General features: G+C 60.2%; 42 protein-coding genes, 5 pseudogenes and 1 riboswitch. Of the genes and pseudogenes, 30 read left to right on the top strand and 17 right to left on the bottom strand.

Annotated features, from left to right (window positions below; genetic code table 11):
* Positions 1-74: 74 nt before the first annotated feature.
* On the bottom strand, positions 75-1,331 hold the full coding sequence (locus AC07E3_RS19260; RefSeq protein WP_478364135.1) for an IS110 family RNA-guided transposase: 1,257 nt from the start codon (positions 1,329-1,331) through the stop codon (positions 75-77).
* A 137-nt stretch (positions 1,332-1,468) separates the two neighbouring features.
* Between AC07E3_RS19260 and AC07E3_RS19265 the strand changes: the two are divergent.
* Positions 1,469-1,759: pseudogene (locus AC07E3_RS19265) on the top strand (integrase core domain-containing protein); the annotation flags it as partial.
* Between the two features lie 188 nt (positions 1,760-1,947).
* Here the strand turns inward: AC07E3_RS19265 and AC07E3_RS19270 are convergent.
* The 9 genes from AC07E3_RS19270 to aztA all read right to left on the bottom strand — a co-directional run bounded on the left by AC07E3_RS19270 (position 1,948) and on the right by aztA (position 11,364).
* A complete protein-coding gene (locus tag AC07E3_RS19270) occupies positions 1,948-2,961 on the bottom strand; it encodes a FecCD family ABC transporter permease (protein ID WP_478364137.1) in 1,014 nt (337 codons plus the stop codon).
* A gap of 2 nt (positions 2,962-2,963) precedes the next feature.
* The gene (locus AC07E3_RS19275) at positions 2,964-3,911 is read right to left on the bottom strand and encodes an ABC transporter substrate-binding protein (protein WP_478364139.1); all 948 of its coding nucleotides are present in this window, start codon (positions 3,909-3,911) and stop codon (positions 2,964-2,966) included.
* 20 nt (positions 3,912-3,931) lie between these two features.
* The gene (locus AC07E3_RS19280; protein ID WP_478364141.1) at positions 3,932-4,723 is read right to left on the bottom strand and encodes an ABC transporter ATP-binding protein; all 792 of its coding nucleotides are present in this window, start codon (positions 4,721-4,723) and stop codon (positions 3,932-3,934) included.
* The gene (locus AC07E3_RS19285; RefSeq protein ID WP_478364143.1) at positions 4,720-5,109 is read right to left on the bottom strand and encodes a DUF1636 family protein; all 390 of its coding nucleotides are present in this window, start codon (positions 5,107-5,109) and stop codon (positions 4,720-4,722) included. Before AC07E3_RS19285 ends, AC07E3_RS19280 begins: the two co-directional genes overlap by 4 nt.
* 86 nt (positions 5,110-5,195) lie before the next feature.
* Positions 5,196-5,400: riboswitch (cobalamin riboswitch) on the bottom strand.
* A gap of 128 nt (positions 5,401-5,528) precedes the next feature.
* On the bottom strand, positions 5,529-6,752 hold the full coding sequence (zigA, locus tag AC07E3_RS19290) for a zinc metallochaperone GTPase ZigA (RefSeq protein WP_478364145.1): 1,224 nt from the start codon (positions 6,750-6,752) through the stop codon (positions 5,529-5,531).
* A gap of 82 nt (positions 6,753-6,834) precedes the next feature.
* Positions 6,835-8,622: a zinc metallochaperone AztD gene (gene aztD / locus AC07E3_RS19295; RefSeq protein WP_478364147.1), complete on the bottom strand. Its 1,788-nt coding sequence runs from the start codon at positions 8,620-8,622 to the stop codon at positions 6,835-6,837.
* A gap of 67 nt (positions 8,623-8,689) precedes the next feature.
* Positions 8,690-9,634 (bottom strand): zinc ABC transporter substrate-binding protein AztC, encoded by a 945-nt coding sequence (aztC, locus tag AC07E3_RS19300; RefSeq protein WP_478364149.1) that lies wholly within the window; start codon positions 9,632-9,634, stop codon positions 8,690-8,692.
* Positions 9,635-9,652: 18 nt separating this feature from the next.
* The gene (gene aztB / locus AC07E3_RS19305) at positions 9,653-10,528 is read right to left on the bottom strand and encodes a zinc ABC transporter permease AztB (RefSeq protein WP_478364151.1); all 876 of its coding nucleotides are present in this window, start codon (positions 10,526-10,528) and stop codon (positions 9,653-9,655) included.
* Positions 10,528-11,364, bottom strand: a complete 837-nt coding sequence (gene aztA / locus AC07E3_RS19310) for a zinc ABC transporter ATP-binding protein AztA (protein WP_478364153.1) — start codon at positions 11,362-11,364, stop codon at positions 10,528-10,530. Before aztA ends, aztB begins: the two co-directional genes overlap by 1 nt.
* A gap of 98 nt (positions 11,365-11,462) precedes the next feature.
* On the opposite strand from aztA, the gene AC07E3_RS19315 reads away from it, so the two are divergent.
* The 11 genes and pseudogenes from AC07E3_RS19315 to AC07E3_RS19365 all read left to right on the top strand — a co-directional run.
* Positions 11,463-11,891 carry a Fur family transcriptional regulator gene (locus AC07E3_RS19315; protein ID WP_478364155.1) on the top strand — a complete coding sequence of 143 codons (429 nt, stop codon included), beginning with the start codon at positions 11,463-11,465 and terminating at the stop codon, positions 11,889-11,891.
* Positions 11,884-13,050 (top strand): CobW family GTP-binding protein, encoded by a 1,167-nt coding sequence (locus AC07E3_RS19320; protein WP_478364156.1) that lies wholly within the window; start codon positions 11,884-11,886, stop codon positions 13,048-13,050. Before AC07E3_RS19315 ends, AC07E3_RS19320 begins: the two co-directional genes overlap by 8 nt.
* A 27-nt stretch (positions 13,051-13,077) precedes the next feature.
* The gene (locus AC07E3_RS19325) at positions 13,078-14,082 is read left to right on the top strand and encodes a CobW family GTP-binding protein (protein ID WP_478364157.1); all 1,005 of its coding nucleotides are present in this window, start codon (positions 13,078-13,080) and stop codon (positions 14,080-14,082) included.
* Positions 14,083-14,156: 74 nt separating this feature from the next.
* Entirely contained in the window at positions 14,157-14,423 is a 267-nt protein-coding gene (locus AC07E3_RS19330; protein WP_478364159.1) for a nitrate reductase, read from the top strand.
* A gap of 867 nt (positions 14,424-15,290) precedes the next feature.
* A complete protein-coding gene (locus tag AC07E3_RS19335; protein ID WP_478364161.1) occupies positions 15,291-16,091 on the top strand; it encodes a hypothetical protein in 801 nt (266 codons plus the stop codon).
* Positions 16,092-16,138: 47 nt separating this feature from the next.
* On the top strand, positions 16,139-16,687 hold the full coding sequence (locus tag AC07E3_RS19340; RefSeq protein ID WP_478364163.1) for a Csu type fimbrial protein: 549 nt from the start codon (positions 16,139-16,141) through the stop codon (positions 16,685-16,687).
* A gap of 23 nt (positions 16,688-16,710) precedes the next feature.
* On the top strand, positions 16,711-17,433 hold the full coding sequence (locus tag AC07E3_RS19345; protein WP_478364165.1) for a fimbrial biogenesis chaperone: 723 nt from the start codon (positions 16,711-16,713) through the stop codon (positions 17,431-17,433).
* On the top strand, positions 17,396-19,843 hold the full coding sequence (locus AC07E3_RS19350) for a fimbria/pilus outer membrane usher protein (RefSeq protein ID WP_478364167.1): 2,448 nt from the start codon (positions 17,396-17,398) through the stop codon (positions 19,841-19,843). Before AC07E3_RS19345 ends, AC07E3_RS19350 begins: the two co-directional genes overlap by 38 nt.
* 159 nt (positions 19,844-20,002) lie before the next feature.
* On the top strand, positions 20,003-21,007 hold the full coding sequence (locus AC07E3_RS19355) for a Csu type fimbrial protein (RefSeq protein ID WP_478364169.1): 1,005 nt from the start codon (positions 20,003-20,005) through the stop codon (positions 21,005-21,007).
* 106 nt (positions 21,008-21,113) lie between these two features.
* Positions 21,114-21,536, top strand: coding sequence for a Ros/MucR family transcriptional regulator (locus tag AC07E3_RS19360; RefSeq protein ID WP_478364171.1), 423 nt, complete (start codon positions 21,114-21,116; stop codon positions 21,534-21,536).
* A gap of 179 nt (positions 21,537-21,715) precedes the next feature.
* Positions 21,716-22,018 (top strand): annotated as a pseudogene (locus AC07E3_RS19365) (transposase); the annotation flags it as partial.
* On the opposite strand, the pseudogene AC07E3_RS19370 reads toward AC07E3_RS19365, so the two are convergent.
* From AC07E3_RS19370 to AC07E3_RS19380, 3 genes and pseudogenes are all read right to left on the bottom strand, one after another.
* Positions 22,018-22,470 (bottom strand): annotated as a pseudogene (locus AC07E3_RS19370) (IS66 family transposase); the annotation flags it as partial. The pseudogenes AC07E3_RS19365 and AC07E3_RS19370 sit on opposite strands and share 1 nt — an antisense overlap.
* Before the next feature lie 84 nt (positions 22,471-22,554).
* Positions 22,555-22,946 (bottom strand): annotated as a pseudogene (locus AC07E3_RS19375) (IS21 family transposase); the annotation flags it as partial.
* A gap of 193 nt (positions 22,947-23,139) precedes the next feature.
* A complete protein-coding gene (locus AC07E3_RS19380) occupies positions 23,140-24,126 on the bottom strand; it encodes a reverse transcriptase domain-containing protein (protein WP_478364173.1) in 987 nt (328 codons plus the stop codon).
* On the opposite strand from AC07E3_RS19380, the pseudogene AC07E3_RS19385 reads away from it, so the two are divergent.
* Positions 24,113-25,077: pseudogene (locus tag AC07E3_RS19385) on the top strand (IS110 family RNA-guided transposase); the annotation flags it as partial. The gene AC07E3_RS19380 and the pseudogene AC07E3_RS19385 sit on opposite strands and share 14 nt — an antisense overlap.
* A gap of 442 nt (positions 25,078-25,519) precedes the next feature.
* Here the strand turns inward: AC07E3_RS19385 and AC07E3_RS19390 are convergent.
* The 4 genes from AC07E3_RS19390 to AC07E3_RS19405 all read right to left on the bottom strand — a co-directional run bounded on the left by AC07E3_RS19390 (position 25,520) and on the right by AC07E3_RS19405 (position 28,581).
* Positions 25,520-25,972, bottom strand: a complete 453-nt coding sequence (locus tag AC07E3_RS19390) for an RrF2 family transcriptional regulator (RefSeq protein ID WP_478364174.1) — start codon at positions 25,970-25,972, stop codon at positions 25,520-25,522.
* A 128-nt stretch (positions 25,973-26,100) separates the two neighbouring features.
* Complete coding sequence (locus AC07E3_RS19395; RefSeq protein ID WP_478364176.1) at positions 26,101-27,360, bottom strand: sensor histidine kinase; 1,260 nt, start codon at positions 27,358-27,360, stop codon at positions 26,101-26,103.
* Positions 27,357-27,920: a putative pterin-binding protein gene (locus AC07E3_RS19400; protein ID WP_478364178.1), complete on the bottom strand. Its 564-nt coding sequence runs from the start codon at positions 27,918-27,920 to the stop codon at positions 27,357-27,359. The genes AC07E3_RS19395 and AC07E3_RS19400 overlap by 4 nt, the downstream gene beginning before the upstream one ends.
* Position 27,921: 1 nt before the next feature.
* Positions 27,922-28,581, bottom strand: coding sequence for a response regulator (locus tag AC07E3_RS19405; protein ID WP_478364180.1), 660 nt, complete (start codon positions 28,579-28,581; stop codon positions 27,922-27,924).
* A 429-nt stretch (positions 28,582-29,010) separates the two neighbouring features.
* Between AC07E3_RS19405 and AC07E3_RS19410 the strand changes: the two genes are divergently transcribed.
* The 17 genes from AC07E3_RS19410 to AC07E3_RS19490 all read left to right on the top strand — a co-directional run bounded on the left by AC07E3_RS19410 (position 29,011) and on the right by AC07E3_RS19490 (position 44,149).
* Positions 29,011-29,565 (top strand): hypothetical protein, encoded by a 555-nt coding sequence (locus tag AC07E3_RS19410; RefSeq protein ID WP_478364182.1) that lies wholly within the window; start codon positions 29,011-29,013, stop codon positions 29,563-29,565.
* 3 nt (positions 29,566-29,568) lie between these two features.
* Complete coding sequence (locus tag AC07E3_RS19415) at positions 29,569-30,183, top strand: lysozyme family protein (protein WP_478364184.1); 615 nt, start codon at positions 29,569-29,571, stop codon at positions 30,181-30,183.
* Between the two features lie 11 nt (positions 30,184-30,194).
* Positions 30,195-30,494 carry a TrbC/VirB2 family protein gene (locus AC07E3_RS19420; RefSeq protein WP_478364186.1) on the top strand — a complete coding sequence of 100 codons (300 nt, stop codon included), beginning with the start codon at positions 30,195-30,197 and terminating at the stop codon, positions 30,492-30,494.
* 2 nt (positions 30,495-30,496) lie between these two features.
* Positions 30,497-30,844 (top strand): VirB3 family type IV secretion system protein, encoded by a 348-nt coding sequence (locus AC07E3_RS19425; RefSeq protein WP_478364188.1) that lies wholly within the window; start codon positions 30,497-30,499, stop codon positions 30,842-30,844.
* Positions 30,844-33,228 (top strand): VirB4 family type IV secretion/conjugal transfer ATPase, encoded by a 2,385-nt coding sequence (locus tag AC07E3_RS19430; RefSeq protein WP_478364190.1) that lies wholly within the window; start codon positions 30,844-30,846, stop codon positions 33,226-33,228. The genes AC07E3_RS19425 and AC07E3_RS19430 overlap by 1 nt, the downstream gene beginning before the upstream one ends.
* A gap of 13 nt (positions 33,229-33,241) precedes the next feature.
* The gene (locus AC07E3_RS19435; protein WP_478364192.1) at positions 33,242-33,949 is read left to right on the top strand and encodes a TrbJ/VirB5 family protein; all 708 of its coding nucleotides are present in this window, start codon (positions 33,242-33,244) and stop codon (positions 33,947-33,949) included.
* Positions 33,949-34,206 (top strand): EexN family lipoprotein, encoded by a 258-nt coding sequence (locus AC07E3_RS19440; protein ID WP_478364194.1) that lies wholly within the window; start codon positions 33,949-33,951, stop codon positions 34,204-34,206. Before AC07E3_RS19435 ends, AC07E3_RS19440 begins: the two co-directional genes overlap by 1 nt.
* An 8-nt stretch (positions 34,207-34,214) precedes the next feature.
* Complete coding sequence (locus AC07E3_RS19445) at positions 34,215-35,186, top strand: TrbL/VirB6 family protein (protein WP_478364196.1); 972 nt, start codon at positions 34,215-34,217, stop codon at positions 35,184-35,186.
* Positions 35,187-35,189: 3 nt separating this feature from the next.
* Positions 35,190-35,498, top strand: coding sequence for a hypothetical protein (locus AC07E3_RS19450; protein WP_478364198.1), 309 nt, complete (start codon positions 35,190-35,192; stop codon positions 35,496-35,498).
* A gap of 12 nt (positions 35,499-35,510) precedes the next feature.
* Positions 35,511-36,185, top strand: a complete 675-nt coding sequence (locus AC07E3_RS19455; RefSeq protein WP_478364200.1) for a VirB8 family type IV secretion system protein — start codon at positions 35,511-35,513, stop codon at positions 36,183-36,185.
* The gene (virB9, locus tag AC07E3_RS19460; RefSeq protein ID WP_478364202.1) at positions 36,182-37,048 is read left to right on the top strand and encodes a P-type conjugative transfer protein VirB9; all 867 of its coding nucleotides are present in this window, start codon (positions 36,182-36,184) and stop codon (positions 37,046-37,048) included. Before AC07E3_RS19455 ends, virB9 begins: the two co-directional genes overlap by 4 nt.
* Complete coding sequence (gene virB10 / locus AC07E3_RS19465; protein WP_478364204.1) at positions 37,045-38,238, top strand: type IV secretion system protein VirB10; 1,194 nt, start codon at positions 37,045-37,047, stop codon at positions 38,236-38,238. The genes virB9 and virB10 overlap by 4 nt, the downstream gene beginning before the upstream one ends.
* Positions 38,239-38,247: 9 nt before the next feature.
* The gene (virB11, locus tag AC07E3_RS19470; protein WP_478364206.1) at positions 38,248-39,261 is read left to right on the top strand and encodes a P-type DNA transfer ATPase VirB11; all 1,014 of its coding nucleotides are present in this window, start codon (positions 38,248-38,250) and stop codon (positions 39,259-39,261) included.
* A 19-nt stretch (positions 39,262-39,280) separates the two neighbouring features.
* Positions 39,281-41,203, top strand: coding sequence for a type IV secretory system conjugative DNA transfer family protein (locus AC07E3_RS19475; protein ID WP_478364208.1), 1,923 nt, complete (start codon positions 39,281-39,283; stop codon positions 41,201-41,203).
* A 3-nt stretch (positions 41,204-41,206) separates the two neighbouring features.
* On the top strand, positions 41,207-42,919 hold the full coding sequence (locus tag AC07E3_RS19480; protein ID WP_478364210.1) for an LPD7 domain-containing protein: 1,713 nt from the start codon (positions 41,207-41,209) through the stop codon (positions 42,917-42,919).
* Between the two features lie 101 nt (positions 42,920-43,020).
* On the top strand, positions 43,021-43,410 hold the full coding sequence (locus AC07E3_RS19485) for a hypothetical protein (RefSeq protein WP_478364212.1): 390 nt from the start codon (positions 43,021-43,023) through the stop codon (positions 43,408-43,410).
* Between the two features lie 184 nt (positions 43,411-43,594).
* Positions 43,595-44,149 carry an ATP-binding protein gene (locus AC07E3_RS19490; RefSeq protein ID WP_478364214.1) on the top strand — a complete coding sequence of 185 codons (555 nt, stop codon included), beginning with the start codon at positions 43,595-43,597 and terminating at the stop codon, positions 44,147-44,149.
* Positions 44,150-44,513 lie beyond the last annotated feature (364 nt).

Consider the following 44,513-nt stretch of genomic DNA (forward strand, 5'->3'; position numbering starts at 1 on the left):
GACGAGATCCAAATTCCCAAGCGGAAGACCTGAACATTATCTACGAGGTCAGCGAACTGCCTCCACGGCTCTTATCAGACAAGGGTCCTTCCGCCTGGGCTCACCCCCTCGAAGAAGGGGCGATAGGGTTCGCCGTGCTTGACCACAGCGTGTACGGTGCGCGCCATCTTGGCCGCGATGGCGGTGTAGGCCTTGCGGCGCAAATGGGCGTTATGTCGATCTCGTGCGATGTAGCGTTCGAACTTGTCGCGGAAGCTGTTCGTGCGTTTGAGCACGGCAACCTGCCCAGCCATCCAGAAGGTTCGGCGGAGTCGGGCATTGCCGTATTTGGAGATCCGGCTCTGGCCGCGGAACATGCCGGACTGGACGGTGGCGAGGTCCATGCCGCAGAACTTCAGGAATTGGCGGTGATGGCGAAAACGGCGCAAATCCCCGGCCTCTGCCAGGATGGTCAGGGCGTTGATCGGGCCGATCCCGGGGATGGTTGTCAGAAGCTGGTAATCGGGATGATCGGATAGAAGCTCGACGGCCCGCGCCTCGATCTCGTTGCGCTGGCGAACCAGGCTTCGGCCTTCGGCCAACACGAGGCGGAACATGCGCACGGCGTCGGAATCCGGGTGAACCGGCAGGCCCACAGAGCCAACCGCCGTTGAGTAAATATCTGAGAGCAGGCGCTCTTTGGACACCTTGCGGCCGACCACCTGCCAGGCGTCGTCGACGAAGACCTCCTTGCTCATGGCCGTGATCATGCCGGGCGTTGGATACTTCTCGAGGAAGGCGAGGAACCAGTCGGTTCGCGAGCTTCGATGAAACCGTTCGGCCTCGGGAAAGTAGAGCGGCAGGTAATGCGTCAGAATGCGGTGCCAGAGCTCGGTCTTCGAACGCGAGACGATCTCATGGGTCTTCGACAACTCCTGGATGTCGGCAACGCCGGTCGCAAGCGGATCGTGGAAGAACTGCACCGCGCCGATCTCCAGCATGCGCAGGATGACCTGGGCGTCCTTCGGATCGTTCTTGTCCCAGCTGTTGTGCAGGGCCTCACGCGTTCGAGCCAGGCCAACAGAGGACACGAGCTTCAGATCGAACCCGGCCTGGCCGAGATGATGCGCCAACGGTCGATGATAGTTGCCGGTCGCCTCGAACCCGATCCTCACAGGCAGACCGTAGTCCATAAGGATGGCGGCCAAGCGCCGAAAGTCGTCGAGTGTGTTTGTGATCGTCAATCGACGGCGGCGCTTCTTGCCAGGCGCGCCGATCAGCACCTCATGGCGGTGCTTGGAAATGTCGATGGCGACCAACAAGGTCGAGGCGGTAGTATCGGTGGCGGTCATAGCCGGTCTCCTCAGCGGTGTGGTTTGTGCAAAACCACTGTTGAGACCTGAGACCCGGTTATGGCCACCCGCTGCGCTATTTGGGGGCTGCGCGTGCGGCCATAACCTCAAACAAGCGCTTCTTCCCGAGGTGCTATGGCAGCGAGTTCATCTCCCGCGACCTCGATCTGTGGGCCTATGCGAACGACGTCACCCTCGACTTCTCACGGCCGGGCAAGCCTACGGACAACGGCTTCATCGAAGCCTTCAACAGCAAGCTGCGGGCCGAATGTTTGAACGCACACTGGTTCCTGAGCCTTGCGGATGCCAGCGAAAAGTTGGAGGATTGGCGTCGATACTACAACGAGGTTCGGCCTCACTCGGCGATCGGATACAACGTCCCGATCGCGTTACAGAATCCCGGTGGCGCAGCCAGCCCGTCACCGTGAAACAAAGCCGGAAAACTCCAGCCACCGGCGCTCCAAAGTTCGGTCTCAGAGCAATGAAACCCGGGACTCTCCAAACAACTGGCGGGAAGTCGGGGCTCAGGTCAAAGCCCCAAACCATTACATCCATCGGAATGCGCGATGGGGCGCACGTCGGTCAATCCAAATGACCACTGATATAATCCCATCCGTCACATCTTTCGGCGGATGAGCATCCAGACGACAAAGAATGCACCGACTGAACTGGTCACAATACCGATGGGCAACTCCTGCGGCGGCAGAAGGGTGCGGGCGACCAGGTCGCTGGCAAGCAGCAGCGCTGCACCGAATACAGCGCATGCGATCGCCAGCCGACGGTGGAGCTGACCTGCAACCCGACGCGCGAGATGCGGGATCATCAGCCCGACGAAACCGATGACGCCCGCCACCGCAACCAGGATCGCCGTGGTGAAAGCGGCCGCCATAAAAGTGAGCATGCGAAAACGGGCCACCTGCACACCGAGGCTTTCGGCCGTGCTCTCGCCGGCGAGGAATGCGTCGAGCCTGCGATGGTTCCTGAGCGCGAAGGTGACAATGCCGGTCGCACCGAACACCGCCAGCCCGATGTTGTCCCAGCGGGCGAGCCCAAGCCCGCCCATCGTCCAGAACAGGACCGAATGGGCAGCGCGCTGATCGCCGGAAAAGACGAGATAGTTGGTCAGCGCCGTGAACAGGAAGGAAACGGCAAGCCCGGCCAGAATAAGCCGCTCGGGACCTTGGCCGCGGATGCGGTTGACCAGCACCAGCACGATCGCGGCCGCCAGCATGCCGCCCGTAAAAGCTGCCACTGGCAGCGTCCAGATGCCGAAGCGGTCGCCGAACATGGTGATCACCGATACGGCGCCAGCCGCAGCCCCCGACGACAGGCCGAACAGGAACGGGTCGGCGAGATCGTTGCGTGTCACGGTCTGGAGCAGAGCGCCGACTACGCCGAGGCCGACGCCGACACAGACCGCCAACAGCATGCGTGGCAGGCGCAGGTCGACAACGATTCGACTGACCGGGCCAGAAGGAGCCTCGACGCCCAGGCCTGCCGCGTGAGCCAGCGACGCGACCACGTCGGCGAGCGGGATGAGCGTCGACCCGTATGCGATCGACAGCAGCACCAGAACGGCGACCGCCACCACGCCTGCGAGGATCGAAGTTCCGTAAAGCTTAGACGGCACGTTTAGAAGGCTTCGGGGTGCATCGCCCGGGCAATCTTGTCAATCGCCTCGATATTGGCCGGGCCGGGCGTCAGTTCGGCATAGCGCAGCGCCACGAATCGTTCGTTCCTGACGGCGTCGGTTTCCTTCATGGCCGGATGCGCCTTGAGGAAGTCGAGCAGCTTGGCGTAGCCGGCATCGTCCTGATAGTCGAGCAGGATCAGGAATTCGGGGTTGCGGGTCGCGACCGTCTCCCAATCCGTATTGCCCCAACTCGTCTCCATGTCGGCCATGATGTTCTCGCCGCCGGCGGCTGAGATCATGGCAGTCGGGATGGCAAACTTTCCTGCAGTGAAGGGCTTGTCCTCACCGGAATCGTAGAGGAACACGCGCGTTCCAGTGCCGTCGCCGACCCTGGCGGTGATCTCGGCGAGCTGCTGATTCCAGCCGTCTATCAACTTTTCCGCCTCGTCTTCCTTGCCAAAGACCCGGCCGAGCTTCTCCACGTCCGTGTAAAGCAGGTTCATGGAAGCAGCCGGCCTGTCGCTGTCGAGATGGACGCAACTTTCCGTCAGCACCAGGGTCTTGATGCCATGCGGCGCCAGCGTATCGGGCGTGACGTCGCCTCCCGGCTTCATGCCGTAGTACCAACCGGCGAAGAAGAAGTCGGGCTCGACCGAGATCAGGTTCTCCAAAGTCGGATATTTCGGCGCCAGTTCAGGGATCGATCCTCGCTGCGCGACGAACTCCGGCCCGACCTTGTACCAGCCGGTGATGCCAGTCAGGCCGACGATGGAGGATTGGAGGCCGAGCGCGAACGCCATTTCCGTCATGTTGAGGTCGTGGATGACAGCGCGCTTCGGTGGTGCCTCGAACGTTAGCGCTGTCCCGCAATTGTCGACGGTGACCGGGAAGGCCCAGGCGGCAGAAGCCGCAACGCTTGCGGCAAGACAGATGAAAAAGCGCTTCAAGGTAAAAATCCTCCAGTGGATCAGAGATTGACAGAGAGCCGCATCGGAATGTCGAAGATCGTCAGCTCACGGTTATCGGCCGGGTGCGGCAGGCGCAGCACCTCGACGCAGAAAACCTCGCGAATAAGGTCCGGCGTCAGGGTCTTCGCCGGTGTGTCGAGTGCTACAAGCCGGCCCCTGTTCATGATCGCGACACGTGACGCGAAAGGTGTGACGAGCGGAAGGTCGTGAAGCACCGCGACCACCGCGATGCCCAGGCTTGCCACCAGTTCAAGGATTTCGCTGCGCGCACGCGGATCGAGATGATTGGTAGGCTCGTCCAGGAACAGGACCTTCGGCTCTTGCGCGATAGCGCGGGCAAGCTGGGCACGCTGGCGCTCGCCACCGGACAGGGAGCCGATCGGGCGATCGCGCATCTTCAGCAGACCCGTTCGCTCGAGCGCACGAATGACTGTGTCGCGCTCCTCGCTTTTTTTGCGCAGGCCGGTGTGAGGAACTCTGCCAAGTTCTACATAGTCGATCACCGCCAGGCGAGGGTCTGCCTGATCCGACTGACCTACGACGGCGATATTCAGGGCACGTTCGACAGGAGAAATCCGGTCGAGGGAGTTGCCTTCGAACCTAATCTCGCCCGAGCTCGCCCGGAGCAATCCCGCGAGCATTCGGAGCAATGTCGTCTTGCCGGCTCCATTCGGCCCGATGATGGCCAGCCGATCAGCCGACGCCACTGTCATAGTGACGCCTTCCACAAGACTCGTCCCAGCCGCGGAACGAAACCCGAGATCACACGCCTCAAGCAAAACCGGGTTCATTGGGTGCCGCCTGCATCAACGAGAGCGGGTATGCGCGAAAGCGTCTTGCCCTTGAGCCCGGGCGGGCGTTGGCTTTCGTTGCACCAACCGTCCGAGAGTGAGCGGTAGAGGCGTGCGAACGCGAGTAAGTGGAGAGCATCCCGATCCGGCTCGATGTCACCGAAGAGATAAGTTGCTTTGCCATGTGCGGAGAAGGCGACCGTCAGCGGCCTTCCGCATCCGGCCATGCAGTCGGCTCCATCCAGACGAAACCCGCCGACAAGGCCACCATCGAGTGCTGCGCGCAGCAAAGATATCAGTCGTTCACCGGGCAGCCTTTCGACTGTCCGCTGGCCACGACAGCGTGTGCAGACAACAATGCCATGCCCTGGTTCAACGTCCTCCATTCGCCACCCTTTCCTCAAGGTACGGAAGGATGGCGCGCATGACGACCGAGGATCGCCTTCGAGCTTCCTCCCGGCGCACCCCGTCCGGTCAATTCTCGCTGACGGCAGGTCTCCTGGCTTGCGGGTCCCAGCGCCATCCTGCCTTCCCGGCTCTTCGGCCAGTGGCATGTCGGATATTGCTCGCCGCTTACAGTTGCGGGGGCAGCCATGGCCTTGGCCCGACGGGCCGCACCATGTTCCCTTTTAACCCAGGCCGGCTGCGGCCCGGGAACCATCGTCCGCAAGCGTATCGCGGTCGTCGTGCAATCGCAATGCTTCGGAATTGCTTACCCTCCCATCGAAATGACAGTCTCGGTCCGAGCCTTCGCCAGATGGGTTACCTTGGACGGCTATAGGACGAGGACGAGGTGACCGAGTCATCACGCCACCTGTCTTTCCCAACTGGGGAACGGGTCGGGCAGGTCGCGCCAGCGGCCCGGCATGAAGTCGCGTTCGGCCACGAGACAGGCATCGAGTTCGGCGCGGATACGGCTTTCGTCCATCGGGTCGCAACCGATGAAGACGATCTCCTGCCGCCGGTCGCCCCAGATTGGGTCGAGATAAGGCTTCATGGCCATGTGCCATTCGGGGTGGTCCGGCCATCGATGCTTCGGCACGGAGGCCCACCACAAGCCGCGTTTGCCTGTCCGGATCAGCGCGCCGGCCTGGCTGATCTCGCCGACATAATGCGGGCGCGTCGCCAGCCAGAAGAAGCCCTTGGCGCGGACGACGCCCGGCCACGACCGGTTTATGAATGCCTTGAGCTTCATCGGGTCGAAGGGCCGTCGCTCGCGATAGACGAAGGAGCGGATGCCGTATTCCTCGGTCTCGGGAACATGGTCCTTGAAACCGTTCAGCTCCTTGAACCAGAGTGGGTGCTGTTCGGCCTTCTCGAAGTCGAAACGGCCGGTATTCAGGACCTTGTCCAGCGGTACCTTGGCGAAGTCCGTCTCGATCAGCTCCGCATCGGGGTTGAGCGAACGGACGATCTTCCGTGCAAGGTCGAGATCGTGCGCGGGGGTGGCCGACACCTTGTTGAGTAGGATCACGTCGGCGAATTCGATCTGTTCGACGAGCAGGTCGACCAGTGCGCGATCGTCCGCGTCGCCAGCGGCCTCGCCGCGGTCTCGCAGGAAGGCCTGTGACGCGTAGTCTTTCAGGAGGTTCGCGGCATCGACGACCGTGACCATGGTGTCGAGCCTTGCGACATCGGACAGGCTTTCGCCGTTCTCGTCGCGAAAATCGAAGGTCGCGGCAACCGGCAGCGGCTCGGCGATGCCGGTTGCCTCGATGAGCAGGTAGTCGAAGCGGCCATCCCGCGATAGGCTGCGCACCTCCTTCAACAGGTCGTCGCGCAGCGTGCAGCAGATGCAGCCATTGGTCATTTCGACCAGTTGTTCTTCCGTGCGCGACAGGTTGGCGCCGCCGTCGCGCACGAGCGAGGCATCGATGTTCACCTCGCTCATGTCGTTGACGATGACCGCGACGCGGCGTCCCTCGCGATTGTTGAGCACATGGTTGAGAAGCGTGGTCTTGCCGGCGCCGAGAAAGCCGGAAAGCACGGTGACGGGCAGGCGATTCGAGGGTCTGGCTGTGTCAGGCATGGCGGCCTCTTGGTGGGAAGAACATAGGGAAGGAGCGCGCCCGGCCTGTCGGCCGGGCGCAGGCGAGGAGGGTGCGTCGCGGTCAGTGCGCCATCATCTCTTCGACTATCTCCTCCGCGCCCAGCGAGGACGGGTAGTAAGTCGGCCAGTTGGTCACTTCCTCCAGCAGGGCGGCACGATCATCGCCCCAGTAGAGGTGATAATGGTCGGCCTCCGCCGGCGCGATCTTGTGATCGCTGAACTGGATGTATTGCGGGGCGGCATCGTCACCTTCGGTCTTTTCGAAGATGAAGCGCACGCCGCGGTTGCCCTTCTTGTAAGTCAGGATCTCATAGCCGTCGCTGGCATAGCGGGCCTTGAGCGGCTTGCCGTCCTCAAAGAACGTCACGGTGTCGCCTACGATGGTGATCCGCTCTACGTCGGTCTTGTAGCCGATTTCGTAATAGGCCTTGTATTCGTCGGCGGTCTGTTCGCCGCTTTCGGCCTTGTGGGCCATCACCGGATCGAGCGTTCCGTCCTGCAGGTAGGGATAGACCGACTGCCAATCGCCGGCCCAATCCGACAACGGGCGGTCCTTGATCTGGCTGTCCTCGAAGTAACCCTTGTAGATCTGCTCATCGCCGTGACTGTGAGCATGGGCATGGGCCTCCCCGTCGTCATGGTCGTGGACCGCGCCGCTTCCGCCGACTGCAACGACGTTGAAGGGCTTGCCTTCAACGGCGATCTCGCCGGCTTCCTCGAAGGTTTCGGCATTCACCAGATGCAGCTTTGCATTCAGCGGGTCGGTGACGACGACATTGTCGCCGGCAACCGCCACGCGCGGACGCGGATCGCTCCAATGGCCGTCCATGGAATAGGGTTCGGTCAGCTTGATCGACTGCGCGATCTGCCCGTTGAGCACGTCGACCTTGTGCAACTGGCCATCCTCGGTGACCACATAGGCGAACTTCGCGCGGATGGGATCGACCGCGAAGTGGACACGGCGCGTCGGCAACTGCACGAGATGGAAGCCGTCTTCACCCTCGGACGGATCGACGATGACGATGCGATCGGCACCGTAATTGCCGATGAAATACTGCAGCGCCTTGCCGCCGATCAGGGTCGAGGAACTGCCTTCGGGGAGCGACGACGCATAGGGCAGGTGCTGAATGGTCGGCGCACCGCCGTCCTGCTTGATCAGCAGCAGGCCGGTGTCGCAGGCAAGCGCGTAGAGGCTGCCGGAGCCGGCCGAACCGTGCAGGCCCGGGCAGGCGACATCCTCGCCGACCGTATTGCCCTCAAAGTCGACCACGCGCGCGCCGATCGGCCGCTTCGATGCGTCTTCCGGGTTCGGGATCGAGACGACGACATGGTTCCGGTAAGGAACCGCGACCCCGTGATGCGGCGCAACGACATTGGCGGTGCGGACTTCCGGCTTTTCGTCGAGGACGGCTTTCTCGGTGAAGACGCGAACCTGGTCCTCGCCATCGAACCACTGGGCGATGTAACCCTGCATTTCCACGAAATGCGCCGGCTTGTCGCCGTCCATCTGGACATGCAGCAGTTCCGCGTCGTCGACGTCGATGTCGCCATGATCGCCGTGATCGTGGAAGGCGATGCCGCTCTTGATCGCGTTGACCTTGCCGGCGGAGCCCTGAACGGCAAACACCGTCTCTCCGCTGGACGAACGGTGAAGCGTCGCCGGTCCCTCGACCGTGAAGGCGTCGAGCAGGTCGCCGTCCAGCGCATCGATAACCTTCACGACCGGGTCGGCGTGGTCCGAAACGAACAGCCGCCAGGCGGTCACCTCATCCTCGTCCGCGAATGCAGCGCCGCCACCAAGCGTAGCGGCGGTGGCGAGCACAGAGGCACCCAGGATCAAACGTCTCATCCTTCTCTCCTTCTTTACGATATTACATTACATGTGCAGGCCACAGACGGCCCATATTCTTGAGCGCTCAGCCGCCATTGATCGCGGTCGCGAGCGTGGTAGCGTTGTGGCGCATCAGGTCGATGTAGGTGGGCGCCGGTCCGTCGGCTGGCGAAAGCGCATCGGAATAGAGCGTGCCGCCGAGCGCGAGACCGGCTTCCGAGGCGATCTGCTCAACGAGGCGTGCGTTGGAGATGTTCTCGGCGAAGACGGCCGCTGCCCGCTTCTCGCGGATCTCGCGGATGAGCGAGGCGACGTCCGCCGCTGAAGCTTCCGATTCCGTGGACACACCCTGGGGAGCAAGGAAGGTCACCCCGTAATCGCGCTCGAAATAGCGGAAGGCGTTGTGGGCGACGACGGCTACGCGCCGGTCCTCCGGAACGGCGTCCATGGCCTGCCTGATCTCGTCGTCGAGGGCGGTCAGCTCATCGAGATAGGTTGCGGCGTTTGCTTCATAGGCCGCGCAGCCTTCGGCATCGGCGGCGCAAAACGTGCGGGCGATATTCTCGACATAGACCTTCGCGTTGGAGACCGACTGCCAGGCATGGGGATCGTTCGGCGCCGCGTGGAATACCGCCTCGCCGTTCACGTAATGGTAGTGACCGCCATCGGGGTCGTGGGCGATATCCGCACCGTCAGTCAGCGTCGCGATCGCCGCCGATGTGCCGCTTGCCTCGACAAGGCGCTGCAGGAATCCTTCGAACAGCAGGCCGTTGACAAGGACAACGTCGGCACGGGCCAAGGCGATGGCGTCTGCCGGCTTCGGCTCGTAGACATGGGTGTCGCTGTCGGGGCCGACCAGTGTCTTGAGTTCGATCCGGTCGCCTCCGACAACGCGTGCGAAGTCGCCGATGATCGAGAACGTGGCGACCACGGAGAGTTTTTCCGCCTCGGCACGCGCCGGAAGGGAAAAGGCGGAAAGCCCCATGAAGATCAGCGCGGTGGCAAGTCTGGTCAATTTCGTCTTTGTCATTCCAATACCCTTTACTGGTCAGGCTGTGCGGTGAGCCATGCGTGGGCGACGGGAGAGCAGTGCCCCGCGCGGGCTTGCAATCACCGAGGCGAAATAGGCCACACCTGCTGAAAGGATGATCGCCGGGCCCGAAGGCAGCGAGGCATGGTAGGAAAGGAGCAACCCGCAGACCGACGACAGCATCCCGAGCGCGATCGCCAGCAGGCACATGATCTCGGCCCTCTGGGTCCAGAAGCGTGCGGCGGCGGCCGGCAGGATCATCAGCCCGACCGAAAGCAGGGTTCCGAGCGCCTGGAAGCCTGCCACAAGGTTGATGACCACCAGCCCCAGAAAGATGAAATGCACGGGTGAGCCCAGCCGCGATACCGAGCGCAGGAAAAGAGGATCGAGGCATTCCGCGACCAGCGCCCGCCAGAAGATGGCGAGTGTGCCGAGCGTGAGGGCCGCGACCAGACCGATCAGCGTCAGCGCGTCGTTGTTGAGCGCGAGGACCGTTCCGAACAGCACATGCATCAGGTCGACGCTTGAGCCGCGCAGCGACACCATCAGCACGCCGAGCGACAGCGAGATCAGGTAGAATGCGGCCATGGACGCGTCTTCCTTCTGGATCGTCAGCCGCGCCACCGCACCCGCACCGAGCGCGACAACGATGCCGGCGATCAGCCCACCGATGGTCATCGGCACGATCTGCAGGCCATAGAGCAGGAAACCGGCAGCCGCGCCGGGCAGGATGGCATGCGCCATCGCATCGCCGGTCAGGCTCATGCGCCGAAGCATCAGGAATACCCCGACCGGACAGGCGCTGAGGGACAGCATCAGAGCGCCGGCCAGCGCCCGCTGCATGAAGGCGAACTCGGCGAAGGGCGCAAGCACGGCGTCATATAAGGCAGCCATCAGGCAGCACCCCTCCGGCTCTCGGCACCCATTGCGGCTGGAGCCTCGTCTGGAGCTCCATGGTGCCTGTGCGCACGATGAGCGCCGGTTTGCGCGAGGCTGTGTTCCCCGGGTGTGCACCATGGGGCGTTTTCGTCCCAGGCTTCGCTGAACTGGCGCGCTCGAAGCAGGTTCTCCGGCGCGAGCGTCATGCGGGCGTCTCCCCAGGCTACCGGCCGGCGGGCGAGAAGCAGCGCCTCCGGAAAATGCTCGCGGACCAGATCGAGGTCGTGGACGACGACCATGATTGTGCGCTTTTCGCCGTGCCAGCGCTTTATCAGGTCGACCAGATCCGCGATCGTCCGCGCGTCGATGGCGTTGAAAGGCTCGTCGAGCAGGATCAGATCGGCGTCCTGCACCAGCACGCGCGCGAACAGGGCACGCTGCAACTGCCCGCCCGACAGCGTATCGATCGGCCGTTTTTCGAAACCTTCGAGCCCCACGCCCGACAGCGCTCGTGCCACGGCTTCGCGGTCTTCCGAGCGATAGCGGCCGAGAAGGCCGCGCCGAGGCCACAGGCCGAGTGAGACCAGATCGATGACGCGAGCCGGAAAGGAACGATCCAGTTCCGACTGCTGCGGCAGATAGGCCAAAGTGACGCCGGAAGCGATCTTGCAGGCACCCGCCATCGGCCTGAGCACGCCGACGATCCCCTTCATCAGGGTCGACTTGCCGGAGCCATTGGCTCCGACGACGGCGGTAAGCGACCCCTTGGCGACCATTCCATTCAGATGGTGAACCGCCGGATGGCTGTTATAGCCCAGTGTCAGGTCGTCAAAGGTCACGCATACAGACATTTCGGTCCCGTCCTCGTCGAAGCCAGCCGGCTCCGGCCTTGACGACCGACTATGTTATGTTAGAACGTTCGTCAATGAAAAATGTTATAGCATAACACATGGTCACCGCTCCCACCTCTACCGCGATCGCATCCGCAAACCGCCGGCACGGGCGCAATCGCCAGCTCGTGCTCGATGCGCTGGAGCGGGCGCAAAAGCCGATGGGAGCCTATGAGCTTCTCGAGCTTCTGCGAGAGGATGGGCTGCGCGCCCCGCTCCAGGTGTACCGGGCCCTCGATCAACTCATCGATGATGGAACTGTCCACAAGATCGAGAGCCTCAGCGCCTACGCGCTATGCACCGGGCTCGATTGCGGCAGTCACGGTCACGCGGCGTTCGCGATTTGCAGGGCCTGCGGGCGGACCAGTGAATTCCACGATGCGGAGCTGGATCGGGTATTGCGGCGGCTAGCCAGGAAAGAGGGCTTTCGCGCAACCGCGACCACCGTGGAACTCTCGGGCCTGTGCGAGAGCTGCGCGAATGGATAAGACGCCGGTTTTCGTGTTGACGGGGTTTCTGGGGGCTGGAAAGTCCACGCTCCTCAATCGCGTTCTCGCAGATCCGGCTTTCGCCCACACCGCCGTCATCATCAACGAATTCGGTGATATCGCGCTCGACCACGACCTCGTGCATGTCGGGAAATCGCAGGTTGCCCGCACCACCGCGGGCTGCCTCTGCTGTACTCCGGGCAGCGATATCCGTGCGACACTGCACGAGCTTCAGACCCTTGTGCAAGCTGGCGAGGTCTCCTTCGACCGTGTCGTCATCGAGACGACCGGCCTTGCCGATCCGGCGCCTCTCGTGAATCAGCTCATGCCGGGCGGGGAAGCGGCCCTTGGTCTGCGCGATCATCTTGTCGCTCGAAATTACGAATTGGCAGGCGTCGTCACGCTCGTCGACATCGTCACCGGCGAACTGTCGATCGAGAACCATTTCGAGGCAACCAAGCAGGTCGCTTTTGCCGACCGCGTCGTGCTGACGAAAACCGATCGCGCGCGCGATCCTGTCTCGGTCCGGGATATCGAACGACTCAAGGGCAGTCTCGCGGCACTCAATTCAGCCGCCAAGATCGACGATGCGCACCAGCTGGGTTTCCATCCGGCTTGTCTCTTCCAGCGGCGGTCCTATGCGCCTGCCTCGCTCGGCGACGATGTGATCGGGTGGCTGGCGCTGGAGGAAGCCATTCGGGGGGATGGCGGTCACGGCCAGGTGGCGGCCGGCGCATCTTCCTCAACGCGCCACGCGGGAAGGATCCGCACATTCGCGATCACCCGCGACCAGCCGATCGGGCGTGAAGCCTTCGGCAAGTTCCTTGGCCTTCTTTCGAAGTCGGGGGGTCCCCGCCTGTTGCGGGTCAAGGGCCTGGTGCAGGACAGGGACGAGCCAGAGCGGCCACGCATCATCCATGTCGTCCAGCACGCCGTCTATCCTCCGGCCGTCCTGGACGCCTGGCCCGGCGAACATCGCCAGACTCGCCTTGTCTTCATCACCGACGGTATCGATCCGGAGCCGGTTCGGCAGCTTTTCGAAGCCGCCCTTGACGGCAAGCCGGTCAAGACGGGGTGGGCACTGAAGAACCTCGCTTCGGCGATCGCGGACACGTTCAGGTCCGGGACTGCCCAACTGACACGTGCCTTGACCGGCTGACCGCGACGAAACATCCAGGAGACGAACATGCCCATCCAACCCGCTGAACAAACGCCTGTCACCGTGCTTACCGGCTATCTCGGCGCCGGCAAGACGACGCTCTTGAACCGCATTCTATCCGAACAGCATGGCAAGAAGTATGCCGTCATCGTCAACGAGTTCGGCGAGGTCGGCATCGACAACGACCTCATCGTCGACGCCGACGAGGAAGTGTTCGAGATGAACAATGGCTGCATCTGCTGCACGGTGCGCGGCGACCTCATTCGTATCATCGAGGGCCTCATGCGCCGCAGGGACCGCTTTGATGCCATTCTGGTGGAGACGACGGGGCTGGCCGATCCGGCGCCCGTGGCCCAAACGTTCTTCGTTGACGATGATGTCCGGCGGAAAACCAAGCTGGATGCCATTGTCACTGTGGTCGATGCCAAGCACCTGCTCGGCGAAATCGATCATGCTCACGAGGCGCAGGAGCAGCTCGCCTTCGCCGACATCGTCATCCTCAACAAGACCGACCTGGTTGCGCCCGAGGAACTGTCCGCCGTCGAGGCTCGCATCCGCAAGATCAATCCGACAGCGACGATCCGGCATTCCACGCGCTGCGACGTGCCCCTCGACCAGGTTCTCAATCGCGGCGCCTTCGATCTCGATCGCGTCCTCGAGATCGAGCCGGATTTCCTCGACGGCGATCACGACCACGATCACGACGACCATGTGACGAGCTTCTCGCTGATGACGGAGAAGCCGCTTGATCCGCAGAAATTTCTGCCGTGGGTGCAGATGATTACCCAGCGCTTCGGCATCGACATCCTGCGCATGAAAGGCATCCTCTCCTTCAAGGACGACGATGATCGCTTCGTCGTCCAGGCCGTCCATATGCTGCTCGAAGGCGACCACCAGAGGCCCTGGAAGAAGGATGAGCCGCGCGTCAGTCGGCTCGTTTTCATCGGCCGCAACCTGCCCAAGGACGTGATCGAGGACGGTTTCATGAAATGCCAGGCGGAGCCTGAATCGGTCACGGCGCTGAACGCGTAGACCGGCCCCGAAGGATTTCGTCCCTTTTTCGAACGGCGGGCTCCGCCAGGCTGGCCGTGCGCGGAGACACGACAATGATGAACCGTCTTGCGAACCCTTTCGCTCCGCGCCGGGCTGTTCCGGAAAAATCCCGGCAGATCAAGGTTTGGGTGCGGGAGCTTTGCAAGCTCGACGACGACGTTGTGGTATCGGTCACCGAACTCGCCTGCCGGGACGATGGCTGCCCCGATATCGAGACCGTCATCGGCATCATGCGTCCTGGCCAGCCGATCGAGATCATCCGCTTCCATAAGCCCATCTCGGAGATCATCGAAGATGACCTCCGGGCACTGCCTTCCTGAATTGCCGAACGCATCCACGGACCCAGCCCTTACCTTCCATCCATCATTCGGGAGCATTCATGCGCATTCTGCTTTTTCTTGCCCTTTCGCTCGGCCTGTTCTCAGGCGCAGGCCAGGCCCTCGCCTAGGGCGATCTGCTCGCCCGCATCGAGAAGGCCGGCATCATCCGCATCGCAATTACGCAGGGCCACGCGCCGTGGGGTTCCCGAAGGACGCGCCGCCGGAGTGGCGCGCCATCAAGACTGGCATCCGAACGCTGCTCGATCGCTGGATGGCCGATGAGCCGCAGGATGACGGCAAACAGCGAATGGCTTTGAACACCGCATTTGCATGGAGAGGACAATCGCATGGCTAAAAAAGGCTTCAAACTCACGCCCGAGCAGACGGCAAGCCGACAAGTCAGGCCGCTGGCTGTAGCCACAGCCAACGCCTGGTGAGTGATGGATGATCCTATGCAGACCGCAACGCCTCCGCCTTCCGCCACACCAAAATCGCGCATGCTTCGAAATGTCCTCTACGGGCTTGGGGGCCATTCTCCTGGCCATCCTGTTGCTCGCCATCGTCATGCCCAGCCAAACATGGAAATTCTGGTATTCGCGGATGTCCATGCCGCGCAAGCCACGACATATCGGTTTGATCTGTTCTCCAACCTGTTGACCCGTACCTTACGTTATACCGTATAGGTGCCTTGCTGACGGACAGTTGCGCTTCGGGAATAGTCGAAGGTCATCATAGACTATGAACCAGACATTCGGATCGGAGACGATTTTGAGCTCTGCGATTTCTCAGGCGCAACGTATCTCGATTTCAAAGATGTTGAGGCAGGCTCTGCTCATATATTCCGACCCCTCTCCAGCAAGGCACGACATGAACTACCGACTGGCCAGCTGGCGCAAATGGCTGCCGGCTCTGGCAGCAGTCTTGTTGCTCTCAAGCGGTCAGGCCATGGCGCAGGACAGTGAGAAAACCCAAACGCAGGATCAGGAGTATCTTTGTCAGGATCCAGGGCCAGATGTTTTTGTGAATGAAAGCAAGCTCGCGGAAAAATACGACTCCAATCATCTGATCTCGTTCCAACTCAGTGAACAGCTCAAATTCAAAATACCGCGCCCGTTCACCTATCCGCGCACATTTTGGTCTCATCTTGGGTGCAACCCGAAGGCGAGGCATTTGGGATTCGTCTTCTGGATGCCGGACCTGCGCGCGCCGGCCGAGGACATGGCCGGGCGGCCGGACTTCCGCTACCAGGAAGAAGGCAGGCCAAAGCCCGACAAGGACGAGTTCCTCGTCATCATTCCAACCGTCGAGGTGATGAATGATCACGACAATAGCAGGTCTGGACGTCTGGCGCCGTCGGTAGGCTTCACAAATTACCTGGCACGCCTCGTTGATAAGCGTCGATACATACTCAAATCAGAACATGCCGGGCTGCTCCATGTCGTTCCAGTGGAGGGTGAGATTAATGGCGACTACTACGTCAATCTTGAGGACGGCCGCGACGAGATCATGATCGATTGCAACTGGCTGTACCAGTGTTTCTTTGACCTCTATCTGAGCGACCACGGCCTGGGCATGCATGGCACCTTCCCGAAGGACGCGCTGCCTGAGTGGCGCGCCATCAAGACCGGCATCCGCACATTGCTGGAGCGCTGGATGGTCGATGAGTAGCACCAACAACGACTCACCTTGAACACCGCTTTTGCATGGAGAGGATAATGAAGACTTTTATACCAATCGTCGCTGCGGCCGCTGTGACCGTGGCCGGATTGACCACGGCGGCGCAGGCAGCGACCGCTACGGGCAATCTGCAGGTCAGGATCACGATCGCCCAGGAATGCCAGATCAATGCCGGCAGCGGCGGCACTGGCGCCGGCGATGCCGTCCTGGACTTCGGCACACACGGCGTGCTCAACACCAATGTTGATGGTCAGACCGCCGTCAGCGGCACCGGATCGATCCAGGTGCAGTGCACAAACGGCACCGCCTATCAAATAGGCCTCGACGCCGGCCTGAATCCGGCGACGCCCGGCGACGTCAACTCACGCCGCATGAAGAATGGGACCGAGTTTGTAAGCTATCAGCTCTATCAGGATTCGGCTCGCACCACCGTATGGGGCAATACCAGCGGCACTGGCGGCAATACGGTCTCTAAGACCGCCGACGGTACCATCCAGAGTGCACAAGTGTTCGGCCGTGTCCCGCCGCAGAACACGCCCACGGCTGGCATGTACACCGACACGGTAGCCATCACGGTCACTTACTGATGCGAAGCACGAGGATGCCATTGATGCGCCGGTTTCTCGCGCTGCTTGCGCTCATCCCTGGGTTGGTCCTGGCGCAAGACGGATGGGCGGCATCCTTGCAGGTGTCGCCTGTCTCCGTCGACCTGACCGCGCCGGCCCAGGCGTCTTCCGTCAATCTCCGCAACAATGGCGACCGACCCGTCAACGTCCAGGTTCGTATCTACAAATGGACGCAGAGCGGCGGCGAGGACCAGCTGGTCCCCGCCACCGATGTGGTCGCGAGCCCGCCGGCGGCCACGCTGCAACCGGGCACCACCTATACCATTCGCGTGGCTCGCACGGCTGCACCGGTCACGAGCGGCGAGGAGAGCTACCGCCTGCTGATCGACGAGCTGCCCGAGGTCAATGTCCGTCGTCCGGCCGACGCCGTCACCCTCGTGCTCCGCTATTCCATCCCCGTGTTCTTCGCCGACCGGTCCGCCGGCGCCGAATTGCGCTGGCAAGTGCGCCGTGACGGCGGTCGCCTCGTAGTGGAGGCGACGAACGCCGGCAGCCGCCACGCAAAGATCGCCAACCTGACGGTCGCCTCCCCTACGGGCAAGGTCAGCTTCGGCGAGGGGTTGAACGGCTATGTGCTGCCGGGCTCGACCCGGCGCTGGATCGCCAGTGCTGGCGCCCAGCGCATCCGGCCGGGAAGCACGGTCACCATTACCGCCAAGGGGGACGACTATGAAGTCAACCAGATGTCGGTTGTCGCAGGCCACTGAGCGGTGCGTCCTTTCTGGCTGCGTGCTCCTCACCCTTGGCATCGCCGGCGCTGTGGCGACGGCCGCGGCACAAAGTACTCCACCGGCCGGGCTCGCTGATGGCAGCCATGACCTGCTGCTCGGCGTCGTCATCAACGGCCGGTCGACCGGTGTGCTCGCGACTTTCAAGCGCCTTCCGGACGGAACGCTTGCGGCTACGCCCGGCGACCTGCAGACCGCTGGTATCAAGCCGCGAGCCGGCAATATCGGCACCGATGGCCTGATCCGGCTCGACAGCCTCGCTGGTGTCAATTGGCGCTACGATGAGCCAGCACAGAGCATCATCTTCATTGCCTCGGATGGCGCGCAGGTCCCGACCACCGTGGATGTCGGCGCCGAGAGTCGGCCGGCGGACCTTTCGGCAGTGCGTTCCGATTTCGGCTTCCTGGCGAACTACGCCCTGTACGGCACGTCCCTGTACGACTGGGACGGTGGCGGGTCCACCAGCACGTTGAGCGGGGCCTTCGACGCCCGACTGCTCACCCCCTTCGGCGTCGGGTCGACCACGGCTCTGGCACGGATCAACGATTTCAGCGATTTCGAGAGTAACAGCAATGGCCTGTTACGCCTCGACAGTGCCTGGCGTTACACCGATCCGGAGAACATGCTGGTCTATCAGGCCGGCGACTCCGTGTCCGGATCGTTGTCCTGGACCTCGTCCTATCGTTTCGGCGGCCTCCAGTTCAAACGCAACTTCGACATCCGGCCCGACCTCGTCACCAGCCCGGTACCGAACCTCAGCGGTACCGCTTCGGTACCCTCGACCCTCGATCTTTACCTCAACAACATCAGGGTGTTCACCGGTGATGTCCCGGCTGGTCCATTTGACTTCACCGGCCTGCCCTTCCTGGGCGGTGGTGGCGATGCCCGCATCGTCATGCGCGATGCGCTCGGCCGTGAGGTGGTCACCGAGCGCGCCTACTTCTTTGCACCGGACATGCTTCGGGCGGGTTATCTGGACTTCTCCACCGAACTCGGCTTCCCCCGCCTCGGATACGGAGACAGCTCGTTCGACTATGACGGCAACTTCGCAGGCTCGGCCAGCATCCGCTACGGCCTCACGAACTGGCTGACACTGGAAGGGCACTTCGAGGCAACGCGCGGCCTCGTCAATGGTGGCGCAGGATTCGTCGCCGGCCTTGGCCCGTACGGGACGATCAGAACCTCCTTCGCCGGCAGCCGGTTCGATGACGACGCGTTCGGGACCGAGACCGGTGGCAAGCTGTCCGCGCTCTACCAGGTCTCGCGCAACGGCTATTCCTTTTATGCCGGCACAGACCGCATGATCGGTGACTACAACGATATCGGCCTAGTCGTCGACCGCCGGCATAATGTCGAGGCCCCGATCTCGGCTCGCGCCCGTGAGGTGGAACGAGTCGGCCTGTCCTTCCCCCTCGGCTTCGATTCTTCCTCTCTCAGCCTCGGCTACTCCCGGATCCGCGGCGCTGGCGATGGAGATTCCGACATTCTCACAGCCTCCTGGTCGCGAACGGTCTTCGACAAGGCCTCGGTCTACGTCACGGGCTACAGTGATTTTAACGATCATGGAAAGCGCGGTATCTTCGCCGGTTTCACTATGCCTCTCGGTGGCAACCTCACAGCATCGGCCGGTGTATCGGGTACCGGTGAGCGGACCAGTTTCGATACCAGCCTGACCAAATCAGCGAGGCTCGAGGAGGGGGCGCTGGGTTGGTCTCTGCGCAACAGCAACGCAAGTGATGGCTCCGGCAGCCGTGCTGCATCCGTGAACTACCGCGCGCCCGCCGCCTATCTCGCCGGCTCGGTCGAGCAGTCGGGCAACATGGCCCGTGTTACCGGCACGGTCGAGGGCGCGGTCGTAGCGGCCGGCGGTGGCGTGTTCCTGGCCAATCGGGTCGAGGATGCCTTCGCCGTGGTCAAGGCCGGGGGCCCGAATGTCGACGTGTCGCTGAACAATCGCCGTGTCGCCACCACCAATGCCGGTGGTCGCGCCTTCGTGCCGTATCTCGAGTCCTATCGGAACAACACCATCTCGATCGACCCCACTAACCTGGAACTTGACCTGCAGCCCGAGGCAACCCAGACGGTCGTCGTTCCGGCCGACCGCTCCGGCGCGGTCGTGGATTTCGGGGTGAAGAAAGTGGAAGCGGCCATCGTCACCCTGACCGGCCCCGGCGGCCAGCCGCTGCCGGTTGGATCGGTGGTCCAGCTCGACGGCTCCGATCAGACCACTGTCGCTGGCTATGACGGCCGCACCTGGCTGACCGGCCTGGGCGCGCGAAATGGCGTCACTGTCACCTTGCCTGAGGCGGCGGGCACCTGCCGCGCTGTCTTCGACTACAAGGCCGCCCCAGGAGCCCAACCCGAGATCGGGCCTGTCCCCTGCCGATGAGAAGGGATAGCCCCCATACGCCCGTCCCTTTCTCATGGCGCCGGTGCATCGGTGCCAGTTGGCGGCCTGCACCCGCTGTGACGGCCGTGAAGGGAGAGAGCCACCAACATAACCATGTCTATTTCGCCGTCGCTTAATGATGATCGCCAGGAAGCCCCGATGACCGCGCCCCTCTGCCTGCTCCTCTTTGCACCCTTTGTCGCACTTGCGATGGTGCTCTCAACTCCCGACGCCAAGGCGCAGACCTGCACCGTCACCAGCATCAGCAATTTCGGGACGACCACGGTGGATATCGTTCCAAATGCGGCCGCGTCAGCAACGGGTGAGGTCAGCTACAACTGCTGGTCCCCTGTGCGCTTCACTGACGTCCGCCTCTGCACCTACATCCGTGTCGCCAACGGAAACCAGATCGGCCCCAGCGACTACGCCTTCTATCAGACGCGCGACACGGACTCCCGTCTTGGCTGGGAGATGAGGGAACAGTTCAACCGCCGCTACGCGCGCGACGGTGGCGGCAGCATTTCGACCGGCGGCATCAAACTGTATGTCGTAGGCGGCGGCTTGAAAAGGAATATCAGCGGCACAAATCGTCTGACCTTGACCTATCTCGACCGGCAGCAGCAAGACCGCGTCCGACCAGGCATCTACACCAACACCTACCAGCTGGTCACCAAGTACCTGTTCAACTCCGGGAACGCGACCTGCGAGGCCGGGCTGACCAATCCCACCGGCACGATCGTAACCGATTTCACTGTCACCTCCGTCGTGCCCAAGAATTGCCAGTTCGAGAATTTCCAGGATATCGACTTCGGGTCCTGGGGCTCGGTCGCGGCCGCGCGGGCAAGCTCGACCGAGGTGCGCGCGTTCGGCAATGTCGGTATCCGCTGTACTTACGAGACACCTTACAGCATCACGATCGACGACGGGCAGAATGCGAGCGGCGGCATCCGGCGCATGAGGAAGAACACCGATCTCCTAGCCTACCAGCTGTTCCAGCCGGGCTGCAGCATCGCTTGGACGGTGCTGTCCCCGCTCGCAGGCATCGGCACCATCGTAAGTGCCATCAACAACCATCAGGTCTGCGGGCAGCTGACCACGCCGATCAGTGTCGCGCCCACCGCCGGGACCTACAGCGATGTCGTCGTCGTTACAGCCACCTTCTGAGGGTGAGAGCGAGCATCTCGCTGGTATCAGCCTGGCGTTCAGTACTCGTTCGACAGCAAAACTCACTCGATCCCAACCCTTTCAAGTCATCAGAAGGAAGCAGATAATGAACAGTGTTCCTCGACTTGTTGTCCGCGTTGTTGCCAGCTACGTCGCGCGCAATCGTGTTTCGAGCAGTGAACTGGCGAATGTGGTCTGCTCCGTTCGCGAGGCGTTCGAGCGATTGAGGCATGAGCCTCCGTCAGAATCGCAGGTGCCTGTTCCGGCCGTCGATATCCGACAATCGGTTACGCCCGATTACATCATCTGCCTCGAGGATGGGAAGCAGTTCAAGTCGCTGCGGCGGCATCTGGGAACACTTGGTCTCACTCCTGACGAATACAGGCAGAAATGGGGCCTTCCGAAACACTACCCGATGGTAGCGCCGAACTACTCATCGAAGCGTTCAGCCTTGGCGAAGGAGGCTGGCCTGGGACGGAACCGCCACAGGGCATCAGTGCGGAAGCGGATGGGCGCTGCTGCCGAGTAGAGCGTCGCGTTACAGGCCTGATGGACGCATCGCATGCAGGAACTCAAGCCCACAGATGCCGGACGTACCGGCCGGCTTTACTCCCTGGCCCAATGAGGCCCTGTCGGCTCGAAGCTAGGCTCAGGACCTGTTAATTTGGTTTGAGATGTGATTCACGGTCTCCGATGAAGGAGGTCGTGATGGGTGATTTGTTTTTGCTGAGCGAGCGCCAGATGGCGCGGATATCGACATATTTCCCGCTCTCGCATGGTGTTCCGCGGGTCAATGACCGGCGGGTGGTGAGCGGCATCGTCTATGTGATCAGGAACGGCCTGCAGTGGAAGGACGCGCCGACGGGATATGGCCCGCACAAGACACTCTACAACCGCTTCATGCGCTGGAGCCGGATGGGGGTGTTCGACCGCATCTTCGCGGCCCTTGCCGGCGAAGGGCCGGAGCCCGAGCGCATCATGATCGACGCCACCCATCTGAAGGCCCACCGGATGCCGTGATAGCCATCCAGATGGCGCGCCACGCACTCGCCGCCGCGACTGTCCTCAAAACGGTAGGCGACCATCGGTGGACTGGTGCCGCCAAAGGGGGTGTCGTCGCGGGCATAGGCCCATAGCCACGCCGTCTGCGTCTTGCCGGTGCCGAGCGCCAGCGTCGGAAGCCTGGTCTCGTCGGCAAAGATGCGTTCGCCCTGCTTGATGCGCTCCAGCACATAGTCAGCCAGGGGCTGCAATTCGAAGCCGACCTTGCCCATCCATTGCGCCATCAGCATGCGGTCGAGTTCGACGCCGTCGCGCGCATAGATCGCTTCCTGACGGTAGAGCGGCAGCCCGTCGGCATATTTGGCGACGGCGATCTGGGCCAGAAGCGCCTCGGTCGGAATGCCGCCCTCGATCAGGTGGGCCGGCGCGGGCGCCTGGATAACACCGTCGTCGTTGCGGAATGGACACCTCGAAAAACCTGGCAATCGAGAACGCATTTTGATTCACTTCGCCTGGTGATTTGCACGGAGGCGTTGGATGCGAGAATCCGACAGGCCTACGCGGCCCGGCGCATGAGCCTGGCGGAAGATGACCTCCTGTTCTTCGCCGTGGATGGCCCGCCAGGACCTGATGCGCCGCTCCAATGTTCGACGGATGCCGCCGCAGCATCTCCTCGAAAATGGCGACAGGACGGATGCCGGGTGCCGGCCGCCTTCAACAACGGAACCACCTCCGCGTCGAAAATACCCGCAAGCGGACCGGGACGTCGCCGACCCCGCGGCGTCTTCTTCTGCGACGGTAATCTCGGATCGTTCTCGATGCGATAGGCCGTGGCGATGTTGATCGACGCCTTCGCTGCCGCGACGGCCGTCGTGCTGGTCTGTCTGAGCTTCATGTAGAGCCTCATCTGGTGATCGGTTACGTGGCAGCCGGGCACTAGGCGATTCCCCCAATCGGAAAAACCACCGGAATACCCGGCCAACCGCGACCACCAGACAAACACGCCCGAAAAGAGCGCGCCGCCGACGGGTTGAAACTCCGGTCGGGGTCGAGTAAGCGCAGAGGATTGCTCCGCGCTTCTCACAGAACCGGACATGCGGGCCACGCATCCGGCTCCTTGGATCGGTATATCAGAGTTCCAGCGATAGCTGGGCCGATGCCAGCGGCGGGTTGAGTTCGTGCCACCGGTCTTTCAGCGACACCATCCGCCCTTTAAACCAGGACGGCGGGTACGCTCTTGTCATGGCCGGTCGGTTCGACTTCACCCATGCCCGTTTGCCGCAGTACGCGCAATTGCCGGCCGCCTTGCGGCTGACGCCTTTACCAACAAGGTGACGGAACAGGAAGCGATCCCGCTTCCTGTGACGAACAATGATCGCCCTGACCCGGCGGCGAACATGGGCGTCGATGACGCGCAGTCCTTCGACGGCTTCCGGCGTACAGAGCCGGAAGTGCGTCATCCAGCCGTTCAAGTATCGGCTGATGCCCGCCAGGCACGCTGCGATGGATCGCCCCCAGTTCGGCGGCGTCCTCGCCCGTATGGTGGCCTTCAGTCGTCGCTCCGCCTTTCGAGAGGGGAACACGGCGACGTGACTATCGCCCTGGCTCTCCTTCGTACAGCGGAAGCTGAAGCCCAGGAAGACGACCTCCTCGGGTTTGCGGACGCCGCTCTTCGCCTCGTTCACCTGGAGCTGCATGCGCTTTTCCAGGAAAGTCCGGAGCGAAGCCATGATCCGCTGCCCGGCGCGTTCGCTGCGCACGAAGACAATACAGTCGTCTGCATACCGCACGAACCGCAGGCCCCGCCGTGCCAACTCCCGATCCAGTTCGTCCAGGACGATATTGGAAAGGCATGGAGAAAGCGGGCCCCCTTGGGGTGTTCCCTCCCGGACGGCGACCGTCGTTCCGTCCGGCATCACCACTGGCGCTGTCAGCATCAGGCGTATGAGGCGGATGACCCGCTCGTCCGTCACGCGCTGTGCGATCCGGGCGAGAAGGCGTTGATGATGAACATGGTCAAAAAATTTGGCCAAATCCACATCAACAACCGTCTGGTATCCGTCCTTCAGGTATCCTTCCGCTTCGGCGATAGCGGTGTGAGCGCCACGGTTTCGCAAGAAGATGCGCCGCAGGGAAATGGTGGACTTTTTTGCGAAGTGCCCGCCGACCGTAATCGCGATCGAGGCCTGCGGTGCTTCGCATCATTGGGCACGATTGCTGACGGGGCTCGGCCATGAGGTAAAGCTGATCGCGCCACAGCTGGTAAAGCCCTACGTCAAGCGCGGCAAGAATGATGCAGCCGATGCTGAAGCGCTATGCGAGGCGATGAGCCGCCCGACGATGCGGTTCATTCCGGTGAAGAGTGCCGATCAGCAAGCTGCGCTGATGCTGGTGGGTATGCGCGAGCGCGCGGTCGCCGCACAGACGCAGCTTGCGAATACGATCCAGGCTATGCAGCCGAGTTCGGGCTGACCGCGGCCGAAGGCCTGTCTCATATTCCGCTCCTCCTGGAACGCATCATGATTGATGAAACCATTCCGGCCTTGGCGCGCGATCTGTTCGCATCTCTGGCTGAGGAGTTTGCACAGTTGGGAGAGCGCCTGAAGGAAGTGGAGGCAAAGCTGATGGCCTGGTATCGCAGCAATGAATGTTGCCGCCGTCTTGCACAGATCCCCGGTGTCGGACCGATCGGTGCGGTTTTGCTGGTGATGAAAGCGCCAGCACCGGAGCAGTTTGCATCCGGAAGACAGTTTGCCGCCTGGATGGGCCTGACGCCCAGGGATCATTCGACAGCCGGCAAGGTCAGGCTCGGTATCATTACCAGGGCCGGCGATGAGGCCTTGCGCAAAACACTCGTCGTGGGTGCGACTTCGTTGCTTCGACAGGTGAGAGCGGGCAGAGGCAGGAACGCTTCGCCCTGGCTCATCGAGCTGCTCAAACGCAAGCCACCCAAGCTCGTGGCTGTCGCGCTGGCCAACAAGATTGCCAGGATCGCCTGGAAAATGATGGTGACGGGTGAGGCTTATAAAGGCAATGCTGCACGACCGGCTCTGGCCAGCGCAGCTTGAAGAGATCAGCCAGTCACGGTGAGCAGAACAGGGACGCTACCGTGCTGAGCTGATGCGTGAACTTGCAGGAAACGAGCAGATGGTGTGATCGATCGATCCGAGACGCGGGACACTCCGTAGGACCCAATGGCCCAATGTGGTCGATGCATTGTTTGGAACCCACGTCGCGGAATCCATCTTGGCCAGCGTTCATGTGCGAACGCACCAACAGGCCGGACATATGAACGCAAGCGATCCGATCAAAACTATCAAACAGTTCTTGCAAGGTGGGGGCCGTCCACATATGCACCGCCGCTCTCATGTATCGTCAGATGAGAGTCGATTGCAGAAGAGCATTTGCCAATTTCGCCTGTCGGGAGTATGATTTCCGTATGCGATATCGCTGATGATCGCAGCGATTTTTGCATGTGGATAGGCCCGACGCTTCGGCGTCGGGCCGCTTTCATTTCGGGCGACCACCAAATCTTGAGATTTTGAAGGAAGCGAGGGTTTCTGGATTGGATGCCAGCGCGCCGATCGTCACCTTGTCCAGCTCAGCGTGCATCGCGATTTTTGCGCGATCCATGGCATATCGGTAGCTGCAATTGGGGTATGGAATGTCGCCGGACGGATCAGGATCCATCCAGGCCACAAGAGCGGTATCGCCTTCCAGAACGCGGATGACACGCCCAAGCGATATCTGGTTGGGATCGTTCTGCAGGCGGTAGCCGCCGCCACGACCGGCGTAGGAGACGACCACGCCGTTATCGATAAGCGGACGGAAGGGACCGCGAAATGCAGTGCGCTTCACGCCGAAATGCTTTGCCAACTCGGCAAAGGTGACGATCTCGTCATTCTTTACCGCCATATAAACGAGCGCTTTGATGCTCAGATCTGTCGAGGCCAGAAGCCGCATGCATGTTCCCGGGTTTTTGCGCGGTCATACGGGATTCAGCGTGCTGAGTCCAAATTTAAGATCGCGCGTATCACTCGACTGGTAGCCGAGAGCAAGGGCTTCGTCTTGAAGTAGCCTGCCTCTGGCGGCTATTTCAAGGGGTAAATTATGCTGACTGTCGTGCCGACATCCGGTGTCGATTCCAGATGAAGCCGCCCGCCCATGGCCTTTAGGATGGCCGCACAACTGGACAGGCCGAGGCCGACATGATTTCCCCCACGCGTCGAGAAAAACAGCGTTGTGGCGGCGGCCAGAACTGCCGAGCACATACCCGTCCCGTTGTCGGAAACCACAAGGACAAGCCGGCGCCGCAAGAGAAAACCGCGCGAAACGCGCGCCCTGATCGTGATTTTCGGGTTGTCTCGCGACGCCACCGCTTTCTTCGCATTGACGACCAGCTCGTCGATGAGAACGTGAAACTCGGAGGCCGGCACGAGGACCGCCAAGGCGCCGTCGTCAGCTTCATAGTGGATGAAGCTGTCGTGCGCACGAATTATGGTGTCGAGTACGGAGGCAAGCGGTTCCGGGCGTCTGTCGGCGTATGAAGACGGATTGGAACCTGCATAGGCGATGCGCACGAGCTCTTCATTGGTTGCAATCAGCTCTTGTACGGATTGCTGCGCCAGCTTCACGGCTGTCTGGTCGAGCGCCGCGTCGTCGGAAAGCCGGTTCAGGATGAGCCGTAAAGGCGCTATCCGTGAGCGTGTGATGTGGCCGAACAGCGCGGAGAAGGAGCGCAGGTGTTCGTCCTCACGCTGCGCAATCAGCGAGCGGTGATGGACGAAGATAAAAATGATGGCAACGACTGCCAGAGCAAGAGCGAACTGATATCGCAACAGTTGCGCACCGGCCCCAACAATCGCATCGTTGCTCAGTGACTTGCTGTGCGAGACGGCCGTGCCGGAGACCGCTAACGCATCCTTGCGAATGCTCAAAGCGCTCTCAAGCGCCTTACCGTAACGGCCAGCCTCGATCGCCGGCAGAAGATCATTCCCAATGATCTCTTCCATACTTCTCAAACGGTCGAGATCATGCGGAAAAAGGAATGTCGGTGTGTAGTTCAATTCAAGCAAGGTGCGGATATTGAACGCGAGGACATCAACCTCAGGGTAGAGACGGTCGTTCACCTCTCCTGTAGCGATGGTGTATTCCAGGTAGCCGATCACAATCGCCGTTTTCTCGCGGATTTGTGATGCGCGCCACTGCACCTCAAATGCCTGTTGTAGGATCTCGGTGCCGCGTTCGCGATACTGATCGGTTCGGTAGAATGAGAAGGCGCTAACTGCGAGGGCAGCCGCCAGAAGGGTGTAAAGCGTGACGCCTCGCCAGTATCGAAAGAATTTCTTCATGGGGCTGGCCGGAGCGCGACGACGAACCATACCCAAATGGAGTTTCGCGCCGGCACATAGAATTCCGGCAGTTCGTCAATCGGCCATACAATGAAGAAGGGGCCGGCATCTTGCATGGGCAGCGGCGTGAATTCCTGCCCCTCGGAACACCTCTGTTTCGCCCGGTCCTCCGGTGTGCAGGCGCGCTCGATTGCGAGGATCGGTTTATAATCCTCGATCTCCTGCATCCTGATCTGTGTGACGAAATCGTTGAAGGCAAACACTTCGACGCGCTGACTATCGTCAAGCCCCCACTTCGCAAGTATGTCCTTGAGATAGGGGCCACGGTAGCGGATCGGTTTTCCATCCGACCACGGAGTAGCTGTCTCACGCTGATGCATGACGAAGTCCTGCTTCAGCTTTTCGATCGTATAGGTCGCGGTCGGCACGCCAGGTCGGCTTTCAATCGCGAGTATGTTTGGATCCTCATAGCCTTCGGCGGCAATCGCATGGGCCAGGAGCAAAAGGACAATGGTCGCCACTACGGCACCGATGCCGGTCCAATCGAACACCGTCTTCATCTCACAGCTCCTTCGGCAATGTGAGACCGTTTTTCAGGAGTTTCGCCCGCATCCGCTTGTAGCGCTTTTGCACCGACTCGGCGTACACGCCGTCGCGATCGGCAAGCATGTCATAGATATCTTTTCTCTTGGTTCCTTTCGGTCGATTGAGCATGTAGTCGAGGATTTCCTGCTCACTGGGATCAAGCTCCGAATAGCGGAAATGCGGGCCACACTTGATCACCGATGAAAGACGCATGGAAAAATCGTCTTCCGAAATCTCTTGTAGGATGTCGCCCAGGGCGTGCCGATCGAGTCCGGTCTTGGCGACATAGGCAGCAGCACCCCGATCCCTGCATTCATAGGCTTCTTCGGCCGAGTCGAAGCCGGTCAGAACGATATGGATGGCATCCGGGCTTGCGGAGACGACCGTCTCCAAAACGGTCATGCGGTCCTCGAAAGAGTGAACGTTGAAGCCGGGCAAATGCAGGTCGGTTATGACAATATCGAATTCGCTGGCCTGCAAAAGGCCATGGGCCTGCTCCAATGTAAGGGCGCCCTGAATTAAGCAGGTGCCCATTCGAGCAAACGCCGCTTCCAGCTCCTTTACCAGGGCATCAAGCATCAAGTTCTGATCTTCGATGACCAGAACACGGCACATGACGCTTTGCGGAACATTCATTGCGAACTGCTCTCCGATCTATCCGCGCCCCCCGCAGCAGACCGAAAAATGGGACATCGATGTCCCTGTGACGGTCGCTGCTTATCGTGTAACGCTTGCTCTGTCTAGTTGCGTGCCAATTTCCCAATCGCACGCGCAATGCTAGAAAACGAGCATATTATATGATCGTTTTCAAGGTTGATGGTGGGGGCTGTTTTGGGGCTGTTAAAGAAAAACGGCTTCCCGATTGCGCTTGACCAAACAAGCGCTATATTCAAATTCTTCCTGCATATTCCGCATGATAGTCGTTGTCATCCCTACCGGATCGTGCGATTCGGAGCAAGCAGCTCTTAGGGGACCACGCGAATATGGGTTGTGGCGTTTTCGTATAAATGCGCACTTGTGATGTGCGCTTTTATAAATATGATGCCGAACGAAAGGAGACCGACGATGCGCATAAAGAATGCAGGAATGCTCACGGTCCTGGTGGCCGGCGCAGCGATGGCGACGTTGGCCGCACCAGACAGCGCAAGGGCAGACAATTGGGCATGCGAGGTAGCCCTTTGCATTTCGAACCCGGCAGGCCCGATGGCCGTTTCAGAATGCGTTCCCCCAATCACCAAGCTATACCGCCATCTTGAACGCGGCGGCTCGTTCCCGCTCTGCAAATCGGCCGACGGCTACGTGAACTTCACGCGGTACGGCTTCGAATGGCAGGAAGAGTGTCCCGAGGGAACCGAGACGGTCTACCGCCGCGACTACGATGCCAGCGATCGGGGGCGTCGCTGGCGGTACTGTCAGAAGTTTGTGCCCATCAAAACAGGCGACCTGTCGGGCCGGATCGTCCACTACAGAGACAACAGCAACGACAACAATCGTGAAATCCGCATCATCGACGGCGAACGTGTCTACGGCGAGGTCGTCTCTACGCGTGCACCGCTTCGAGAAAAGCCCCGCTACCTTGAGTACGTCGTCAATGGCGACGCGCGCCGGATCTGGTGGTGACCCATGGATCCGCTTTCCGTACTCGCGCTCGCCACACAATGCGTCACGGCCGCGCCGGCACCGGTCGTCGCGGCCATCGCACTGGTTGAGACGGACGGCGCCCCCTATGCAGTCACGATTGCAGGCGAACGAACCGTCCCGGACAGCCTGGACGCCGCCGTCCAGACAGTCGCGATGGCGCTGACGAATGGATCTTCGATCAAGATCGGCATTGCCGGCGTCCCCGTGTCTGCATTCGATGACCGGGACGTTTCCTACACGCAAGGCTTCTCCCCCTGCCACAATCTTTCCGTCGCCGGTGAGCTCCTAGGCGAAAGCTGGCAACGCTTCGGGGGCATGGACGAACACTGGCGTCTTGCCGTTCTCGAGTACGGAACAGGACAGGCCGGCACCGAAGGCGCATTCGCGGAACAATTCGATGCCGCCATGGCCGATGTGCGTGCGGTCGCCGGCAAGCTCCCCTCCCGATTGGCCGCCGCTGACACAGCGCAGCCGTCGTCAGCTCGCCCACGAGCTGAGCCGGCCGCGCGCGCCGAAAAAACCACGGCCCACAACAGTGTGGGTTGGGACGTATTCAGCCGCGATCGGTCCCGATCGCTTCTGATCTATTCCAAGTAAGGAGATTGCACATGAATTCTTGGGCGCTGCGCAACGTCCTTCCGCTCGCGCTTCTGGCTGTCGTGTTTTCCGTGCTCCTGGTCGAGCCGGCCGCAGCTCAAAGCCTGGGGGGCGCTGAGAACATCCTTCAAAACATCGTCGATGCGCTGACGGGCAACATAGCGCGTCTCATAGCGATCATCGCGGCCATCATCATCGGTTTCGCCTTCCTGTTTGGCTACGTGGATCTCCGCGTCGTCGGCTATTTCGTGGTCGGCTGCATCATCGTCTTCGGCGCGGCCGAGCTGGTTGACATGTTGGCGAGCGGATAGCGATGGCAGACCACGGCGAAAAGCTGAACGAGGACATCCTGTTCCTCGCGTGCACGCGACCGGCGATGATGGGCGGCGTGACGATCGAAGCTTGGTTCGTCATAGGTCTCGGAACGCTGATGATCTTTCTGATCGGCGGGAGCATCTTCTACCTGCTGTGTGGCGGCTTCGTTTATGCGGCATGTCGCCTGGCCTCCAAGCACGATCCCAATCAGTTCGGCCTCATCGCCGCATGGCTGTTCACCAAAGTTCGTTGCCGCACGCGCTCCTATTGGGGTGCCTCGACCGCAAGCCCGCTGCGCGTACGTGAACCGCGCAGCGGGCGCGAAATGGAGAAGCTGGGGGCATAATGAAACTCAACACAAGAGCACGCTCGATCAGCCGAGAGCCGTTGGTATCTGACATGCTGCCCTACGTGCGGCATATCTCAGATACCATTATCGGTATGCGCGGTGGTCGCATGCTCTGCGTCCTGGAGCTCGAGGGCGCCTCTTTCGAAACGGCCGATACGGACGATCTGAACGCGCTCCACACCAAGCTCAATCTCATCTGGCGCTCCAACAACGACGAGCGCCTGGCTCTTTGGGCGCACACGATCAGAACCCGGGACCGGAACTATCCGGAAGGCACATTCCGTTCCGATTTCGCCCACGATCTGGACAAGAAGTACCGCGCCAAGATCACAGGTGAGAAGCTCTTTCGAAACCGGCTGTTTCTGTCGCTCGTGTGGGTCCCTGCGCGCGACAAGGACGGAATGCGTACTCTCGGAGCACGCTTACGGCAGGCACAAAAGATGGGGACCGAGCTGGATCGGCGCTCATTTCATGATTTTGAGGGCGTTATCCAGAACATTGTAGCCGGCCTTTCCCGCTACGAAGCGCGCGTGTTGGGTCTCTACGACTACAACGGTCTAGTCTATTCCGAACCCATGGAGTTTCTGAACGCCGTAGGAACTCTGTCGTTCGATCGGATGCCTCTCGTGGATGGGCCGATCTCCGGCGCCGTAATGACCGAACGGCCATTGTTCGGCCGCGAAGTCATCGAATTGCGCGGCGCTGGTGCGTCTCGCTTTGCGAGCATGCTCGGGGTGAAGGAATATCCGGCATCGACCAAACCGGGCATGATGAATGACCTTCTTCGCGCACCGTTCGAGTGTGTCTTGTCGCAGAGCTTCGGCATGCTGTCGAAAACCGACGGCCGCTCAATCCTGTCGCGCAAGCAAAACCAGATGGAGTCGGTTGGGGACCGCGCGGTATCTCAGATCGATGATCTGGATGCCGCGGTAGACGATCTGGAAAGCAACCGCTTCGTGATGGGCCGTCACCATTTGAGCCTGATGGTGATGGCGTCAACCACCGACGAGCTCATGGACAAGACGGCCTACGCCCGCCGCATCATGTCGGATTGCGGTATCGTTAGCGCGCGTGAGGACCTGGCTCTTGAATCGCAATATTGGGGCCAGTGGCCGGGGAACTTCGAATATAGGCCGCGCTCCGGGCATATCAGCTCATTAAATTTCGCCGCCCTGGCGCCGTTTCATTCCTATCCGAAGGGCAAACCAACCTGCGAATGGGGACCGTCGGTCGCGCTTCTCAAGACGGCCTCGGGCTGCGCGTTCCACTTCAATTTCCACTATGGCGATCTCGGCAACACGTTCATTTGCGGACCCTCCGGGTCCGGCAAAACCGTGGTGCAAAATTTCATGCTTGCACAACTCCAGAAGCATGACGCAACCATGGTGTTCTTCGACAAGGATCGCGGCGCTGAAATTTTCGTGCGCGCTGCCGGCGGCATATATCTCACACTTCGCAACGGCGAGCCCACAGGCTGTGCGCCTTTGAAGGCGCTCGATCTGGAAGACGACAGCGAGCGCGCTTTCGCCATTCAATGGGTCACGAAGCTCGTTGAGCGGCAGGACATGCCGATGTCTGTGACGGATCAGCGCCAGATAGAGCGTGGCATCGATCAGATGCGCAGACTTCCCCGGGAGCAGCGTACGCTTAGCTCCCTTCGGGCGTTTTTTAGCCAACGCGATCCGGAGGGCATCGGAGCGCGCCTCGAGCGCTGGATCAGTGGCAGCGTCAACGGTTGGGCCTTCGACAATGAAGACGACCAGCTCGCCCTCGATGCGAAGTTCCTGGGATTCGACATGACGGAATTCCTCGACAATGCGGAAATCCGCACACCGCTCATGATGTACCTGTTCTACCGAATCGAAAAGCTGATCGACGGCCGGCGCATCGTCATCGACATTGACGAGTTCTGGAAGGCCCTCGGCGACGAAGCGTTCCGCGGCCTGGCGCAGAACAAGCTCAAGACGATCCGGAAACAAAACGGCTTGATGGTCTTCGGTACGCAGTCGCCGCGCGACGCGATTCAGTCTGAAATCGGCTACACGATCATCGAGCAATGCCCGACGCAGATCTTCATGCCGAACGAGCGTGGCTCGCGGAAGGACTACGTTGACGGCTTCGGCCTCTCGGAACGCGAATTTCAGCTCATCAAGTCGGAATTGTCGCTGGAAAGCCGGCAATTCCTGGTCAAGCAGGGCCATAACTCGGTCGTCGTGGAGCTGTCCCTGGACGGCTTTGACGACGAACTGACCATTCTGTCCGGTCGTGAACCGACGGTCCAGAAGCTCGATCGCATACGCGCCCAGGTGGGCGACGATCCCGCCGCCTGGATGCCGCTTCTGCTTTCCAAAGAGCCCTACCACCAAGAAGCCGCCGAGTGAAAGGAGCACGATCATGAAAGTCGCTCGATCCATCATACTGGCCGGAAGCCTGGCACTAGGCACGGGTGTGAGCGGTGCCCACGCGCAGGGCATCCCCGTCATCGACACCACCGCGATCGCCAAACAGATCCAGCAAATCGGAGAGATGCAAAAGCAGCTCGAAGAGGCGAAGCGCATCTACAATCAGGCGAAGGAGCTGCACGACTCCTTCAATCGGATCACCGACGCAAAGGACATTGCCGGGCTCCTGAACGATCAGCAGTTCCAGCAATATTTGCCGCAGGAATATGGTCAGTACGCGGGCGCTGTGAACGACCTGATCGAGGGCAACATCGACGGGTTTGCCCAGAAATACGACTACTACAGCCGTGAGGGCAATTCCGCGGCCAACGACTTCTATCATCAGGAGCTACAACGTCAGAAGGGCGAGACGTACCAGGATATGGCCGTGGGAGAAGCGGTCTACGACACCGCCTCCCAGCGAAGGGACGCCCTGAACGAGCTCAAAGAGGAAATTGGCAAGGCGGAAACGCCCAAGCAGGTTATAGACCTCCAGGCACGCATCCAGGCCGAAAGCGCGCTTCTGCAGAACGAGATACTGCGCATGCGCGGGCTCGCTATGATCCAAGAAGCCCGCGATCGCGTCGACCGCCAGCGCGGCGAAGAAGCCCGAATGAAATTCATCGATGAAGCTCAGGCCGATCTTCAGGGGGATTCGTAATGCAGTATCGCATGCCCTTGATCGTTCTTTTCGCTTTCGCAGCACTTTCCGCATGTGATGGCAAGGAGGACACCACGTCGGTCGTCCATGACGTTCAGTATTTCCTCGATCACCCTGATGAGCGGAAGTCGACACTTGAAGTCTGCCACAACAACCCTGGGCAGTTGAGAGATGATGCGAACTGTAAGAACGCGTCAGCCGCGGAGCGTGAAGCCTTTATCGATGAAGCGAAAAAAGCTCTACAGAACAACGACTAGGTGAGAAAATGGGTATCGCCGCAGATTTCGTTAACGAGTTTGTAGAGCCGCTCGACAGCTTCATCACGAACGGTGTCTCCGAGCTTGCTGCTGCGATCAAAGGTCCATTGATCGCGGGGGCAACGCTCTACATCGTCATCTTCGGCATACTCATTGTTCTCGGCTACGTCCGCGCTCCTATTTCCGATTTCATCGTGAATGTCTTCAAGATCACCATTCTGGTGGCGCTTTGTACAAACGTCGATACCTATACGACCTATGTGAAGGATTTCTTCTTCACCGATCTGCCCGACGGAATAAGTTCTGCTCTCGGCCAGGTACCAGGAAGCGACACATCCGCTTCCGAAGTCTCGAGTGGGGCGGTTTTCGATACGGTCATCAATCAACTTATCGATCTAATTTATGACATTTATCGCCAGTGGTCTTGGGACAATTGGTTTCCCTTGCTCGTCGCCGGGCTGTTGGGGCTGGGGTTAATTCCCATAGCCGCCCTTCTCGCCGTTGTTCTGTTGGCGAAGGTCGGTCTGACGCTCCTTCTAGTTCTCGGCCCCATCTTCATCGCTCTCTATCTTTTCAACGCCACGTCTTCATTCACATCATCATGGATTAGTGGCCTCGTGACGTTCGTTGCACTCCAGGTTCTCGCAATCGCATTCATAGCGCTGCTCACAAGCATCATGAGTAATTTCCTCTCGGATGCTCAGAATATGGACGGCGTTCAGCAGATAAACGCTGCTCTCCGGCTCATAGCGCTATTCGTTATCGCGATGATCCTAGCGGTGTTGTTGCCTCAGATAGCGGCTCAGCTCGCCGGTGGAGGCATTCGGGCTGGTGGCGGCTTGCTACACCAAGGTGTTTCTGGCGTCCGCAGACTGGCGGGCGGTGCCGGGCGGGCCGCTGGGCGTCAAGCCATGGCCGGAATGCGATGGGGCTACAACAAAGTCGCCAACCGCTCAGGCGGCAGCATCACACAGGGGTAAGGCATGCTGAAATTCACCGGTGCGCTGTCAATGGCAGCGCTGATGACTCTCTCTTTGTCCGCCTGCGCCTCAATCGAGACGCGCGGTCTTCCGAAATGCACCGGCCATGATCGCCGGCCGCTGAATGCCGATCTATGGGAATGGCAAGATACGAAGCCTGTCGGACCGACAAAATCAGGCAATCAGAAGCTGTCCTTGGGATATGCGCCCTCTCAGCGTCCTACATCGGCCGGCCTCAACGCAATCAACAACATGGCTTCGGCCGATCAGCCGCAATGGAACATAGCGGCGTCCGAATCGGCGTGCGGATAAGGGGGGAACTGTATGGTCGAGCCTGAAAGCCTGAAAGAATATTTCGAACGCGCGCGTCGATGGGAGCACGACGAGCTGCGCGCTGCGATACGCTCGAAGCGATTGGCCTGGACGGTGGCTGCCGTCGCCAGCGTCGGAATGATCGTTTCTGTTGGTGCTGTCGCCGCCCTGGCTCCTCTTAAGAGCGTCGAGCCTTTCATCGTTCGCGTCGATAATTCTACCGGCATCGTCGATACCGTTGCCTCGCTTCGCGACGCACCCGTCACCGCGGACGAAGCCATGACGCGGTATTTTCTCGCCAAATATGTTCGCGCTCGAGAAAGCTATTCGCGCGACACGGTGGAGCGCAACTACGACATCGTTTCAACCATGTCCACGGGTCCAGTCCAGACATCCTATGCGCGTTGGATCTCCGGCAACAATCCCGACTCCCCGCAGAACATCTACGGCAATCAGGGCACAGTAACCGTCACAATCAAAGCGATCCAGCTCATCAGCCCGGGCCTGGCCTCCGTCCGTTATATGCAGACGGCGCACTATGAGGAAAGCACCTCCACGAAACACTGGATCGCAACGGTTGCCTATGAGCTCGTGCCCGATGCCGAGCTGACAATCCAACAACGCCTCATCAATCCGCTGGCCTTTGCCGTCACCGAATACCGCAGCGATCCGGAGGTCATCGAATGACGTTTCCTCGAATCTCCGTCATCGCCTGTGCGGCGGCCCTTCTGGCGTCACCCGTCAATGCCCTGGACACACCGTCAGGCATGTCTAGCGACAAGAGAATTCGAACGGTAAGCTATACGGCGAATGACGTGGTCAAAGTGGTTGGCCGCTACCGCGCGAGCACGCAAATCGAGTTCGCGCCAACGGAAGAAATCGTGCACGTGGCGATCGGTGACAGCGTGTCGTGGGAGGTCGCCCCGGCCAAGAACATCCTATTTCTCAAGCCAAGAGAGAAAAATCCTCCGACGAACTTGCAGGTCGTCACCGTACGCGGAAATGGCGAACGTCGCGTCTACCAGTTCGAATTGCAAGCATCGGAAGGGGCAGTGACACGCGACGATGCCTATTTCGTCGTACGGTTTCGCTATCCGGCCGACGAGGCGGAGCGCCGACGACGAGAGGCGGCAGCAAGACAGGCGGCTGCAGAGCGGAAATGGGCCGACAAGGCCCTTTCAATGCACCAATCGCACGCGGCTCGCAATTATCGCTACTCGGCGCAGGGCTCTCGCGCCCTGCAGCCGGACATGATCTTCGATGACGGCAAAGTGACCACGATGACATTTGCCGGCAATCGCGAGATCCCGGCCATCTACATGGTCCAAAGCGACGGCGAGGAAACCCTGATCCCCTGGGACGCGCGCAAGAGCGGCGAGGTTGTCGTCATTCATGGAACGGCCCGCGAGTTCCGTCTTCGCAGGGGCGGCGACGTCCTTTGCATTTTCAACGAGGCTTACAATCCGGTCGGGGTCAATCCCGGCACGGGCACAACATCGCCCTCGGTCGAGCGTGTTGTCGAACCCGAACCGCGTGGGAGTGAGAGATGAGCGATACCAACAATCGCGATGAGGAAGCGCAGGTCGAAGGCGAACGTGGCGCCGGCATCACGTCGATCGCTGATGACAACAGTCGCGGCACGAAAATATTCCGGATTGCCGCCGTCATCCTGATCTCTGTCGTCGGAATCGGATTCCTGTACCTCACATGGGAGACCGACGAACCCACGCGTGAAGAAGATCGGCGCACTTCGATATCACCAGCCGTCCCGTTCACGCCGGCAACCTTGCCGCGGCCGCCGGAACCTGAGCAGACGGCACCTCCGCAGCAGCAAGAAGCGCCCCGCTTCACCGAAACGGAAGAGCCGCCACCGCAGAACGACATGCTGGAAGCCTCCATGCGGGCGCCCGTGATCGCGTTCAGCGCCAACGTCAACCGTAGCCGCGAACAGCCGGCAACCGGGCCTGGTTCCACACCGGAAGACTTCTCCTTTGATCTTCCGCCCGGCCTGACGGGCCAACAACAGCAACAAAAGCATCTTCGAGACAAACTGCAAGCGACGAAGCTCGAAGGTGTTCGCGCATCAGTCTTGCCGGATCTTCACATGGTCGTACCACAGGGGACCACCATTCCCTGTGTCCTTCAAACAGCCGTTTCATCCGATCAGCCAGGCTTTGTGAGCTGCGTCGTTCAACGTGACGTGCTGTCGGCCTCCGGTCGGGTCGTTCTCATGGAAAAGGGCACGACCGTTGTGGGTGAGTACAACGGAGGTCTCCGTCGCGGTCAGAAGCGCATCTTCGTGCTCTGGAACCGCGCTAGAACACCGCGCGGCGTAATCATCGATCTGGCCTCACCGGCCACTGACGGTCTCGGCCGGGCTGGTTTTGACGGCAAAATCGATACCCATTTTTGGGAGCGGTTTGGCGGCGCAATCCTTATGTCAATCGTCTCCGACGCCACGAAATATGCGTTCGACCAGCTCACCGACACGCGGGAAATCGAAACGCGTGAAACAGAGAGCGCCGCCGGAAGCGCGGCCGCGATCGCTCTTGAGAACAGCATCAACATCCCCCCTACCCTCTACAAAAATCAGGGGGAGCTGGTTTCGATCTTCGTTGCCCGCGATCTCGATTTTTCGAACGTTTATGATCTGCGTGTCACCGAAGGACGCAACAAGATCTATGACCGTACCGTGACCGGCGACATGCGCGCTGCACCGGCACAGATTATCTCGAAATAGGGGCATGTCATGGTCGATGACATCGCCCTTCGGACCTACCTCGAGCCCATCACCAGGTTCCTCAAGGAACCTGGTCTCACAGAAGTCTGCATCAACAAACCCCACGAAGTTTGGTGCGAAGGGCGCGACGGTTGGCAGCGACATGACGTATCGGATGACAAACTGAGTTATTCCGGCCTGGACGGCCTTGCCTCGCTCGCTGCCTCCTACACGCGTCAGGACATACGGTCTGAATGGCCGATTCTGTCGACCACGCTCCCCGATGGAGAGCGTTGCCAGATTGTCATCCCGCCAGCCGTGCCCGAAGGCACGATTTCCGTGACCATCCGCAAACCGTCGGATGTAACGATGAGTCTGGCGGACTTCGAAAAGGCCGGCTTGTTCGATCATGTCGTCATCGAGACTGGCCAGCTCAGCGAAATCGATAGTGAGCTGCTACAGCTTCGCTCGGCCCGCGAGTGGATCCGGTTCTTTGATCTGGCCGTGAAGGCAAAGAAAAACATCATCATTTCCGGTGCAACGGGCTCCGGCAAAACCACTTTCTCGAAGGGTCTTATCGAACGGATTCCACACCATGAACGTATCCTCACCATTGAGGACGCGCTTGAGCTCGAGGTGCCGCAGCCGAACCATGTCCGCTTGCTCTACTCGAAGGATGGTCAAGGACTGTCGAAGGTGGAACCAAAGCAACTCCTGGAGAGCTGCCTTCGTATGCGTCCCGATCGCATCTTACTCCAGGAGCTGCGCGACGGGACGGCCTTTTTCTATCTGCGTAACGCCAATTCGGGCCACCCGGGCTCGATCACGACCGTCCACGCGGATAGCGCTGCCCTCGCCTTCGAACAGCTCACCTTGCTCGTGAAGGAATCGGAAGGCGGCGCACAAATCGATCGCGCAGACATCCGCGCGCTGTTGTTCATGCTGATCGATATCGTCGTCCAGATGAAGGTGATGCCTGACGGCTCAAGACGCATCACGGAAGTCTACTTCGACCCCGAAAAGCAGCTCAAGCAAGGGGTCTGATACCGACCGCGAGGGAAGCATGTCAAATCACGTGAAGTTTGCGCTTTGGGGACTGGCGATCGTTATGATGACCATCATCGTTGTCATTTCCGCCTCCAATCTTGCGCTCGTACTGAACGGAACGCATGACGGCCGGCTTCACCTCTTTGCCATATTCGACATGGTGACGAGCCCCAATGAGCATTCCTCAAGTGCGGCGCGTCTCTCTCTCATGCTGACAGGCGCGGTCGGTATGCTCGGTGCGGCCGCTATCTGGAGAGCCCGCAACCACATGCCTCTCCACGGTGCCGCCAGGTGGGCGAACGAGCGCGAAATCAAGAAAGCGGGCTTGCGTGACAAGCGTGGTATCGTGGTTGGAAAGCTGCGTGGCCGATACCTGATTTTCGGTGGTTCCGAGCACGTCATCGTCTATGCGCCGACGCGCGGTGGTAAGGGCGTCGGCGTGGTCATCCCGAACCTGCTCAATTGGCCGGATTCAGCCATTGTGCTCGACGTCAAAAAGGAGAACTGGCAGCTCACGGCAGGTTTTCGGAAGTCGGCCGGCCAGGAGGTTTTCCTGTTCGATCCCTTCGATCCGGAAGGGCGTACAGCACGCTACAACCCCCTCGCCTATGTCCGTCGCGACAATCCGGACGATCTCTATGACGATCTGCAAAGGATTGCCGGCATGCTGTTCCCGGTCGAGGGTCGCACAGTCGATCCTTTCTGGACGGAAAGCGCGCGCACGGCCTTCATCGCGATCGCGGGATACATAGCTGAAACGCCCGAACTGCCGTTCACGATTGGCGAGGTCCTGCGTCAGTTCGCAGCCGCACCGGATATCAAGCGGCATTTTCAGAACGAATTGGAACGACGCGCAGACTCCCGGCCCCTGTCGCAGCAATGTCAGACCGCTTTGAACGATTTCCTGGCCGCGAGTGAGAACACACTGCAATCGATCCGGAAAAGCGCAACGTCCAAACTCGGTCTATGGCTCAACTCGCGCATCGACGCCGCGACCAGTGCGAACGATTTCGATCTGCGAGAGCTGCGCAAGCGGCCGATGTCGATCTATCTCGGTGTGACGCCCGATAACCTCGAACGTATGGCGCCGCTCCTGAACCTGTTCTTCCAGCAGGCCGTGGATCTCAACACCCGCACCCTGCCCGAGCATGACAAGAGCCTCAAGCGCCAGGTCATGCTCATGATGGATGAGTTTCGCGCCATGGGTAACGTCGAAATCATCGCCAAAGGCGTGTCATACGTCGCCGGCTACGGCCTGCGCATCGTAACCATAGTCCAGTCGCCGGCGCAGCTCCGCGAGGTCTACGGCCCCGACGCTGCAACCAACTACATGACGAACCATGCCGTCGAGGTCGTGTTCACGCCGAAGGAACACGCCATCGCGACGGAATTGAGCGAGCGCTTCGGCTATGACACCGTTGAAAGCCGTAGTCGCTCGCGCGGCATCGGTTTCTCGCGCTCGAACCGCACCGAAACGACGAGCGATCATCGCCGCGCGCTAATGCTGCCGCAAGAACTGGTCCTGACGCCTTTCGAGGATGAATATCTCCTCAAGGGAGGCATTCCGCCCGTGAAGGCGAAAAAGATCCTCTACTTCAAGGATTCTGTGTTCAAGAAGCGCCTCCTGCCCGCCCCGAAAGTCGAACCGATGAGCCGAAACAACGACAGCCGTATTGAAATTCTCGAACGCAAGATCGAGGCGCTAAGCCAATCTCTCGTGGAAAAGGTCATTCGCGCGCCCAAGCTCGAGGAGGTCATTGCGGACGAACAGCCGGCCGACGGTGAAGACGGCACTGTCTGGATGCTGCCGAACGATCTGGAAACGGCCTTCAAGGACGTACAGCTCACCGACGATCCGGAGAAGAACCGCGCGACGGCCGAAGAGCAGGTTTCCAAATGGCTCGATTCGATAGCCGGTGATCTCGATCGCGCTGCATAGGAGGTGCTGATTATAAATTCCGACGATCCCAACGACCCCTATGACGACTTCTGGCTCGATCTGGACCGCGATCTGGACCGCGAAATAGCGGATCCTCCCCGCGGACTTGATCTCGACAATGATGCCCACCGCGAAGCCGTCCAACACGGAATGCTGGCAGACGAGGAACGCCGGCGGCGGGCGATCATCGAAGATGAGCGCAAAGCGTCCATCTCAACGCCGAAGGAGAGGGAGACCAGTCCACAGGCGAAAAACGTCGACGAAAACAGGCCGGACCGATCCTTCCCAAGTGATATCGAGCGTCGCTTCTATGTCCAGGAAGATCGGAATGGCGATTGTCGGGTCTATGCCGACTCAAAGGCAACACTCGAAATCTTCCAGGAAAGCGAAAACCGCCTCCGCACCAAGCTCAATGACGAGCACGCCGTGAAACTCATGCTCGACACCGCTGCGCATCGCGGATGGAGCAGCGTCACCGTCAAAGGCGCAAAGGATTTTCGTCGGGAGGCATGGCTTGAAGGTCAGGCGCGCGGCATAGCTGTAAGCGGCTACAAGGCAACAGAGCTTGACCTGCAGGAACTCAAGCAGCGTGAACAGGCTTATCTTCGGAATGAGATGCAGCCTGATCGCGATGTCACGAATGAACCAACGCTCGATGAAGAGGAAGTGAAGCGGGCCGTACAGGCCGAAGTCGATCGGCTCAAAGCAGAAGGTTATAGCAAGGCATATATTAGCGAACGCAGTCTGGAGATCGAAGACGGCGTCCGACAACGATTTTCCGAAGCGACCCGATCTGATGCATCTTCGGAGAACGGCGCACCTATCGAGCACACCCGCGCCGATCGCCGTTCGCTCGATTACAAGCAGGGTGTCGAGGGCATACTCGTTGAAAAGGGGACTCGTCCGTATCGTGACAACGACAAGAACGACCGCTCCCCTTACGTCCTGCTGGAAGACGATCGCGGACGCCAACATACCGTGTGGGGTGTCGGCCTCCCTGATGCTCTCGTGAAATCCGGAGCGAAAGAGGGCGATCACATACGCCTTCGCGAAGCCGGTATGGTACGTGTAACCAAAACCGTGCTGCGCGAAGTGGATGGGAAGCTAACGCGCGTCAATCAGGATGTGAACCGCCGTGCCTGGGAGGCTCAGGTGATACAAGAGAGAGAAGCCGCCAGGGATCTGACCGTCGAGCGCGGCAAAGCCACCGATAAGCCGAGCATGACGGATCGCGAGCACAGGATTAATGCCGCCGAACGCCGCATTGATCGCGCGATCATCGGCGCTGAGAAAAGTCTGCATATTGGCCCAGGTCGCGACGCCGCCCTCGAAGATGGCGGATACGCGAACGAACATCGAGCTCGGGAGTACATGGCTAACGGCCGAGCCATATCCGCCAAAAACCCGGAGTTGCGTGGTGCGGCCGCAATTGAAGCCTATGTGGAACGTAAGCTGCGCGCAAAGTTCCCCGACGATCCAACTGCCGTTTCGCGCGGCATGGCGGCGGCACGCACTAAGATTTCTCAGGTCATTGCAAGAGGCCAGGATTTTCCAACGCCGCGCGTCGTCGAAACACGTGAACTCGACCAGGCCACGAAAGAACGCACAAACTCAGGCCGCGATGATGATCGTGCTCGAGACACCACCAATGTCGAGACTCACAGAGCGCGCGAACAGATTCGTGAGCAAAATCGCGATGCGAGCCGAACACGGTGAACAGGACGCCATGGTGGCAGCCACGTCCAGAGTGTAAGCTTCTCCAACCGCCGCATGATGTGCAATTGTTTGCTTGAGCAAACAACCTCCGGCGTCTCGATATGACAGATACCCTCTACGAACATCTTCCTCCTGACATCCGGGTTGCCGTGGACGGGATTGTCGAGACGATCTCTCCGGAGAACTGGCCGGACCGCTTTCTTTTTCTGTTCGGCTTGTTGTGCGAAAAGCTCGAAGAACACAGCGATTCCGATCCCTCACCCCTTCTGAAACAGTGGGCGGGGATCGTTACGGCCGTCCTGGAGCACTTGCCACCTGACACGGCGGTGATCGAATGCCTGGCGCTTATGAGCATAAGCTACAACGATGCGTGGAGGGCACAGGCACTCGCACAGATCGACAGAGAACCAGCTACCGTTGATCGCCTTCTTGCCATGTATCCGGCTTGGTTCGATGTTGTCGAAAGCATTGAAAATGCAAGCCGATCATAGCCGCATTGGCGAAAAGGACGGTCGCGGTTGGGGTAGTGGGACTCTGTCCTTCATCTTGTCCTCCGGAACGGCTTAGTTGCGACCGAAACGGACAATGCCGGCGATAGGAGCGTCGTCGCCGGCGTCCTTGTAGGCTGCGAGGTCCTTTGATAGACGTGCACTCCTTCCATAAGGGCAGATCAGAATGGACCAGCCGCGTGTTCACATCACCGGGGCGTCTTGCTCCGGAGTAACCACCATTGGGCGGGCCTTGGCGGAAAAGCTCGAGGTCCGGCAACTTGATGTCGATGATTTCTATTGGATGCCGACAGAGCCGCCATTCACAATCAAACGACTGCCAGAAGAACGGGTTAGGCTCATCCGTCAGGAACTCACAGAAGACGGTTGGGTTCTCACCGGTTCTTTCCTTGGATGGGGCGATGCGCTCATCGAAAACATCAATATGATCGTTTTCGTCGATACCCCCACTCCCATTAGAATGAAGCGCCTGATGGACCGGGAGGCTGAGCGTTTCGGAGATCGGATCAAGCCTGGCGGCGACATGTATGAGACCCATATGGCCTTCCGCCAGTGGGCGTCACAGTATGACGATCCTTCCTTTTCGGGGAGGAGCCGCGCCAGGCATGAGGCTTGGCTAGCCGCACAAAAAGTTCCGGTCCTATGCTTGGACGGCACGCGCCCTGTCGGCGATCTCGTGGCATCAGTCATTCAGGATTTGCCCGGAAAACATCCCATCTGAGGTCGGCTATGGGCCACAGACCTGCCGAGGCGTTTAGTCAACCCAGCTTCTGCAAGGGGTCGATTCGCGCCATAGGCGCTTCTACTAAATCACTTCGGTAGACTTCTGATCTCAGCGATCAGCTCCAGTTTTCTCGCACGCTCCGGTTCACTTCTGCACCCTCGACGCCCCACAATGGTGCGTTCCCAGAACAGTCATTCCTATCAACTTCAGCATTTGACAGCGCCTGAACGATCAGGATTGTTTGCTTGAGCAAACTCGAGCCTGCTAGTACTACAGTTGCAATTGATGCCAAATCATGATTCATCTCAGGCATTTAGCTTGAGGAGAATTTGGAATGTCTGTTTCGGACTGGGCTGGATCC

The organism is Nitratireductor lacus, from assembly GCF_056431025.1.

Excerpts from the sequence above, each read along its gene's own strand:
- AC07E3_RS19260 (WP_478364135.1), bottom strand. The coding sequence starts at position 1,331 with ATGACCGCCACCGATACTACCGCCTCGACCTTGTTGGTCGCCATCGAC.
- AC07E3_RS19280 (WP_478364141.1), bottom strand. The coding sequence starts at position 4,723 with ATGAACCCGGTTTTGCTTGAGGCGTGTGATCTCGGGTTTCGTTCCGCG.
- AC07E3_RS19285 (WP_478364143.1), bottom strand. The coding sequence starts at position 5,109 with ATGGAGGACGTTGAACCAGGGCATGGCATTGTTGTCTGCACACGCTGT.
- zigA (WP_478364145.1), bottom strand. The coding sequence starts at position 6,752 with ATGCCTGACACAGCCAGACCCTCGAATCGCCTGCCCGTCACCGTGCTT.
- aztD (WP_478364147.1), bottom strand. The coding sequence starts at position 8,622 with ATGAGACGTTTGATCCTGGGTGCCTCTGTGCTCGCCACCGCCGCTACG.
- aztC (WP_478364149.1), bottom strand. The coding sequence starts at position 9,634 with ATGACAAAGACGAAATTGACCAGACTTGCCACCGCGCTGATCTTCATG.
- aztB (WP_478364151.1), bottom strand. The coding sequence starts at position 10,528 with ATGGCTGCCTTATATGACGCCGTGCTTGCGCCCTTCGCCGAGTTCGCC.
- aztA (WP_478364153.1), bottom strand. The coding sequence starts at position 11,364 with ATGTCTGTATGCGTGACCTTTGACGACCTGACACTGGGCTATAACAGC.
- AC07E3_RS19315 (WP_478364155.1), top strand. The coding sequence starts at position 11,463 with ATGGTCACCGCTCCCACCTCTACCGCGATCGCATCCGCAAACCGCCGG.
- AC07E3_RS19320 (WP_478364156.1), top strand. The coding sequence starts at position 11,884 with ATGGATAAGACGCCGGTTTTCGTGTTGACGGGGTTTCTGGGGGCTGGA.
- AC07E3_RS19325 (WP_478364157.1), top strand. The coding sequence starts at position 13,078 with ATGCCCATCCAACCCGCTGAACAAACGCCTGTCACCGTGCTTACCGGC.
- AC07E3_RS19330 (WP_478364159.1), top strand. The coding sequence starts at position 14,157 with ATGATGAACCGTCTTGCGAACCCTTTCGCTCCGCGCCGGGCTGTTCCG.
- AC07E3_RS19335 (WP_478364161.1), top strand. The coding sequence starts at position 15,291 with ATGAACTACCGACTGGCCAGCTGGCGCAAATGGCTGCCGGCTCTGGCA.
- AC07E3_RS19340 (WP_478364163.1), top strand. The coding sequence starts at position 16,139 with ATGAAGACTTTTATACCAATCGTCGCTGCGGCCGCTGTGACCGTGGCC.
- AC07E3_RS19345 (WP_478364165.1), top strand. The coding sequence starts at position 16,711 with ATGCGCCGGTTTCTCGCGCTGCTTGCGCTCATCCCTGGGTTGGTCCTG.
- AC07E3_RS19350 (WP_478364167.1), top strand. The coding sequence starts at position 17,396 with ATGAAGTCAACCAGATGTCGGTTGTCGCAGGCCACTGAGCGGTGCGTC.
- AC07E3_RS19355 (WP_478364169.1), top strand. The coding sequence starts at position 20,003 with ATGACCGCGCCCCTCTGCCTGCTCCTCTTTGCACCCTTTGTCGCACTT.
- AC07E3_RS19360 (WP_478364171.1), top strand. The coding sequence starts at position 21,114 with ATGAACAGTGTTCCTCGACTTGTTGTCCGCGTTGTTGCCAGCTACGTC.
- AC07E3_RS19390 (WP_478364174.1), bottom strand. The coding sequence starts at position 25,972 with ATGCGGCTTCTGGCCTCGACAGATCTGAGCATCAAAGCGCTCGTTTAT.
- AC07E3_RS19395 (WP_478364176.1), bottom strand. The coding sequence starts at position 27,360 with ATGAAGAAATTCTTTCGATACTGGCGAGGCGTCACGCTTTACACCCTT.
- AC07E3_RS19400 (WP_478364178.1), bottom strand. The coding sequence starts at position 27,920 with ATGAAGACGGTGTTCGATTGGACCGGCATCGGTGCCGTAGTGGCGACC.
- AC07E3_RS19405 (WP_478364180.1), bottom strand. The coding sequence starts at position 28,581 with ATGAATGTTCCGCAAAGCGTCATGTGCCGTGTTCTGGTCATCGAAGAT.
- AC07E3_RS19410 (WP_478364182.1), top strand. The coding sequence starts at position 29,011 with ATGCGCATAAAGAATGCAGGAATGCTCACGGTCCTGGTGGCCGGCGCA.
- AC07E3_RS19415 (WP_478364184.1), top strand. The coding sequence starts at position 29,569 with ATGGATCCGCTTTCCGTACTCGCGCTCGCCACACAATGCGTCACGGCC.
- AC07E3_RS19420 (WP_478364186.1), top strand. The coding sequence starts at position 30,195 with ATGAATTCTTGGGCGCTGCGCAACGTCCTTCCGCTCGCGCTTCTGGCT.
- AC07E3_RS19425 (WP_478364188.1), top strand. The coding sequence starts at position 30,497 with ATGGCAGACCACGGCGAAAAGCTGAACGAGGACATCCTGTTCCTCGCG.
- AC07E3_RS19430 (WP_478364190.1), top strand. The coding sequence starts at position 30,844 with ATGAAACTCAACACAAGAGCACGCTCGATCAGCCGAGAGCCGTTGGTA.
- AC07E3_RS19435 (WP_478364192.1), top strand. The coding sequence starts at position 33,242 with ATGAAAGTCGCTCGATCCATCATACTGGCCGGAAGCCTGGCACTAGGC.
- AC07E3_RS19440 (WP_478364194.1), top strand. The coding sequence starts at position 33,949 with ATGCAGTATCGCATGCCCTTGATCGTTCTTTTCGCTTTCGCAGCACTT.
- AC07E3_RS19445 (WP_478364196.1), top strand. The coding sequence starts at position 34,215 with ATGGGTATCGCCGCAGATTTCGTTAACGAGTTTGTAGAGCCGCTCGAC.
- AC07E3_RS19450 (WP_478364198.1), top strand. The coding sequence starts at position 35,190 with ATGCTGAAATTCACCGGTGCGCTGTCAATGGCAGCGCTGATGACTCTC.
- AC07E3_RS19455 (WP_478364200.1), top strand. The coding sequence starts at position 35,511 with ATGGTCGAGCCTGAAAGCCTGAAAGAATATTTCGAACGCGCGCGTCGA.
- virB9 (WP_478364202.1), top strand. The coding sequence starts at position 36,182 with ATGACGTTTCCTCGAATCTCCGTCATCGCCTGTGCGGCGGCCCTTCTG.
- virB10 (WP_478364204.1), top strand. The coding sequence starts at position 37,045 with ATGAGCGATACCAACAATCGCGATGAGGAAGCGCAGGTCGAAGGCGAA.
- virB11 (WP_478364206.1), top strand. The coding sequence starts at position 38,248 with ATGGTCGATGACATCGCCCTTCGGACCTACCTCGAGCCCATCACCAGG.
- AC07E3_RS19475 (WP_478364208.1), top strand. The coding sequence starts at position 39,281 with ATGTCAAATCACGTGAAGTTTGCGCTTTGGGGACTGGCGATCGTTATG.
- AC07E3_RS19485 (WP_478364212.1), top strand. The coding sequence starts at position 43,021 with ATGACAGATACCCTCTACGAACATCTTCCTCCTGACATCCGGGTTGCC.
- AC07E3_RS19490 (WP_478364214.1), top strand. The coding sequence starts at position 43,595 with ATGGACCAGCCGCGTGTTCACATCACCGGGGCGTCTTGCTCCGGAGTA.